53 protein-coding genes and 1 tRNA gene (2 of these 54 cut by a window edge) are annotated in these 57,671 nt (G+C 47.6%); 26 read left to right on the top strand and 28 right to left on the bottom strand.

The window, feature by feature from the left end:
• The 7 genes from ileS to ACSHX2_RS00490 form a co-directional block, all read right to left on the bottom strand.
• Positions 1 to 1,254, bottom strand: partial view of an isoleucine--tRNA ligase gene (gene ileS, locus ACSHX2_RS00520; RefSeq protein ID WP_435689527.1) — the start only. It extends 1,536 nt beyond the left edge of the window; the window shows 1,254 of its 2,790 coding nt (coding positions 1–1,254); it begins with the start codon at positions 1,252 to 1,254; its stop codon lies beyond the left edge, outside the window.
• 146 nt (positions 1,255 to 1,400) lie between these two features.
• Positions 1,401 to 2,177, bottom strand: coding sequence for a thioredoxin family protein (locus tag ACSHX2_RS00515; protein ID WP_435689525.1), 777 nt, complete (start codon positions 2,175 to 2,177; stop codon positions 1,401 to 1,403).
• 183 nt (positions 2,178 to 2,360) lie between these two features.
• Positions 2,361 to 3,059, bottom strand: a complete 699-nt coding sequence (locus ACSHX2_RS00510) for a thioredoxin family protein (RefSeq protein ID WP_435689523.1) — start codon at positions 3,057 to 3,059, stop codon at positions 2,361 to 2,363.
• Positions 3,060 to 3,137: 78 nt separating this feature from the next.
• Positions 3,138 to 4,271 carry an acyl-CoA desaturase gene (locus ACSHX2_RS00505; protein WP_435689521.1) on the bottom strand — a complete coding sequence of 378 codons (1,134 nt, stop codon included), beginning with the start codon at positions 4,269 to 4,271 and terminating at the stop codon, positions 3,138 to 3,140.
• 216 nt (positions 4,272 to 4,487) lie between these two features.
• On the bottom strand, positions 4,488 to 5,171 hold the full coding sequence (rnc, locus tag ACSHX2_RS00500) for a ribonuclease III (protein WP_435689519.1): 684 nt from the start codon (positions 5,169 to 5,171) through the stop codon (positions 4,488 to 4,490).
• Between the two features lie 125 nt (positions 5,172 to 5,296).
• Positions 5,297 to 5,371: transfer RNA gene (locus ACSHX2_RS00495), tRNA-His, on the bottom strand.
• A 94-nt stretch (positions 5,372 to 5,465) separates the two neighbouring features.
• Positions 5,466 to 6,062 carry a hypothetical protein gene (locus ACSHX2_RS00490; protein ID WP_435689517.1) on the bottom strand — a complete coding sequence of 199 codons (597 nt, stop codon included), beginning with the start codon at positions 6,060 to 6,062 and terminating at the stop codon, positions 5,466 to 5,468.
• A gap of 105 nt (positions 6,063 to 6,167) precedes the next feature.
• On the opposite strand from ACSHX2_RS00490, the gene mgtE reads away from it, so the two are divergent.
• The 4 genes from mgtE to ACSHX2_RS00470 all read left to right on the top strand — a co-directional run bounded on the left by mgtE (position 6,168) and on the right by ACSHX2_RS00470 (position 12,647).
• Positions 6,168 to 7,556 (top strand): magnesium transporter, encoded by a 1,389-nt coding sequence (gene mgtE / locus ACSHX2_RS00485; protein WP_435689515.1) that lies wholly within the window; start codon positions 6,168 to 6,170, stop codon positions 7,554 to 7,556.
• 71 nt (positions 7,557 to 7,627) lie between these two features.
• A complete protein-coding gene (metH, locus tag ACSHX2_RS00480) occupies positions 7,628 to 11,473 on the top strand; it encodes a methionine synthase (protein WP_435689513.1) in 3,846 nt (1,281 codons plus the stop codon).
• A 144-nt stretch (positions 11,474 to 11,617) separates the two neighbouring features.
• On the top strand, positions 11,618 to 12,121 hold the full coding sequence (locus ACSHX2_RS00475; RefSeq protein WP_435689511.1) for a hypothetical protein: 504 nt from the start codon (positions 11,618 to 11,620) through the stop codon (positions 12,119 to 12,121).
• Positions 12,122 to 12,299: 178 nt separating this feature from the next.
• The gene (locus ACSHX2_RS00470) at positions 12,300 to 12,647 is read left to right on the top strand and encodes a hypothetical protein (protein ID WP_435689509.1); all 348 of its coding nucleotides are present in this window, start codon (positions 12,300 to 12,302) and stop codon (positions 12,645 to 12,647) included.
• Between the two features lie 83 nt (positions 12,648 to 12,730).
• Here the strand turns inward: ACSHX2_RS00470 and ACSHX2_RS00465 are convergent, their stop codons facing one another.
• The gene (locus ACSHX2_RS00465) at positions 12,731 to 13,135 is read right to left on the bottom strand and encodes a hypothetical protein (protein ID WP_435689507.1); all 405 of its coding nucleotides are present in this window, start codon (positions 13,133 to 13,135) and stop codon (positions 12,731 to 12,733) included.
• 76 nt (positions 13,136 to 13,211) lie between these two features.
• Between ACSHX2_RS00465 and ACSHX2_RS00460 the strand changes: the two genes are divergently transcribed.
• The 5 genes from ACSHX2_RS00460 to ACSHX2_RS00440 all read left to right on the top strand — a co-directional run bounded on the left by ACSHX2_RS00460 (position 13,212) and on the right by ACSHX2_RS00440 (position 17,232).
• Complete coding sequence (locus tag ACSHX2_RS00460) at positions 13,212 to 13,517, top strand: FeoA family protein (RefSeq protein ID WP_435689505.1); 306 nt, start codon at positions 13,212 to 13,214, stop codon at positions 13,515 to 13,517.
• A 16-nt stretch (positions 13,518 to 13,533) separates the two neighbouring features.
• Complete coding sequence (gene feoB, locus ACSHX2_RS00455) at positions 13,534 to 15,438, top strand: ferrous iron transport protein B (protein ID WP_435689503.1); 1,905 nt, start codon at positions 13,534 to 13,536, stop codon at positions 15,436 to 15,438.
• A 1-nt stretch (position 15,439) separates the two neighbouring features.
• Positions 15,440 to 15,619, top strand: a complete 180-nt coding sequence (locus ACSHX2_RS00450; RefSeq protein ID WP_435689501.1) for a FeoB-associated Cys-rich membrane protein — start codon at positions 15,440 to 15,442, stop codon at positions 15,617 to 15,619.
• Positions 15,620 to 15,694: 75 nt separating this feature from the next.
• Positions 15,695 to 16,399, top strand: a complete 705-nt coding sequence (locus ACSHX2_RS00445; RefSeq protein ID WP_435689499.1) for a hypothetical protein — start codon at positions 15,695 to 15,697, stop codon at positions 16,397 to 16,399.
• 8 nt (positions 16,400 to 16,407) lie between these two features.
• Entirely contained in the window at positions 16,408 to 17,232 is an 825-nt protein-coding gene (locus ACSHX2_RS00440; RefSeq protein ID WP_435689497.1) for a hypothetical protein, read from the top strand.
• A gap of 164 nt (positions 17,233 to 17,396) precedes the next feature.
• Here ACSHX2_RS00440 and ACSHX2_RS00435 read toward each other — a convergent pair whose 3' ends face one another.
• A complete protein-coding gene (locus ACSHX2_RS00435; RefSeq protein ID WP_435689495.1) occupies positions 17,397 to 17,867 on the bottom strand; it encodes a flavodoxin domain-containing protein in 471 nt (156 codons plus the stop codon).
• 84 nt (positions 17,868 to 17,951) lie between these two features.
• On the opposite strand from ACSHX2_RS00435, the gene ACSHX2_RS00430 reads away from it, so the two are divergent.
• Positions 17,952 to 18,494 (top strand): PepSY domain-containing protein, encoded by a 543-nt coding sequence (locus ACSHX2_RS00430; protein WP_435689494.1) that lies wholly within the window; start codon positions 17,952 to 17,954, stop codon positions 18,492 to 18,494.
• Between the two features lie 9 nt (positions 18,495 to 18,503).
• Here the strand turns inward: ACSHX2_RS00430 and ACSHX2_RS00425 are convergent, their stop codons facing one another.
• A complete protein-coding gene (locus ACSHX2_RS00425; RefSeq protein ID WP_435689492.1) occupies positions 18,504 to 20,543 on the bottom strand; it encodes a TonB-dependent receptor in 2,040 nt (679 codons plus the stop codon).
• A gap of 196 nt (positions 20,544 to 20,739) precedes the next feature.
• Here ACSHX2_RS00425 and ACSHX2_RS00420 point away from each other — a divergent pair, with 196 nt between their 5' ends.
• The 4 genes from ACSHX2_RS00420 to ACSHX2_RS00405 are packed head-to-tail and all read left to right on the top strand — an operon-like array spanning position 20,740 to position 23,706.
• Positions 20,740 to 21,720: a DUF6662 family protein gene (locus ACSHX2_RS00420; protein WP_435689490.1), complete on the top strand. Its 981-nt coding sequence runs from the start codon at positions 20,740 to 20,742 to the stop codon at positions 21,718 to 21,720.
• 31 nt (positions 21,721 to 21,751) lie between these two features.
• Positions 21,752 to 22,300: an FMN-binding protein gene (locus ACSHX2_RS00415; protein WP_435689488.1), complete on the top strand. Its 549-nt coding sequence runs from the start codon at positions 21,752 to 21,754 to the stop codon at positions 22,298 to 22,300.
• Positions 22,300 to 23,133, top strand: coding sequence for an FAD:protein FMN transferase (locus ACSHX2_RS00410; protein WP_435689486.1), 834 nt, complete (start codon positions 22,300 to 22,302; stop codon positions 23,131 to 23,133). The genes ACSHX2_RS00415 and ACSHX2_RS00410 overlap by 1 nt, the downstream gene beginning before the upstream one ends.
• 9 nt (positions 23,134 to 23,142) lie before the next feature.
• Positions 23,143 to 23,706, top strand: a complete 564-nt coding sequence (locus tag ACSHX2_RS00405; protein ID WP_435689484.1) for a hypothetical protein — start codon at positions 23,143 to 23,145, stop codon at positions 23,704 to 23,706.
• Positions 23,707 to 23,709: 3 nt separating this feature from the next.
• Here ACSHX2_RS00405 and glmS read toward each other — a convergent pair whose 3' ends face one another.
• Genes glmS through glmM form a run of 3 tightly spaced genes read right to left on the bottom strand, consistent with a single transcriptional unit; the run spans position 23,710 to position 27,766 of the window.
• The gene (gene glmS / locus ACSHX2_RS00400; RefSeq protein ID WP_435689482.1) at positions 23,710 to 25,551 is read right to left on the bottom strand and encodes a glutamine--fructose-6-phosphate transaminase (isomerizing); all 1,842 of its coding nucleotides are present in this window, start codon (positions 25,549 to 25,551) and stop codon (positions 23,710 to 23,712) included.
• A gap of 10 nt (positions 25,552 to 25,561) precedes the next feature.
• Positions 25,562 to 26,407, bottom strand: coding sequence for a hypothetical protein (locus ACSHX2_RS00395; RefSeq protein WP_435689480.1), 846 nt, complete (start codon positions 26,405 to 26,407; stop codon positions 25,562 to 25,564).
• Positions 26,408 to 27,766, bottom strand: a complete 1,359-nt coding sequence (gene glmM / locus ACSHX2_RS00390) for a phosphoglucosamine mutase (protein WP_435689478.1) — start codon at positions 27,764 to 27,766, stop codon at positions 26,408 to 26,410.
• Positions 27,767 to 28,039: 273 nt separating this feature from the next.
• On the opposite strand from glmM, the gene ACSHX2_RS00385 reads away from it, so the two are divergent.
• A complete protein-coding gene (locus ACSHX2_RS00385) occupies positions 28,040 to 29,269 on the top strand; it encodes an aspartate kinase (protein WP_435689476.1) in 1,230 nt (409 codons plus the stop codon).
• A 60-nt stretch (positions 29,270 to 29,329) separates the two neighbouring features.
• Here ACSHX2_RS00385 and ACSHX2_RS00380 read toward each other — a convergent pair whose 3' ends face one another.
• The 15 genes from ACSHX2_RS00380 to rsmD form a co-directional block, all read right to left on the bottom strand.
• Positions 29,330 to 30,487, bottom strand: coding sequence for an FtsW/RodA/SpoVE family cell cycle protein (locus tag ACSHX2_RS00380; RefSeq protein ID WP_435689475.1), 1,158 nt, complete (start codon positions 30,485 to 30,487; stop codon positions 29,330 to 29,332).
• Between the two features lie 57 nt (positions 30,488 to 30,544).
• Complete coding sequence (locus ACSHX2_RS00375) at positions 30,545 to 31,327, bottom strand: LysM peptidoglycan-binding domain-containing protein (protein ID WP_435689473.1); 783 nt, start codon at positions 31,325 to 31,327, stop codon at positions 30,545 to 30,547.
• 32 nt (positions 31,328 to 31,359) lie between these two features.
• On the bottom strand, positions 31,360 to 32,667 hold the full coding sequence (murD, locus tag ACSHX2_RS00370) for a UDP-N-acetylmuramoyl-L-alanine--D-glutamate ligase (protein WP_435689471.1): 1,308 nt from the start codon (positions 32,665 to 32,667) through the stop codon (positions 31,360 to 31,362).
• Positions 32,664 to 33,941, bottom strand: a complete 1,278-nt coding sequence (gene mraY / locus ACSHX2_RS00365; RefSeq protein ID WP_435689469.1) for a phospho-N-acetylmuramoyl-pentapeptide-transferase — start codon at positions 33,939 to 33,941, stop codon at positions 32,664 to 32,666. Before mraY ends, murD begins: the two co-directional genes overlap by 4 nt.
• Positions 33,941 to 35,320: a UDP-N-acetylmuramoyl-tripeptide--D-alanyl-D-alanine ligase gene (locus ACSHX2_RS00360; protein WP_435689467.1), complete on the bottom strand. Its 1,380-nt coding sequence runs from the start codon at positions 35,318 to 35,320 to the stop codon at positions 33,941 to 33,943. The genes mraY and ACSHX2_RS00360 overlap by 1 nt, the downstream gene beginning before the upstream one ends.
• Before the next feature lie 15 nt (positions 35,321 to 35,335).
• The gene (locus tag ACSHX2_RS00355; protein ID WP_435689465.1) at positions 35,336 to 37,135 is read right to left on the bottom strand and encodes a UDP-N-acetylmuramoyl-L-alanyl-D-glutamate--2,6-diaminopimelate ligase; all 1,800 of its coding nucleotides are present in this window, start codon (positions 37,133 to 37,135) and stop codon (positions 35,336 to 35,338) included.
• Positions 37,135 to 39,024: a peptidoglycan D,D-transpeptidase FtsI family protein gene (locus ACSHX2_RS00350; RefSeq protein ID WP_435689464.1), complete on the bottom strand. Its 1,890-nt coding sequence runs from the start codon at positions 39,022 to 39,024 to the stop codon at positions 37,135 to 37,137. The genes ACSHX2_RS00355 and ACSHX2_RS00350 overlap by 1 nt, the downstream gene beginning before the upstream one ends.
• 3 nt (positions 39,025 to 39,027) lie before the next feature.
• Positions 39,028 to 39,372 carry a hypothetical protein gene (locus ACSHX2_RS00345; protein WP_435689462.1) on the bottom strand — a complete coding sequence of 115 codons (345 nt, stop codon included), beginning with the start codon at positions 39,370 to 39,372 and terminating at the stop codon, positions 39,028 to 39,030.
• A 9-nt stretch (positions 39,373 to 39,381) separates the two neighbouring features.
• The gene (gene rsmH / locus ACSHX2_RS00340) at positions 39,382 to 40,425 is read right to left on the bottom strand and encodes a 16S rRNA (cytosine(1402)-N(4))-methyltransferase RsmH (RefSeq protein ID WP_435689460.1); all 1,044 of its coding nucleotides are present in this window, start codon (positions 40,423 to 40,425) and stop codon (positions 39,382 to 39,384) included.
• Positions 40,426 to 40,455: 30 nt separating this feature from the next.
• Positions 40,456 to 40,920 carry a division/cell wall cluster transcriptional repressor MraZ gene (locus ACSHX2_RS00335; protein WP_435689458.1) on the bottom strand — a complete coding sequence of 155 codons (465 nt, stop codon included), beginning with the start codon at positions 40,918 to 40,920 and terminating at the stop codon, positions 40,456 to 40,458.
• Positions 40,921 to 41,223: 303 nt separating this feature from the next.
• On the bottom strand, positions 41,224 to 41,541 hold the full coding sequence (locus tag ACSHX2_RS00330; protein ID WP_435689456.1) for a hypothetical protein: 318 nt from the start codon (positions 41,539 to 41,541) through the stop codon (positions 41,224 to 41,226).
• 4 nt (positions 41,542 to 41,545) lie between these two features.
• The gene (locus ACSHX2_RS00325) at positions 41,546 to 42,922 is read right to left on the bottom strand and encodes a hypothetical protein (protein ID WP_435689454.1); all 1,377 of its coding nucleotides are present in this window, start codon (positions 42,920 to 42,922) and stop codon (positions 41,546 to 41,548) included.
• Positions 42,923 to 43,060: 138 nt separating this feature from the next.
• Entirely contained in the window at positions 43,061 to 44,101 is a 1,041-nt protein-coding gene (locus ACSHX2_RS00320; RefSeq protein WP_435689452.1) for a DUF6973 domain-containing protein, read from the bottom strand.
• 11 nt (positions 44,102 to 44,112) lie between these two features.
• Positions 44,113 to 45,390 carry a 3-deoxy-D-manno-octulosonic acid transferase gene (locus ACSHX2_RS00315; protein WP_435689450.1) on the bottom strand — a complete coding sequence of 426 codons (1,278 nt, stop codon included), beginning with the start codon at positions 45,388 to 45,390 and terminating at the stop codon, positions 44,113 to 44,115.
• A gap of 3 nt (positions 45,391 to 45,393) precedes the next feature.
• Complete coding sequence (gene rsmD, locus ACSHX2_RS00310) at positions 45,394 to 45,948, bottom strand: 16S rRNA (guanine(966)-N(2))-methyltransferase RsmD (RefSeq protein WP_435689448.1); 555 nt, start codon at positions 45,946 to 45,948, stop codon at positions 45,394 to 45,396.
• A 225-nt stretch (positions 45,949 to 46,173) separates the two neighbouring features.
• Between rsmD and ACSHX2_RS00305 the strand changes: the two genes are divergently transcribed.
• From ACSHX2_RS00305 to ACSHX2_RS00255, 11 genes are all read left to right on the top strand, one after another.
• Positions 46,174 to 46,353, top strand: coding sequence for a hypothetical protein (locus ACSHX2_RS00305; protein WP_435689446.1), 180 nt, complete (start codon positions 46,174 to 46,176; stop codon positions 46,351 to 46,353).
• Entirely contained in the window at positions 46,350 to 48,848 is a 2,499-nt protein-coding gene (ccoN, locus tag ACSHX2_RS00300) for a cytochrome-c oxidase, cbb3-type subunit I (protein WP_435689444.1), read from the top strand. Before ACSHX2_RS00305 ends, ccoN begins: the two co-directional genes overlap by 4 nt.
• Positions 48,849 to 48,856: 8 nt before the next feature.
• Positions 48,857 to 49,018, top strand: a complete 162-nt coding sequence (locus ACSHX2_RS00295) for a hypothetical protein (RefSeq protein ID WP_435689442.1) — start codon at positions 48,857 to 48,859, stop codon at positions 49,016 to 49,018.
• Between the two features lie 20 nt (positions 49,019 to 49,038).
• The gene (locus ACSHX2_RS00290; RefSeq protein ID WP_435689440.1) at positions 49,039 to 49,683 is read left to right on the top strand and encodes a cbb3-type cytochrome c oxidase N-terminal domain-containing protein; all 645 of its coding nucleotides are present in this window, start codon (positions 49,039 to 49,041) and stop codon (positions 49,681 to 49,683) included.
• 93 nt (positions 49,684 to 49,776) lie between these two features.
• On the top strand, positions 49,777 to 51,192 hold the full coding sequence (gene ccoG / locus ACSHX2_RS00285; protein WP_435689438.1) for a cytochrome c oxidase accessory protein CcoG: 1,416 nt from the start codon (positions 49,777 to 49,779) through the stop codon (positions 51,190 to 51,192).
• A 111-nt stretch (positions 51,193 to 51,303) separates the two neighbouring features.
• Positions 51,304 to 52,038, top strand: coding sequence for a sulfite exporter TauE/SafE family protein (locus tag ACSHX2_RS00280; protein ID WP_435689436.1), 735 nt, complete (start codon positions 51,304 to 51,306; stop codon positions 52,036 to 52,038).
• A 39-nt stretch (positions 52,039 to 52,077) separates the two neighbouring features.
• On the top strand, positions 52,078 to 54,393 hold the full coding sequence (locus ACSHX2_RS00275) for a heavy metal translocating P-type ATPase (protein WP_435689434.1): 2,316 nt from the start codon (positions 52,078 to 52,080) through the stop codon (positions 54,391 to 54,393).
• 4 nt (positions 54,394 to 54,397) lie between these two features.
• Positions 54,398 to 55,396: a helix-turn-helix domain-containing protein gene (locus tag ACSHX2_RS00270; protein WP_435689432.1), complete on the top strand. Its 999-nt coding sequence runs from the start codon at positions 54,398 to 54,400 to the stop codon at positions 55,394 to 55,396.
• Positions 55,397 to 55,398: 2 nt separating this feature from the next.
• Entirely contained in the window at positions 55,399 to 55,740 is a 342-nt protein-coding gene (locus ACSHX2_RS00265; RefSeq protein WP_435689430.1) for a c-type cytochrome, read from the top strand.
• A gap of 126 nt (positions 55,741 to 55,866) precedes the next feature.
• Positions 55,867 to 56,787, top strand: a complete 921-nt coding sequence (locus ACSHX2_RS00260) for a transporter (protein ID WP_435689428.1) — start codon at positions 55,867 to 55,869, stop codon at positions 56,785 to 56,787.
• A 185-nt stretch (positions 56,788 to 56,972) separates the two neighbouring features.
• Positions 56,973 to 57,671, top strand: partial view of a hypothetical protein gene (locus ACSHX2_RS00255; protein WP_435689426.1) — the 5' portion only. 480 nt of this gene lie beyond the right edge of the window; 699 of the gene's 1,179 nt are visible here — the first part of the coding sequence; its start codon is at positions 56,973 to 56,975; its stop codon lies off the right edge, out of view.

Here is a 57,671-nt window from a genome sequence, read left to right as displayed (position 1 = left end):
CGGCGTCTTTGAACGCCAGCAATGTGGATAACTATGCGCAATCGTCTCCTTACCAAGTAAAAAGCCCTTGCCTGCAAGAATTTTGATAATTGGCACATTACAATCAAACACATGCTCACCTACCATTTCAGGAAGACCACACTCATCAGTGTACTTACCTTCATCATCAACAGGAGAAAGCACACCAAGACCATTTTGCTGGCCAGCAGAGTAATCGTCAGCACCGTGACCAGGAGCGATATGCACAGCACCTGTACCAGCCTCAGTCGTAACAAAATTCGCATTAATCAGCTTAGAAGTACGCTCGAGGAATGGATGCTGCGCTTCGAGCCCTTCGAATGCATCACCTTTCACTTCTTGATATGTCTCTTTAAGAGAGAAACCAGTTTTCGACTCGAATGTCTCAATAAGCTCCTTAGCAACAACTAATCGCTTAGTGATAAGCTCATCCGGCTGACCCTTGACTTGCTTCACCTTTTCGAAACGACCAACCACATATCCGAAGAGAGGATGAGTCGCGATAGCAAGGTTCGCGGGTAGAGTCCATGGTGTCGTAGTCCAGATCACCATCGAGGTACCAGCACCAAACTTGTCGGAAAGAAGAGGGAATTCAACGTAGAGCGAAATCGACTTTTTATCCATGTACTCCACTTCTGCTTCGGCTAGTGCTGTCTGAGCACCATATGACCACTGCACTGGCTTCTTGGATTGGTACACATTTCCTCGCTTAATCAGAGCTGAAAATGTCCGAACGATGTCAGCTTCATAAGCTGCGTCCATTGTAAGATATGGATTACCCCAATCACCAAACACGCCCAATCGGCGAAAAGAAGATTTCTGCGTCTCGATCCATCCACTAGCAAAATCTACACAGCGACGACGAATCTCAGCAGGCTCAAGACCTTGCGCATTCTGAACGACCTTAAACTCGATCGGTAGACCGTGACAGTCCCAGCCAGGAATGTATGGAGTTTCAAAACCAGCCATAGTCTTCGACTTCAGCACGAGGTCCTTCAACACCTTATTGAGAGCCGTACCCATATGGACATCACCGTTTGCAAACGGCGGGCCATCATGCAAAATATAGCGAGGAGCTTTTTGATCGATACGGCGCTTCTGAATTCGCTTATAAAGATCGTTAGATTCCCATTGATCGAGTCGCTGAGGTTCACGCTTCACCAAATCCCCACGCATTGGGAATGTAGTTTGCGGCAGGCTCAAGCTGTCTTTGTAGTTTTGGGCGTCCTTGCTCATAAAATTAAATAAATTCGGCGGAAGCTAGACAGCATTACGCTGAGGGTCAATCGCACATTGCTCCAAAGTGAACATGCCTCACCCCTAGAAAGAAAAAGGAGAAAGCCTCTCCGGCTTCCCCCTTTTCAAGGATTTCTCTATATAGCTTACTTAGGAACGGGTGATTTTCCTAATGAATGCTTCATCGCACGCTCTGTTGCAGTCATTTCCTTTTTAGTATTCGCTGGTTTATAAGTGGTATTAATAGACTCAGAAGCTGGAGGAGCCCCTCCCCCAGAAAGTATTGCTGACGGCAGTTTATCGGTAACAACCTTTTCGTCGCCTGAAATCTTCACGCGCGAGATACCTTGAGGAAGCTCATTCTTAGATACTCTCACCATCATCTCTTCGACAGCCTGAGCCTTCTGACCAGGCATCACCCCTTCCTTCATTACAAATTCCTTATCGTCTGAAATCTTGCCAGTATATTTTTCAAAAAGAGCATCAAGCTCCTCATCGCTCTGCGCTCCAGCTACTGATTTGAGCTCCTTACCATTTAAGAAAAATTTCAACTCAGGCGTTTGAGTAATCTCATATTCCTCCACTGCCACTTTTGCAGTCTCTCCCGGCTCACCTACATTGAGCTTCATCACAGCAGACTTCCCACCATATTTTTTTGCCATTTTATTGAGGCTCGGAGACATCTCAGCACAGCGTGGACAGCTCGCACTATAAAAGTCTAACACCACCAGCACATTGGGCTCTGCCAACCACATCTTAGCTTCTGAGATAGTCGCCGAATGAACCCGCTGGATCCCTTCTCGGCGCTCATTAGGAACACCACCACCTGTGATGTCACTGACCAAGCTTTGAACTCGGTCACAAGAAACTAGACTAAGCGCACAAGCTAAGCCGATACATTGGAGAGAGTGTTTTTTCCACATAACTTTTAGAGCATAAAGTATACTACCGACAAACACAACCTCATTGAGGCCATATACGATGCAAACCAGCCATCAAAGCACTTCCATTTCGACTAATCATCAAGAATAAATTAAGCTGAAAACCCCTCAATGACTATTAAGTAAAGAAATGACAAGGGGACTTAGTAACCCCTTCCAATCAATCTACTCTTTTTCAGATTTAACGGGCGTCAATTTCCCTGAAGCTAGCACACTCCTTAAATCACCCGTAACATCTTTCGCTTCGGTTGGCACTATGACCCGAGTCATCCCTTTCGGTAGCTCATTTCTGGAAACACGCTGCATCATATCTTCGACAGTACGACCGGACATATTTCCCGGCATCTCACCTTCACGCATGACGTATTCGCCATCGACCTTCGCTGTATATCGAGCAAAGACCGCATCGATTTCCTCCCGGGATTGAGATCCACGCATACTCTTCACCTCTTTACCATTGAGGAAAAACTTTAGGGTCGGAGTCTGAGTTACTTTATATTCTTCGTTCGCCATTTGAGCCACTGGACCAGACTTACCAACATTAAGCTTCATCACAGCAGCTTTGTCGCCATACTGATCGGCTAATGCAGCTAGATCTGGAGCCATAGCCAAACAAGGCGGACATTGCTCACTGTAGAAATCTAAAACCACCAACACATTAGGTTCAGCCAACCACTGATTCACATCATCTACTGATGCTTTATGTGGTTTGGCTATCCCTTCACGTCGCTCTTTAGGCTCAAAAACAGAGTCAACGCCGACTAGCTCGGTCACCTGGCCCACCACGCCTTCCAGCTTATCGCAAGACGGGAGCATAACGAGACTTGCGCCTCCCAATAGAACTAAAATAGATTTTTTAAGCATTTAAGGAAGAAAGCTAGAATATTCCTCACCCCTCTAGAAAGAGTAAACTTACTAAAGAGGTAAACAGTTGAATGGAATTTACTTCGCTGAAGAAAGCTTAAACTTGCTAATTTTCTTCACTACACGGTGAATATCCGACTCAATCTCTATAAGTTTCGCCTTAGAAAGCTCGACCTTCGTCGCGAGTGAATCTTCTACCTGAGCATATCGCTCTGTAAGGATTGCTGAAAAATCTTCGAGAATCGCCTCAGCCTTTTGACTAAGAGCGCACGAGCCCTCAACCTTATCAAGACCTTCCTTCACTCGCTTTTGCTCGAGTAAACGCTGAGCTTCACGCATTTCAGCTAAAAGAATCTTTTCCTGCGGCACACGGCGGAGATTGCTAGCTAAGCCAAGCTTGGAAAGCGTCCAGATCATCCACTTTGTGGGATCAAACTGCCAAGGTTTCACACCATTGCGGTAGTCATGCTGAAACGCGTGGTGATAGTTGTGATAGCCTTCTCCACAGGTGAAAATCGCCATAACAGCAGAGTCTCGCGCTGTATTCCCTGAGTTATAGGGACGTGTACCAATGGTGTGACAAAGAGAGTTAATAAAGAAGGTACAGTGCATTACGATCACGATACGAAGGAAGCCTGTAAGAATTAAGCAACCAATAGCGCCCTGTGCTCCGAAAAAGTAATAGCCCACCAACGGCGGAATAATCAAACCGACAACTAAACCAATTAGGTGAGTCCATTTATCCTGCCACATGACAAGTTTATCCCTCTTAAGGTCACCTACATTGTTCTGGAGTGGCATCGGGTCGAGCTTGAAAAGCAACCAACCGACGTGAGCATAGAAGAATCCTCTAGTAATATCATAAGGATCACCATCGTGATCTACATGCTTGTGGTGATGGCGATGATCTGACGCCCAGCTAAGGCAAGAATTCTCAAAAGAGGCAGCACCAAAAACCAGAGTCGCAAGCTTCACTGGCCATTTAGCCTTAAACGATAGATGCGAAAAGAGCCTGTGATAGCCGAGTGTGATACTCATGATAGTAGCCACACAGAAGAATAAACATAGGCCTAACTGAAACACTAGCTCATTAGAAGTGAGATCATAAGTCAAGAAGTACCAAGGAGTACCAATAAGGGCGACGAGCGTTGTAAAGATAAGGAAAAGGCTAGTTTTCCAGTTTACACGGTGGAATGGGAAGTTGTTAAACATAATTTTATAACTGTATTGTCCTCTGCTGCTTGGGAAGCCACGCTCCGCAAACGAGAGGCGCCTCACGTAACCCCAGATCCCACAAATAGCCAACAAAATCCCTCAGACACTGGACTGTTTCACAAAATATGCACAGTAACTGCCTTAATTTGCACGCTTTCTAGCTTCGTGAAATATCTGTAACAAGCTCAAGCAAACCGAACAAACTCACTCCACTTAAGCACCCCACAGCTTATTCTCTAGCGCAATACCAGCCGCCTTTGCCTCCGCCTGCTTCTTATTCCGCCCTTTACCACTAGCTAGCACCCTCTTATTCCAATGAACCTCCACGACAAACTCCTTATCATGGTCAGGACCATCCTCACTAATCACCTGATAAATTGGACTTTCCGGCAAAATAGCCTGCAAAGTTTCCTGTAAACGGCCTTTCGGATTCTTTTCCTCGGGCTTTTTAGAAATTTTCTCCACTTCATCCTGAGCCACCTTCAAAACCACTTCCTTAGCGGCATCGAACCCCCCATCGAGAAACACAGCCCCCAAGAGCGCCTCAAACGCATCCGCTAATGTAGACGCCCTTTCACGCCCCCCACTAGCCTCTTCACCACGCCCCAATAAGACAAACTCACCCAGATTAATCTCACCGGAAAGATTATGCAGAGCATCCTTAGAAACCAAGCGAGCTCGCATTTTAGTAAGGTCACCTTCGGTGAACCCTGGGAAAATCTCATAGAGATGGTGAGTCAGAGCAAGCTGTAAAACTGCATCTCCAAGAAATTCGAGCCGCTGATTATCAAAATGAGGACGTTGCGTCTCATAAGCCAATGACGGATGCGTCAAAGCTTCAGCTAACAAAAGTGAGTTGCGGAATTTATATCCTAACAGTGCTTCGAGTGAATCCATTCTATCTTTTTTCCAATTAGAGAAACTTCATTGAGCGCAATTTACTCAACTCAAGCAAGTGAAAACCTAGCACAACATAACAAAAAAAGACGCTATCAAGCGTCTTCAATGCACAAAAAACAAAATGGGGTGACTGACGGGACTTGAACCCGCGACAACCGGAATCACAATCCGGGGCTCTACCACTGAGCTACAGCCACCATTTTGGTTTTGTTGGTGCGGGCGAGAAAGTACGCATAGCGAGGACTTTGGCAAGATCTTTTTTGTCACTTTTTTAATTCTCCAGCTACTCCACTATTCCAGCGATTCCAACACCGGCTTTCTATTCACTAAGAATAAACAAACTAGGGGGTAAACACTCGAAACAAGTAACGAAACCACCATCACACCTCGAAACCCTCCAACCCCTATCACCTCGAACTCTGGATTCGCATCAAGAAAGCCTTCGAAAAAAGCACTAGCTAAAACACACCAGATGTACGCGCTAAAGCCTTTAGCTAACAGACTCACTACAGAATAGGCGTTTGTCGCAGACCTTCCCCATCTCTTATACTTTAAAAGCGCAACACCTGCTGCGATCAACAACAGGCTTACCACTAAATCCAAATAACCTGCGACCTGGATGGGAAAATCCACCACACTTAGCTCCCCAGCAAGATCAGGAGGAAAGCTTAGCCCCTCTACTTCAATTGCCGAAAATTGAGCACTAAGCTCCTCTGACATTTTCTTATTTTGAAACACTCCTATTCCCGTAGATAGAATAGCTAATCCACCAAAGCATAAATGGAGCACCCCGAGCACCCGTGGAACCTTCGAGCGCGTCGCGGGCAAAGCTGGCGGCTGCACCCCTTCACTCTCAATCTGATACGCTGACATTCCCTGCTCTGACATAGTAAGAGGCTAGCCTCAGCACTCCATGCGTCAAGCTCCCTCGCGAGGCGAAATCTTCTATTTTTCACACTTTCATTATAGTTGCATACAATTAGTGTCAGCCGCATGAGCGAGGAGATCAAAAATACTAGACTTTTACTAGAGGCTGTAGAGGCACGCGACTCAGAAAACTTCCTCGAATCAGCAAACGTCACACACTACGCCGACCTCGCTGAAATTTATGTAGGACTAAATGGCGAGGAACGCGATTTCTTCACCACCCATATTGATATGGAGAGTCTCGCAGAAGTGATCCCGGAACTCCCTGACACATTAGTCGAAGAGACTATGGAGCGCCTCGACACCGAAGAGCAACGAGAGATCCTCGACCAAATTTCAGATGATGATCGAGTCGATATCCTCCAAGATGTCTCGGACGATACCCGTGAGCGTCTACTAGAACTCGTCGAGCCTGACGACATCGAAATTACCAAGACCCTACTCAAGTACGATGAGAGTACAGCCGGTGGTCGAATGACGACTCATTTCGCCAGCATCTTTGGCGAAATGACAGTTCAAGAGGCTCTCGAAAGCCTCCGTAAAGAAAGTGACGAAACAGAGTCATTCGCTCGTGTGTATGTCGTCGACTCTAAGGATAAACTCTGCGGATACGTTCGCTTCCGCGACCTTGCCTTCAACTCTAGGGATACGATAATCTCCGACTTCATGCGTCCTGTGAAGCGCTATATTCTTGCCTCGGCTGATCAAGAGGAAGCGGTACAGCTGGTTTCCAAATACGATCTCTTTGTCCTCCCCGTGGTAGATGAACAACATCGAATCCTCGGTATTATAACCCACGATGACGTCGTTGAAATTCTGGAAGAGGAATCTACCGAAGATATGGAAAAAATGGCGGGTTTTTCAGGGGAAGGTTCAGAAGAAACTTACCTTAACACTCCTACCATGACTCACTTCCGCCGTCGCTTCCCTTGGCTCTTCGGCCTTGCTATCCTAGCAATAGCCTCAGGCATCGTGATGATGAAATTTGAAGGCGTCCTGAACTCACTCTTCATTCTCTCGCTCTTTCTACCAATGATTGTCTCAGCTGGCGGAAATACAGGTGGCCAAGCCTCTACCATGGTGATCCGCGCCATGGCTCTGGGCGAGCTTGACCAAGACTCAATTATGCGTGTGGCGTGGAAGGAGCTACGACTAGGCCTAATGCTTGGCGCTCTACTCGGAATCGGAATGGCATTAGTCACGATGATCTTTGTTCCCATGTTTTATCACGATATGCCTGCCGAAGTCAGTTTCATAAAATTCGGTATCACCGTAGCCGTGGCAATGGCCATTCAAATCACCTCATCTACCTTAGTCGGTTCCCTGCTACCACTCGGAGCACGCGCAGCCAAAATTGACCCAGCGATCGTCGCGGCCCCAGCCATCACCACCATTGTCGATGTCTCAGGCATGGTAATCTACTTCTTCGTTGCAAAAGCTATTCTTGGACTCTAAGTCCCCTGTAACAGGCCAAAGTTAGCGAAGCGACTAACTTACCTCCACATTTCCAACTTCATACTTTTCCCATGTCCAGACCCGACGCAACTGCAGAACTTACCGCAGCCCTTAAAGAACGTATACTCATACTCGACGGAGCTATGGGTACCACTATTCGTGGCTATGGGCTCACCGAACAAGATGCCCGAGGAGAACGCTTTAAGGACATTGAAAAAGATATTCTCAATAATGGTGACATTCTCAGCCTCACCCGCCCAGATGTCATTCATGATATTCACTTACGTTTTCTCAATGCAGGCTCGGACATCATCGAGACAAATTCATTCTCTGGCACCTCCATCGCCCAGTCCGAGTTTTTTGTAGATGACCCACGTGAATCTGGAGAAGGCCGTAAAGACCCTGAGTTCTACCAAAAAGTTATCGATGACCCATTCCTCAAAGAACTGGCATGGGAAATAAATGTCGAATCAGCCAAGCTCGCTCGCAAGGCCTGTGACGAAGTCTACGAAAAAACAGGAATCAAGCGTTATGTGGCCGGCGCAATAGGCCCAATGACCGTTGGCCTGAATAACTCCGCCGTCGACCCAGACGATCCAGGCTTCCGGGTCGTCACATTTGATCAAGTCTATGAGGACTACAAACGTCAAGTACTCGCGCTCATCGAGGGCGGTGTCGACATCCTCATGGTTGAAACTATTTTCGATGCTCTCAATTCCAAATGTGCCCTCGTAGCCATTCAGGATGTTTATGAAGAACTCGGCATCAATCTCCCCATCATCATCTCCGCAGCTGTGGGCCGTGGTGGTGAAACCATGATTTCAGCACTTAAAATTGAAGCTCTTTGGAATGCCTGCGCGCACATCAAACCCTTGGCCATCGGCCTAAATTGCTCGCTCGGCCCAGACGAAATGCGCGAATTCATTGGAGAACTCAGTAAGTGCTCTGAAACCTTCATTTCTTGTTACCCAAATGCCGGCATGCCGGACGCTCTATCTGAGACAGGCTTCCCCTTCTTGCCTATCGACATGTACAAGCGCCTAAATGATTTCGCAGAGTCAGGCTACATCAACCTCGCGGGTGGCTGCTGCGGAAACACACCCGAGCATATCGCTGAAATTGCACGTGCAGTAAAAGGCGTTAAACCACGTAAAATCCCCACGAGAGAGCCACTCCTACGTCTTTCAGGCACAGAAGCCTACAATCATACCAAGGATAAAAACTTCCTCATGATCGGCGAGCGCACCAATGTCGCGGGCTCACCAAAGTTCCGTAAACTCATCCAAGAAGGAAAGCTCGAAGAAGCACTCGCTGTCGCCCGGCAACAAGTAGACAATGGAGCTCCAGTCATAGATATTTGCTTTGACGACGGCCTCATTGATGGCGTCGACATGATGACCCGTTTCCTCAACCTTGTACAGTCAGAGCCGGATATCACTAAAGTCCCAATCACTGTGGATTCCTCGAAATGGGAGATCATTCAAGCTGGTCTAAAATGCCTCCAAGGCAAAGGAATCGTTAATTCCATTTCACTCAAAGAAGGCGAAGAAGTCTTCAAGCAACATGCCCGCACTATCATGAAGTTCGGCGCCGCTGCCGTAGTCATGGCATTTGATGAAAATGGCCAAGCCGCCACCTACAAAGAAAAAATCCGTATCTGTGAGCGAGCCTACAAGGTACTCGTCGATGACGTAGGATTTAATCCACAGGACATTATTTTTGACCCTAACATCCTGACTGTTGCTACGGGAATAGAAGAACACAATAATTATGCGGTCGACTTCTTCAATGCCACCAAGTGGATCAAAGACAATCTCCCAGGAGCTAAAGTCTCAGGCGGAGTATCGAACATTTCATTCTCATTCCGCGGTAATAATCCAGTCCGCGAAGCGATGCACGCTGCCTTCCTCTATCACGCGGGAAAAGCCGGTATGGACATGGGCATCGTCAACGCGGGAATGTTAGAAGTTTACGATGAAGTAGAACCAAAAATGCTCAAGCATGTCGAAGATGTTCTCCTCAACTCCGACCCAGACGCTACCGAGCGTTTACTCGACTTCGCGGAACAATTCAAAGGTATCAAAAAAGAAGCGCAACAAGCTGACCTCACATGGCGTGAGACAACCGTAGAGAAACGTCTCGAACACGCCCTTCTTAGAGGAATAGACACATTCATCACTGAAGACACTATTGAAGCTTTAGAAAAATACACTGTCCCGCTCAAGGTAATCGAAGGACCTCTTATGGACGGCATGTCCGTTGTGGGTGACCTCTTCGGTGCCGGGAAAATGTTCCTTCCGCAGGTGGTGAAATCCGCCCGGGTCATGAAAAAATCAGTCGCTTACCTCGAGCCTTTCATGGAAGCGGACAAAGCCGAGAAACTTGCCGGACGTATACAGGAACTCATCGCCGAAGACCCATCACTTTCTGTTGATCAAGCGCAGATCAAAGCTGAAAAAGAAGCCACTGCTGGACGAGTAGTTATGGCCACGGTCAAAGGCGATGTTCATGATATCGGCAAAAATATCGTTGGAGTTGTCCTCGCTTGTAATGGTTTCGAAGTCATCGATATGGGAGTCATGGTGCCATGCGACAAAATTCTCGATACAGCGCTTAAGAAAGGCTGCGATGTTATCGGACTTTCGGGACTCATCACACCATCGCTCGATGAGATGATCCACGTAGCAAAAGAAATGGAACGTCGGGGCATAAAGCTTCCCGTTCTCGTTGGTGGAGCTACTACGTCCGCCGCTCACACGGCCGTAAAAATCGCACCGCACTACTCAGGCCCCATCGTCCACGTGCTCGACGCCTCACGCTCAGTCCCAGTAACCACCACACTTCTCTCAGATGAGCACCGTGATAAATTTGTCGCTGAAAACGAAATTCGACACCAAAAGCTGCGTGAGAACTTCAATAAGAAATCAAAACCCACTATCGAGCTCGCAAAAGCACGTGAAAACATGCCACAGTTCGATTGGACTGGCTACCAACCTGCACAACCAGAATTTACCGGCACACGCGTCATGGACAATCAGTCGCTTCGCGAGCTCGCAGAATACATCGACTGGACACCATTTTTTCACGCTTGGGAACTCCGCGGCGTTTGGGATCGAGAAACTAAGGTCCTAAAAACTAAAAACGAAGAAGGCGCCAAACAAGCTCAAGAAATCTACGTCGATGCCCTCGAAATTCTCGAAGACATCATCGAAAACAAGAGATTCACCGCTCGCGGTGTCTACGGTTTCTTCCCCGCTAACTCAAACGGAGACGACATTGACGTCTGGACCGACGAGTTACGCTCAGAAAAGGCAGCGACTTTCCACACTCTCCGTCAGCAGATCGAAAAAACTTCCGACAAGCCACACTTCGCACTCAGCGATTATGTGGCACCAGAAGGAAAAGATTTCGTAGGCGGCTTTGTCGTAGGTATCCATGGAGCTGATGAATGGTCTAAAAAGGTAGAAACTGACGAGCATGACCCATATAAAGGGATCATGATCAAAGCTATCGCTGACCGTCTCGCCGAAGCTTTCGCTGAGCTCCTCCACCACCGTGCACGTGTAGCATGGGGTTACGAACGACCAAACGAGTTCAACCATAATGAACTTATCAAGGAAATTTACCGAGGAATCCGCCCCGCTCCGGGCTACCCATCTCAGCCGGATCACACTGAGAAGCCAACCCTCTTTAACCTTCTCGGAGCTGAAGGGAAAACCGGCGTTGAGCTCACCGAGTCCTGCGCCATGCACCCCGGTGCAGCGGTTTCGGGTCTACTCTTCTCTCATCCTGAGTCGCATTACTTTGCCATCAGCGAATTGCAAGAAGACCAAATCAAAGACTATTCAGAGCGCAAAGGGTGGAGCCAAGAAAAAGCGGAACGATGGCTCGGCCCATGGCTCGGCTACAACGCATAAATCGATTATTTCACTCAATATCATCACCGCAAAAGCGAGGGCTCACGGCTCTCGCTTTTTTCGTCCCCTTCGTAAAAAAATGGAACCTTTTTGCAACTCCCATGAACTTTCATGGTTTCTCTTATTGAAACAAAAAGCACCATTATGAAAACAAAAACACTTATTTTAGGAATCACAGCTCTCACTATCCCAACCCTCGCTTTCGCTGAAGAAGGCGAAGAAAAAAAAGGCAAACATTCTGCTGAGCATCGCGAAAGAATTCTCGAAAGATTTGACGCTGACGGCGATGGTCAACTTTCAGAAGAAGAGCGTGAAGCCGCCAGAGAAGCCAGAGATGAACGTCACGAAGCATTCATTGCGAAATATGATACTGATGGAGACGGAGCTCTTTCTGAAGACGAGCGTGAAGCAGCTAAAGCTGCCATGAAAGCTCGCCGAGAAGCATTCATAGCCGAGTACGACACAGATGGTGATGAAGAACTAAGCGATGAAGAGAAAAAAGCAGCCAAGGACGATTTCATGGACACCTATGACACAGATGGCGACGGAGACCTTTCCGAAGACGAACTACAAGTAGCTAAAGACGCTGAAGTACACATCCCTGGTTCACGCAGACCCCGTAAAGGAAACCAAGGCGACAGCGAGTAATAAATTTAACTAGAACACATAAGTAATTAGAATGCCCTGCAGATTAATATCCTGCGGGGCATTTTATTACATGCAACAACCCCCAATAGGTATTCAGGGCATTTGTAAAAAAAAGAAAACTTTTTTGCAACTCTCCATCACATGGATGGTTTCTATCTCTGAATCTTACAAAACCATTATGAAAACAAAAACACTAGTACTCGCAATTTCTGCTCTCGCCCTTCCTACTCTCGCCTTCGCTGAAGCGGATGGTTCAAAAAAAGGCCCAGGTGGTGACAAAAATCGTGAGCACATGCTTGAAAAATTTGATGCTGACGGTGACGGCGAACTTTCCGAAGCAGAACGCGAAACTGCGAAAGCAGCAAGAGACGCACATCGTGAAGAGATCCTCTCCAAATATGATGCGGACGGTGATGGCAAACTTTCTAAAGAAGAACGCCAAACAGCTGAAGACGCTGGCGAAAAATTACCACCACATGGCAAAAAAGGTGGCAAAAAAGGCGGCAAAAAGTCCTCGGATGAATAACACCCTCATTTTTTCACTCTCATAGTTATATAACAAAACGTAGGTAACATACCCCACAGATGAAACATCTGTGGGGTATTATTTTATCTACGTAGCTCTTCACGCTGGTAGTCGACGATATGCCAGTCGCCATTTTTATTTTTGAGTAACTCTATAGTGTGGGTAACCCCAAGTAAATCGTCATCCATAATCCCCTTTTCTTGGGCGATCACTTTCACTTCACTTGGCTGTTCCATCGTATTAAATTCAGCCTTCACATCTACGATTAGCCCCATGAGATCTGGCGCCAACACCGACGTCACGATCGCAGTTGGTGACTTAGCCACTTCCTTTGAAAGCTTTCCCTGACGCTCTAGCAAAGTCGCCGCATTTACATCAGGCGTAGTCAGCCCACTCACGAAATGCTCTGGCACTTTTTTAACCTCATCGGCTACCACACTTATAATCGAACACGCACTTACCAAACAAATTTCTGAGAACTTATGCATAGCTCCATATTGTGTTAGCCATCTTGACTCCGTCAAGTCCCCCCTCCGTGATCGTTCGAGCGCCCCTTTCTTTTACATGAAATTCTTATTGCAAACGATTCTCAACTGCACTATCAATATCCCCGTAATGAAGCTCTTCCGCCGCCCCACTGACCTCGAAACTGATAGTGCAATGACACTAGCTCAGGCGAGCGTAGGGTGCTCAGTGCGCATCAATGCGATCAAAGGTTCAGCCTGTGATCGCTTACGCAGCATGGGATTTTGCGAATCTATGGAAATTAAAAAATTGAGCAACGGCCACAACCTACTTTGTTCTGTCTGTGGCACTAAAATGGCGCTCAATAAAAAGCTCGCTGACCAGATTCTAGTCTGTCCTGTCTAAAACAGAACTTTTAATTATGTCTACTTCGTCCGAGCAACACCTCGTTGCACTCGTTGGTAACCCAAATGCAGGGAAAACGACTCTTTTTAACGCGCTTACAGGGGAAAACCAAAAGGTAGGAAACTACTCAGGTGTCACTGTTTCACGTAAGTCCGGTAGCTTCCGGTCTCCTCACGGCAAAAAAATCGAAGTCGTCGACCTTCCTGGTTGTTACTCACTTTCACCACAGTCGCCAGACGAAGAGGTCACTCGCAATGTTCTGATCGGTGATCAACAGGACGAAGCGACACCTGACATCACCGTTTGTGTAGTCGATGCCTCGGCCTTAGAACGTCACTTACTTCTAGCCATGGAAGTCATCGAACTCGGCAAGCCTGTCGTTGTCGCACTCAACATGGTCGACCTTGCTGAATCTCGCGGTATTCACCTCGACCCAACACTTCTTTCCGAAGAACTCGGTGTTCCCGTAGTTCCTATCCAAGCGAATAAAAAGAAAGGTGTCATCGAGCTTAAGCAAGCACTTCGACTCCCTTTCCCTGCGACTGGAGCTCCAAAATGGAACACCTCTGGTGACACTGAGTCTCGCCAAAAAGCACGCACCGAATTCGCTCAAGTCATCTGCGGCGAAGCCGCTCGCCGCGAAGATGATGGCACACTCACCATCACCGACAAGCTTGACCAGATTCTACTACACCCCATTTTGGGATGGGTGGCTCTCATTGGTGTAATGCTCACAGTCTTCTGGACTATTTTCTCATGGTCCTCCTATCCCATGGACGCTATCGAAGGAGCCTTTGGGTCACTTGGTGACTGGGTCGGAGCCACACTTCCAGAAGGAGACTTCAACGAACTCATGGTCGACGGCGTGATCGGCGGTATTGCGGGCACCCTCGTATTCCTTCCACAAATCGTCCTGCTTTTTTTCTTTATCGCACTGCTAGAAGCCAGTGGATACATGGCACGCGCAGCCTTCCTCATGGATCGCGTGATGAACCTAGTAGGACTCTCAGGAAAGGCATTCCTCCCCCTACTTTCAGCACACGCCTGCGCTATTCCAGGAGTGATGGCTGCTCGCACTATCGATAGCGCCAAGGAGCGACTCATCACGATTTTAATTGCTCCTTGGATGTCCTGCTCCGCACGTCTCCCTGTCTATTTCTTACTCATAGCCATGTTGCTACCTCAGGCAAACAGCATTCAGCAAGCTCTCTTTTTACTAGCAGTCTATGCGCTAGGTGTCGTCACAGCTCTTATCGCAGCCCGCATACTTAAGGGACGTATCGCGGAAGATGACACCCCGAGCCATTTCATGCTCGAGCTTCCACCGTACCGCTTACCACAAGTAGGCTACCTTCTTCGTCACGTTTGGGACCGAGCATGGGCCTTTGTCAAACGCGCAGGCTCCATCATCCTAGCACTCTGTATCATCCTCTGGGCACTTCAGACTTACCCAAAACCAGCTGAAGGCACACCTGCAGCTGAAGACTCAGCGTTGGCTCTCGAAGAGTCCTACATGGGCCAAATCGGTCACGTAGTCGAACCGGTCTTTAAGCCGCTCGGTTACGACTGGCGCACAGCCACCTCAGTCATTACATCCTTCGCCGCACGTGAAGTCTTCGTTTCTTCACTCATGGTCACCTACAGTATCAGCGAGGACGATGATGAAGCCGATAGCTTACTCCAAGATAGACTGGCTGCTGCCACTTGGCCCGACGGACGGAAGGTCTACACACCGCTCACATTACTCAGCTTGCTCGTGTTTTTCATCTATGCACTCCAGTGCCTTCCTACTTCGGCAGTGGTTGCTCGTGAAACTAACTCTTGGAAATGGGCGGTTGCTCAGCTCGGAGGTATGTCACTTTTCGCATACCTCGCAGCACTTGCGGTTTTCCAAATCGGCACTTTATTAGGCTTCACCTAATATGCCTCAGACCATCATAGCCCTCAGCATTGTAGTTGTCGCCATTCTCGCGATTGCTTGGCGAGCCTATAAGTCACTCAAAAACTCCGCTTGCTGCGGAAGCTGTGGCTGCAGCGTGATGCCTCCAAAGGCAAAAAAGAAGCTGCTTGCTAAGCGTGCCGCGGCGAAAGCCAAACGCTAGGCTAGGTCATTTAACCACTAATCGAAGATAAGCTAGCGTTAGCAGCAATTGGTATTTCCTGTTGGAATGCCATCCATGTCCACACAAACTTCCACCCTTGCGCCTGCATGGGCTAGAATCATTCACCGGCTTTCCTCGCTCGGAGTCGTTGAAACAAGCTACAGCAACACCCTTGCCTCACACACGGAAGTTGGCACCTATCCCCGCCACATCATTTCGGCGCACGAGCACTCAAGCCAAAGCATTGATGGCTCCACTCAGTGGAACTTCCTAAATTGGCAGCAAGGATGGATTCAAAGACGACAAATACAACATGCCGTTGAAAATAAATTCCACTTTAGCTCTAAGAAGAACACAATTTTTCATCAGCTACGATTCTTAGAAACCACTCCAAATGAATGCCTTAACTGCCTGCTCCAACTCTTCTCATCCGGCGAAGACTGCCCGATAGTAACGCGTGCTCCCCAGCCAAAGAAATCTGGCCCACATTGGCGAAAAATCTCACACATCCTCGAGCACGCATTAGCTACCAACCGTTCTAACAACACTATCAAGCTCACTCTCTACACTGAAGGTGGAATTATTCAAAAGCTGATGAAGGGTGTCGAGCTCACCGAAAGCAAAGGCGCCTTCACACTCAGTGACGGCAAGCATAACAGCATTCGCCTAGATTCAGCTAATATCGCTCACTTACAAACTAAGCATCAAGGTAAATACCTTCAAACTACTCTCTACAACTCTCAACTTAGACCACAGGCAGTACTTAAACATTGCGCATAATAGCTCTTATGAATTCCACCTCTATCTGCAGCAGTATTGATTCAGACGCATGGATCATCAGCTTACCTCAGAATGCTCTTTTACGAGCACTTAATAAGTTTCATGAAGTCGATATTCAATCTTCGACCTCAAACATTCAACTTTCACGAGCCCTTACTCACCCAGAGTTCCTCGAGATAGATCAGCACATTTCAGTCCCCGAATCTGGCATCACATTCTCCCCAAAGGATATCACTAGCATCCACCTCCAATCAGGCACCCAGAACCACAGAGAACTCAGCTTAAGCCTCCATTTTAAAGAGGAAAAACTCAATTTCAGTTTTGATGCTACCCCCTATCATACACCACTCATTTCCTTGCTCACGCAGAGAGTTACAGAAGTCATAACCTCCAAAGAAGCTGAGGTTCACAATGTCAGGCATGAAAAGACCTGCCCATGCTGTCTTGAAGAAAAACAGAAAATTCGAAATAACCCAGCCAGACATCCCCTTTACAGCCTCTTGCTAGAACTCGCGCGCTCCAACGATCCGCTACATTTCAGCCACGACAATAGCATCTGCTCGAGCAATATTAGCATTAGGCCAATAGCCTCGACAGTGCATCAAGGAATCGTTCACCTCTCAGGGCCTCCTCAGCATCTCTCAGTAGACCTCACAGAAGTGTATAACGTCCGCGTTCACCTAGAAGTCACGAACGGCATCTCCCAGACTATACTCACCGCATACAACTCTTTTGGAGAAAGAACATTCAGAATCAGTCAAGATTCCGCCAAAAGCTTCCAGCGCTGGAACTCCATTCTCCAATCATGCCAAAAGAAAGCGACAACTAAGTAATCCCCTATTTACCTCTTAAAAAATGCGAGCTACTCACTGTTGCTCGCATTTTTTTATTCCAGAAGCACATCTACATAAAAAAGCGGCTCTCGAATGCATTACACTCAAGAGCCGCCCTTCACCTACATTGTCGTCGGACCTAGACGATAATGATCACCACAGAATCACGCCCAGACTATTGGGGCGTAATTCCTTAGTTTGGATAACAAATTTTCTTTCCACACTCGGAATGGTTCATCGATGTCGATGTCACAGTCCACTCTTTCAGCCAACGAATGAGCACCAGCAAAACCTAAGAACTTATCGACATTTTTACCACATTCACAGAACAGCTCATAACCACTATCGCCCAGTGCAAATACTGCATAATTGAGACCAGTCAACCTACCAGCCGACACACTAGATAGCGCTTCACAAAAACCATCAGCATCGTCCGGTGGATCCCCATCACCCCATGTACTAATAATTACGAAAATATGCTCCAGCGAATCGAGCCGTGAGAAATCGACGTCAAAAACGTTCTCACATTCACACTCGATCCCCATCTCCTGAATATCCTCCTGTAGCTCCATGGCGAGATCTTCAGCCGTCCCAGTCTGAGTGCCATAAAGCACCATATAACCCTTGCGATTCATGACTTCAGCATAGAGAGTTTTCACCTCATCGCTAATGTCTCCTTGCCTTTAATTGACGACTAAATGCTCACCATTTTTTGAAAAATGAAATTTAAGTGGAACCGCTTTAACCGAAAAACGCACTACTGGGGCGCTATCATATGCGCTGTACCAGTTCTCATCATTATTGTGACTGGTATCATGCTTCTTCTAAAAAAAGAAATTGCATGGATTCAGCCACCAACGATTAAAACTGAAAAAGGTGTGCCAACTCTCAGCTTCGGCCAAATTTTAGAGGCTTCACAAAAAGTCCCAGAAGCTGAAATCACTACATGGAGTGACATTGATCGGCTCGATGTCCGCCCGAGCAAAGGCGTCATCAAAGTACGATCTGAAAACAGCTGGGAAATCCAATTAGACCATGACAGCGGCGAGGTTCTCCAAGTTGCATACCGACGTAATGAATTGATCGAATCACTCCACGACGGGTCATGGTTTCACGAGAATGCCAAACTCTGGATTTTCCTCCCCAGCGCAGTCGTACTGCTTGTGCTATGGATCACAGGCATCTACCTCTTTGTCGTACCACTTCTTGTGAAGCGTAACCGCAAAAAGAAAAAAGCTGCTGATCTCATTAAGAATCATTAGAAAAGCGCTCTAAAAAGACGCACGCGCACCCAAGATCACTCCAAAGCCTGGAGCATTTGATCCAGAGCCGTGCGTACGATATGCTTCGTCCAACAGATTCTCTAATCCAAGCGTTAATTCGAGATGCTGATTCACTTGGTACCCTCCTCTGAGATGCACTAAAGTATAACTTGGAGTCCCTCCTGGCGGAATACGCTGCGTATCAGCTTTATCGGAGGAACTCAACTTATCGGCATCGTCCGCCCAAGTTCCCCCCAGCTCAGCCCAAAGCCTCTCATCACTGCGCGTCCAACGCACTGCTGCATTAACGGTAATTGGCATCAATCGACTAATCGGTTCCGTAACCGTCTCATTAGATCCAGCATCTAGAAAACTGTCGAGTTCACCATCTAACCAAGTAAAGTTACCAAAAGCCCTCCATCCCTCAGCAAAGGTATAGCTCCCGGCAATTTCAATTCCTTGAATATACCCCTCAGAGCTATTGCGCTTGGTTACCTCATGTAAGCCCTCGCGAATATTACCTGTCGGAGTACTCGTAATGTAATCTTCGATCCAAGTATAATAGTATGTCGCAGTAAGTTGATAATTCTCCTCCTCCGCCTTTACGCCAATCTCTCCTGTGAGAAATTGCTCTGGATCTAGCTCAGTAGCTGCAATCTCGATCTCATCAGAGCGACTGCCTCCGTAGCGGCTCAGATCGGCGATATTAGGTGCACGGAAGGATTGGCTCAGACCAGCCCACGCTTTCCAACTACCACGCTCATTGAGATCGTAAATCCCGCGCACTGACGCTACAAAGTTACTCCAGCTATCGCTATATGAGGCCGGCTGCCCAGTCACAGGGTCCTCGTATTTACCTATCTTAGCACGAGCATAGGTATAGCGACCGCCAATGATGAGGTCAGTCCTATCATTCAGATCGTATAGATCCTGAAGATAAACCCCTAAAGTATCATAAGAGGACTCATCACCCACAGGACCTTGAATCCTTACTTCATCCACACTCCCGTCAGCATTGTAATCCACTCGACCGGAGTCTACAGTATCACGATAAAAATCCACACCATAGGTGAGGCTATGACGATCAAGTAATGTCATCATTTCAAGATCTAAACCAAACATTCTGGAATCAAAAAACTCCTCGAGGGATTGGCCGCTCGACCTCTCACGCTCACCATCCTCATCCCAAGTTTGGTAGGACGCCGTAAGGCTAAGTTGCTCTAACCACGGGGAAATCTCCACACCGACCAATCTAGCATAGCTTAATGAGCGTTGCTGGTCTTTCAAGCGACGAAGGTCTGTACCAACTTCTGTCCCTGCGAAACTTTTAGAATAGATCGTAGAATGCGTCCTCCATACATCATCTTGTTCAAGACCTTGGTAGACTAGAGTAAGCGACCACTGATCATTAAACGCCATATCGAACCGCGCATCCCAAGCCTGTTCGTCATACCCCGTCTTATCTAAACTCCCCAAGTCTGCGGCTTCTATATCGCCAAAATCCTTCCAGGTATAGCCTAACAAAAGCCCCCATTCACCGCCTTCTCCCATTGAAAGTTCAGTACGAGAAATATGGCTATTTTCGGCAGAAGCGTAGCGATATGCTTGAGAACCGTGCACGTAGAACCCAGATTCTTCCACTAGGTAGTCTGATTGCTTCGACTGTAATCCGATCGTACCACCGATCGCATCGCTACCGTACAGCACTGAACCAGGCCCTTGTATGAGCTCGAAACCACTGAGCGATTCCATATCAATTAATGAAAAGTACTCGTTAGGGCCATCACGGTAGACTGAGTTATTATACCGAATACCATCAATCGTCGCTAGAGTCCGGTACCCAGTGAAACCGCGGAGATAAGGCGAACCTTGCCCGTTTGCTGTTTTCTGCACATTCACGCCAGGTTGCTCACTCAAAGATTCAACCACATTTCTAGCGAGGGTTTTCTCAAAATCTGCGCCAGTAAGACCGTACAAACTATAAGGAGCATCCTCCGGAGCTAGCTCAACACGTATCGCTTGCACCACAGCCACATCTAGCTCTTCCAAACTATCTTGAGCTCTCAACCTAAGAGATAAGCACAATAATATGGCCACTCCTATCAGTGAAATTGTCCGATACTGTGTGTGAGTCATACCCCTGCTGTGATAGGATCATGGATTTTTGTCAATCACTATTGACATTGAGTCTCAACAACAATAGATCCTCTCGACACACATCAGTTCAACAAGCTGAATTTCAGACATGAATACTACTACAAAAACTGTCATAGCAGCCCTTGGCACTGCTGCAGGACTTACACTTGCAGCCCAAGCAGATGAAAACCTTTGGATGTACACCAAAGGTACAGACACTCGCCCTAAAGGCAGCTGGGAAGTAAAACTCAGCGACATAGCCCGCATGGATAAAAAGGTCGGAGATTACTTATTCCACGACATCCGCCCAGAAGTCGAATACGGCATCACCGACAAACTCACAGTGTATGGTGAGGTTATGTTCTTTAATCACAAATATAGTGACATCCCACTCGACGAGAACGGTGATTCCCCGATCGATCCTATTGGAGCAGACGGCGACTTTAGCGATGTTCAGTATGCAGGCTTCGAACTTGGCATGAAGTACAATGTACTCTCGCCATATAAAGATGCCATCGGTCTTTCCTTTGGTCTAGCTTACGAGCATCGAGATGTTTACCGTCTAGATGGTGCTGCTATCGACCAAGACTCCATTGTCCCTTCTATCTACCTCCAGAAAAACTGGTTAGATAACCAGCTCACTCTCGCCTTCACAGGTAAAATGGAATTTGAACGCCGTCATTCACCATCTGACAATTCTGTCCACGGTGTACTCGAAGAGGAAATCGCATTCGACCTCGGACTTGGTCTAGCCTACCGCTTTGCTCCTAAATGGACAGCTGGTGTAGAATGGCGCTATCAGACAGACTTCGTGAATCCTGTAATCGACGGAGTGCCAGACGGAGACTCACAGCCAACAGACTTCTCTAGCTTTGGCGACCTTACTCTTGGTAACCAATTTCAATATGGCCACTACATTGGACCCTCACTCCACTATGCGGAAGAAGGCTGGTGGGTAACAGGTTCTGTACTTTGGCTCGTTAAGAGTGGTGGTGACGCGAGCCGTAACGGCGCAGTCGCTGACCTTGGTGGGGCATACGATGAGCACGAGCGTCTTCAAGTTGGTGTCACTATCGGCTTCGAATTTTAATATCCCTTATTCATAACACCACAAATCCACAATGAACCCTCTATCTCGTCGCAGCGCCCTTAAGAAAAGCCTTCTCACGACTGGGGCGTTCCTTGCTGGTTCAGGTTTTACTTTTGCCAAAACCTATCTTTCGACAGAGCAGGCAAAAAACCTCATCTTCCCCGGTGAGAAGATTACCCAGAAGACGGTAACTCTCACTAAGGAGCAGATGAAATCGATCAAAGCGAGCTCGCGCGTGCGCGTCTCTCGCAATACGATCAACGCCTACAAAACAAGCTCAGGGGCTTGGTTCATCGTCGACCAAGTGTATGGAAAACACGAATTCATTGACTTCGCCATTGGCATCACAGCTAGCGGCAAGGTCAAAGGCTTAGAAATCCTCACCTACCGTGAGAGCTACGGCCATGAAGTGCGCAATCCAAAATGGCGTGCACAACTCCATGGCCAGACGATCAATAGTCCATGTAAAATTGACAAAGATGTAAAAAACATCTCAGGAGCAACCCTTTCAGCCGTGCACATCACCGATGGAACACGCCGATTACTCCACACTTGGAACCAGATTCTTAAGAATCTCTAATGCGCTATATTAGTCGCTGCCGTCCACTTCTAGGAACCTTCGTCGAAATCACCGTCGAAGGTTCTCAGAGTGACGAGCAACTCCACGTACTTTGTGACAAAGCATTTGCAGAGGTTGAGCTCGTTCAGCAGCTAATGAGCTTTCATGACCCCGAGAGTGAACTCTATCAGCTCAATACTCTCCCCTCGAACACCCCACTCATACTGCACCCAGATACATTTGAAGTCCTTAGCTTTTCTAAAGAGCTCTACGAGCTGAGCAAAGGAACCTTTGAAATCTGCACTGCTTCCCATTTAGTAAAAAAGGGACACTTACCAGACGATGCAGCATTCTCTATAGCATCTCACGGAAATTCTTCTAACCTCAAGCTAGATCCATTAACTAGCTCAGCGATAAAGTCAAAGGACTGCCTCATCGACTTGGGCGGTATAGCTAAAGGATACGCCGTCGACAAAGCAATAAACTTTCTCTCATCGCAAAGCCTCCGTAATGCCATCGTTAACGCCGGTGGCGACATGCGAGCCATCGACTACGAGGAAATCCCGGTAGTCATTCGTCCGAGTGTTTTAGAAAATGTGGAACCGCTCACGACTACTCTCCGAGCTCCAGCTCTAGCGACAAGCTCTAACACCTTTGCTGTAACAACCGACTCGGGTGCTATCATTGACCCAGCTACGGGAAAAAGTAGCATTGACCAACGTAGCTTCAGCGTCTTTGCTCCGACCTGTATGCAAGCAGATGCGCTCACCAAACTGTGCATCCTCATTCAGGATCAACCTGAACTTCAGCGAATTTTAGACCATTTCGACGCGAGCATGCTTATTCATAACTGATCTCTAACTATGCTCCGCGTACAGATGAAAATGTCTTGGCCAGCTCGCGCGATACTTGCGCTTATCATCCTAACAAGCTGGTGCAGCGGGCTCGCATTTTATATTTTTAATAACTTCCTCGAGATCGAAGGTGAATTTGGCCCAGAGAAGCACCCACTTCAGTACACTATACTTAAAATCCACGGAGCTGCAGCCTTTGCGATGATTCTCACATTTGGTTACCTTTTGGCGTCGCACATTCCAATCGGTCTAAAGGCTAAGCGGGAACGTCTTGTCGGCCTAACACTCACCTTCATTCAGCTTGCTTTGATTGTTAGCGCTTACTTTCTCTACTACGGAGATGGAGATGGCGAGCTCAGGAGTAACATCCTTGTAGAGGCTCTAGCCAAACTTCTGCCACTTAGTGACGAACACAAAGAAATAAGAGAAGAAACATTCACGTTCCTTCTCCATTTCTACGCAGGTCTCTGCTACCCGCTATTCATCATTCTACACATCGTTCTCGGTAAAAGAAACTCGAACAAACGACGTGCAAAACGCAGGGAGCAGGCCGAAGCCGGCTCCATTGGTTAAGCTTTATTCCACTGTCACACTCTTAGCTAGGTTACGCGGCTGATCGATAGAACAACCACGTAGTCTCGCAACGTGATAAGAGAATAACTGCAATGCAGTGGTAGCAACAATTGTCGCTATGAAATGTGGACATTCAGGGATCTCAATCACCCAGTCACACGCTTCACGTGCTTCGTCATCACCTTCCGTAATCACTCCTAATACTGGAGCCTTACGGGCACGACATTCCTCTACATTACCTACAGTTTTTTCCTGACCAGGTCCCTTATTCATAAGAGCTACTACTGGCATATTTTCATCGAGTAGAGCAATCGGGCCATGCTTTAGTTCCGCAGCATTGTATGCCTCGGCATGAATGTAAGATATCTCCTTAATCTTAAGAGCGCCCTCAAGAGCAACCGGGAACATATAGCCTCGGCCGATGTAGAACATATTCTCAAACTTCACAAAGTGCTCTGCCACCTTAGCTATCTCATCATTCTTAGCTAATACTCTCTCAACAAGACTAGGAATATTAAGAATCTTTTGAGCAATGGATCTGCCGTTTTGAAGCGACATTCTGCGACCTCTAGCTAGCTTCAAGGCTATCATTAGCAACACTGAAACCTGACAAGTAAATGCCTTGGTAGACGCCACACTTATCTCAGGACCAGCGTGAAGGTAAATACCTCTGCCAGTTTCACGAGCGATAGTTGATCCAACCACATTTACCAAACCTGCCACCATTGCACCCTTATCAATCGCCTCTCTGACTGCTGCCAGAGTGTCAGCTGTCTCACCTGACTGGGAAATCGCTACGACTAAATCTTTGCTACCCACGATTGGGTTACGATAACGGAATTCGGCCGCCTGCTCAACTTCACCTAACATCGCAGCAAAATCTTCAACTGCGTATTCTCCTACTAGCCCAGCATTAAGTGATGTCCCGCAACCTACGATAAGGAGACGATGGAACTCAACAAGCTCACGAGGAGTCAGACCTAAACCAGACAAGACTGCTGTACCACGTTCCGCGTCAACACGTCCACGAATGGCATTACGAATAGCTTCCGGCTGCTCAAAAATCTCCTTCAGCATGTAGTGCTCATAACCGCCCTTTTCAGCAGCGTCTGCGGACCAATCAATGTCTGCAATATCACGTTGCACTGGTGAGGAGTCGAGCGTTCTAATATCGACTTTACCGTCTTCAATAACCGCAATGTCATTATCATCCAGATAGATCGCTTGGCGAGTATGGCTGATAATTGCTGATGCGTCAGAAGCCACAATTGTTTCGCCATCACCTAGACCGATCACGATCGGTGAACCTTTTCGTGCGACAATCAGCTTTCCTGGCTCATCTTCACAAATGCAGGCAATACCATAAGTACCATCTACTTCCTTCAGAGCCTTGGTAATGGCTTCGAGTAAATCACCTTCGTAGTAGTGATCTACTAGATGCGCCAATACTTCAGAATCTGTGTCGGACAAAAAGATGTGACCTTCAGCTGCTAACTTAGCTTTGAGACCTCGGTAGTTCTCAATAATCCCATTGTGCACCAGTGCAATACGTCCGTTGCCAGCTGGATGAGGGTGTGCATTCGCAGTTGTAGGGGGTCCATGGGTCGCCCAGCGGGTGTGAGCAATACCAACATGCGCTTGCTCATGATCAGGGTCATGTTGGTAATCACCTAAACTATCGACCAAGTTGGACACTTTGCCTTCTTGCTTATAAATTTTGATACCATCCTTGCGATGGATCGCTATACCAGCCGAGTCATAGCCACGGTATTCCAACTTTCTGAGCCCCTGGAGTAGGATGGGGGTTGCGGCGCGTACACCTGCATATGCTACTATTCCACACATAAATTTTTCTTTAGTTTTCTATTAAATCTGTCTCAACACTCGCGTTCGGTCGTGTCGTTGTATTAGGCCCTAATTTGCGACCAGGGTATATAGCAGTGTGTATGCCTGTATGCACATTATCACCAACAATTGTTCCTAATTTTCTTCTACCTGTATCCACTAGTGCACCTTCCACTATACTGCGATGATTTTTTCCATCATGCCTCAAATTTGAAGTCACCGTAGCTGCTCCAAAATTTGCGTTGGAACCAATCACGCTGTCACCCACATAACTAAGGTGACCGACCGAGCTACCATGCCCAACAATCGAATTCTTCACTTCGACTGCTTGACCGATATGAACTCCATCACCAATCGAAGTATTTCCTCGTATATAGCAGTTTGGCCCAATCTTGCAGTTTTTACCGATGACGGCATTTCCTTCAATAAACACTCCAGGAAGGATCCGTGTGCCCTCCCCAACATGTAGGACGCCCTCTACGTGAGCCGCGGCGCTGACCTCTCCAATAAAATTGTTTTCTTCAAGCGAGCCGACTAAGAATTCATTCACCTTGAGTAAATCCCAGGGGTGCAGAAGTAAAAAAGAGTTCTCAGCCAGCACCTTCAAGCCTTCACCTACACGCGCAAGCTCTCGACCTTCACTATCGATCAAAATAGTAGCCTCATCAGGTCCGGCTATTTTTAGCCAGTCATCAGGAGTCACCCAAGCATTTGCTTGCAGAGCCGCACCATCGGGAGCGAACTCCTGCTGCCATTCGCTCAAACTGCGTCCAGCCACAAACTGCGTACCTGGCACACTTCCCACAGCTAGCGGCCACCAATTTCCTACTTCAGTAGGTTCCAGTAATTGAATCATCTAAGCTGGGACTGAAATTCCAATAGTCTCATTCACTACCGCACAAATAGCGTCAGAAGCTGATTTCGCCAATTTTGCATCTTTGGCCTCTACAAGTACGCGAATTTTATTCTCAGTACCAGAGTATCTCACGAACACGCGCCCATCACTCCCGAGTCGCTCCTCTTGCTCCGAAATCACTTGCATCAACTCTGGCACTGATTCGATTGCTGGCTTATCAGCCACCTCAATCGCACTGAGTTCTTGAGGGAATTCGAACATACCATCCGCTAATTCAGAAAGTAGTTTCCCTGTATTCTTAAGCATTTGTAGGACTTTAAGCGCACTCATCAGCCCGTCACCGGTAGTGGCGCTGTCTGCAAAAATAATATGCCCTGAGTTTTCACCACCGAGAGACAATCCCTTCTCACGCATCCGTTCGATGACCAGACGATCTCCAACCCCAGTAGTCTCAACAGCAATCCCTTCTTTTTCCAAGGCTGCTTTTAGGCCTAGATTGCTCATCACTGTAGCAACCAAAGTATCCTTTTTAAGTTTACCTTGCTGCTTCAGAGCTTTGGCACAAAGACACATCATTTTATCACCAGAAACGACCTCACCTTTTTCATTCACGAAAATCACGCGATCTGCGTCGCCATCCAAACAAACTCCGACATCAGCCCCATGCTCCTTCACCAAGGCTGCAGTAGAGTGTGGGTACAATGCTCCCACCCCTTCGTTGATATTCTTACCATCGGGCTGAACCCCTACAGAAATCACTTCCGCACCTAACTCATCTAGCACGATTGGCCCGACTTGATAACCCGCGCCATGCGCACAATCAATCACCACCTTCAGGCCAACCAGACTCTCTGCGCCAATACTAGCCTTCGCATACTCAATGTATCTACCACTAGCGTCGTCGAGTTGAACTACTTTACCCAAATCACAAGCTATTTCAGATAGCGTGTCAGCAAGTATGATAGCTTCCACAGCCTGCTCAAGAGCGTCATTTAGTTTAAATCCGTCAGCTCCAAAAATTTTAATTCCATTATCCTTAAAAGGATTATGTGAAGCCGTCAGCATGATACCAGCATCACAGCCCATCGACTTTGTAAGGTATGCCACGGCAGGCGTCGGTACTGGACCAGTAAGTAGCACTTCAGCTCCTTCGGAAATGAGACCAGCAACTAGCGCATTTTCAAGCATGCTCCCAGACTCTCGTGTATCCTTACCCACCAGCACTTTATGCTGGTTAGGGCTTTTCGACTCCAAGACTCGCGCCACGGCACGACCCACACGCATAGCTACCTCAGGAGTTATCGGCCACTGATTAGCTTTGCCGCGAATTCCGTCGGTTCCAAAAAGCTGTTTAGACATAGATAGTTAATAAATATTAGTTACAGGTCAGCCCATACTTGATCATTAAAATCAAGTATCAGAAAATTTAAGAAAGCATACACCTGCAAGTGCCCTTGGCTATACGAATATTATGCTAACTAAGTCATGGGCCAGCCACATGACTTTTTTATAAAAGCCGCTTAATAGCGCTCTATCCAGATTTCTAGACTAGACAAGCATTGCTCCCTACCCTAATGCACTGCTTCACAGTCGCCCTCTACGGCACCTTACTTCATTAAACTATAAGACACCATGGCTCTCATCGTCCAAAAATATGGCGGAACTTCAGTAGGCTCACTCGATCGCATTCGTAACGTGGCTAGCCGAATCAAACGTCTCCGCGACGAGGGAAACCAAGTAGTCGCTGTAGTTTCAGCAATGGGCGGTGTCACCGATAAGCTCATAGCCATGGCGAACGATCTCACAAGTGAGCCAGCTGAGCGTGAACTCGATGTCCTCCTCTCTACTGGCGAGCAGCAGTCCATCGCCCTCCTCGTAATGGCGCTTCACGAACTCGGAGTCGACGCCGTTTCTGTCACTGGCCGCCAAGCGGGCATTGTCACTACAGGCTCACACACTCGAGGTAAGATTGAAGCCATCGACCCATCATTGATGAAGAAATACATCTCTGAAGGTAAGGTTGTCATCTGCGCAGGCTTCCAAGGCATCCGTGAAGACGGCATGATTCATACACTTGGACGTGGTGGCTCAGACCTCTCTGCCATTGCCGTAGCAGCAGCCGTTGAAGCAGACACCTGCCAAATCCTTACAGATGTTGATGGAGTTTACACCTGCGACCCTCGCGTAGTCAAAGACGCGCGTAAAATGCCGGAAGTATCCTACGACGAAATGCTAGAAATGGCATCCTCTGGCACTAAAGTGATGCAGTCCCGCTCAGTAGAATTTGCAAAAAAATATGGCGTGATCTTCGAGGTCCGCTCATCCTTGAACGATAATCCAGGAACCATTGTAACCGAAGAACACGATAACATGGAATCAGTAGTCATCCGCGGAGTCTCTATAGAGCGCTCCCAAGCACGCCTTACCATCACTGGCATCCCAGACGAGCCAGGTATGTCCGCCTCTATCCTCACCGCACTTGCTGACGCTGAGATTAACATCGACATGATCATCTCTAACATTGCTCACGACGGCCTCGCACGCCACTCCGTGACAATGCACAGCAATGACCTTGGCAAAGCACAAGCTGCTCTCAAGCCAATCCTTGCTAAGCTAGGTGAAAGCGCCGGCGTTGAAACAGAAGCGGGTATCGCTAAACTTTCTTGCGTTGGTATTGGCATGCGCTCCCACTCTGGTGTAGCAGCTAAGATGTTCGAAGCGCTTGGCAAAGCTGGCATCAACATCGGCATCATCACTACATCTGAAATCAAGATTGCCGTCACTGTCGACGAAACTCAAATTGAAGATGCAGCACGCGTAGTACACGCAGCCTTCGATCTTGATAAAGCTCCTGCAAAGTAAGCGGACTCCGCTTAAACCATTTTCTCAAAAAGCTCTAGCACTACGGTGTTAGAGCTTTTTTTATAGTCGAATACTATTTTTCTTATCGAGAAGGATCTTCTCACCTCTTGGAGAAACCGAATAAGTAGCTCGATGCACGCTGATAAGTAAGCCAATAGTAGCTAGAGTGAACAATAAGTTAGTTCCACCATAGCTAACAAACGGCAACGGCAGGCCGGTATTCGGAAGTACTGCTGTGGTCACCCCAATGTTCATCATCGCCGGGAGAACAACCGAACAAGTCAGCCCAATTGCCAACAACCGACCAAAAATATCCGTTGATCGAGCAGCTATCGCAATACCGTAGGCAGCGAGCATCACGAAACAAAATACGGTGAGTAGTGTCCCCCAAAGCCCTAGTTCCTCACCGAGAACTGGCAGAATAAAATCGGTATGAGCGAACGGGAGATACCCATGCTTTTCAAAGCCATTACCAATCCCAACACCTTTCACACCACCATTTCCGAAAGCGAGTAAGCCTCGATATTGCTGAAAGAAAAAACCTTGCTGAGCCTCTTTATTATCCGGCTCCATAAATGCCATGATTCGAGCCATTCGGTTAGGGCTCTGATACACTAAAAACGATAGCGCAGCCATACCGCCGACTCCTGCAGTCAATAGCCACCAAAGGCGCGTACCGGCCACATACATCAACGCAGCTCCAGCCGCAGCAAGCCCTACAGATGTGCCCATATCCTTCTCAAAAAAGATCAAGGCTATCAATAACCCTAAAATTGCTCCCGGAACGATAAAGCCATTTTTAAAATGCTTCACCTCAGACTGGCGGTGCGCATACCAACTTGATAGCGCTATCATCAGCGCTATTTTTGCCGGCTCAGATGGCTGGAAGGTAATCCCCGCTATCTGAATCCAACGCGATTCACCGTTCACCTCTTTCCCCACCCCTGGGATATAACAAAGTACCAGTAGAAATATTGCTAAAAGATAAATAGGAACAGCAAAGCGCCTAAAGATACGATAGTCGGTCCGCGCTAACGCTATGGCTCCGATAACTCCTACACCAAGAAATGAAGCCTGCTTCCAAAACAGTGAATACTCAGCACCCTCAGCTACCCACACACTCGTCGATGCCAACATCACCAAGCCTAGCACTACGAGTAGTGCCGTTGGGATGCATACCATGATGGCATTGCGACGGTCGATGGATGGAGAAGCCAAGTTTAGTATCTATTTGTGATGGAGAATCTGCGAGCTACCAGAAGTTTAAGCCAGTTGTTAGTTTACGGGTATCTTGAGAGTCATACCGGAGCGGAGCTCGCGTGGATTAGTCATCCCGTTGAGCTGCATAAGAGCATCCTGACTCACCTTGTACTTATTCGAAATTCTCCACACGGAGTCACCAGCCTGTACTTTATAAGTAGATCCGCCAGCTACTACTGGCTGGGCCTTTGGAGCACTATCTTCCACTATCACAGCCCTCGGAGCTGCACTAACAACGACAGGCTGAGCTGTAGGTGCCACTGTCACCACATTGGTTGAAGTTGGCAGTGGTGGTCGATCTGACACGGGAACATCTGTCGCTACCACAGCTTGAGACGCAGTCACCTTATTAGCCGGAAGGTATAGCACCTTTCCAGCATGAATAGTCGCGTTGTTATTCACTCGGCGCAGCTCATTCAAATCAACTTGGTGGCGTGCAGCAAATGCTTCATATGTATCTCCAGCTATAACTACATCGCTAGACAAACTTGCATTCACATTTCTAATATCCACACCAGTACCTTCTACCACTACAGCTTGAGCCATTCCTTCAGATTGCGTGCGCCCTTTATTCCACTGAATCCCTAAGTAAATCGCACCAATAGCGACAACGTGAAGCAGGAGAATCACTGTAAGCGCACGACCTATGCTCGCATTGGGCACTTCGGAGTCTAACATATCGGCACTGCCTGCCGCGCTCACACGCTGTTTACGGCGACGCGGAGAAGTCACTTTCGCATGTAGCCTGCGGAAGCCTTTCTTTGTCTGACGCTTAGTCTGTAGTTGTTTGTCTTTCATGGTAAGTTTTTCGGAGTTTTTGTTTAAATTGGTTATTTTAGTGCGTGGACGAGCTTACGAAAATGGTCACCTCTAGCTTCGTAACCAGAGAATTGGTCGAAAGAGGATGTCCCAGGGGAAAGGAGAACGACATCTCCTGCATATGCATATTTTTGAGCGAGCGCCACAGCCTCATCCAGCGTTTCTACACAGGTAGTTGGTACGACTTTGGAAAAAAGTTGCTCTAGGGCTGAACTGATTTCTCCAAAAACGATGGCGGAATGAACCTTCTCTTCTAGACGGACTAATAGCTCATCATAAACCAATCCCTTTTCCTTCCCTCCAGCAATCAAAACGACGGGGCGAGTCTGTGAACGAAGTGCACTATCGAGAGCATGTAGATTGGTCGCTTTAGAGTCGTTTAGGTACTCCACGCCATCAAGTGTGCGGATCAACTCGCAACGATGCAACGGAGGTGCGAAACCAGCCAAAGCTTCTTCTGCCTTTGAAAATCGGACACCTAGACTATGCGTAGCAGCCACTGCAGCCATGACATTCTCCGCATTATGTAGACCGCGCATGCGCGTTTGCGAGAGATCAAAAATCTGTTCTCCCCGGAACATGATCCTATCTCCATCAAGATAGTAATCCGTCTTTTGCCCTTTAGAGGCGAAACTCACATGTTGAGCGACCAAACCTCCAAGCTCCTCTCCAGCCCGTACGACCGCGGTATCCTCCTCAGTCTGGTTGATAAATACATTCAGCTTTGCTCGAAAGTAATCATCGATCGAACTATAGCGATCCATGTGATCTGCCGAAAAATTCAACCAAATCGCAGCATGCACGTGTAGCTTACTTACAGTCTCTAATTGGAAAGAACTAAGCTCTAGAGCCACTGAATCTGGCACATCCTCCATTAATAGTATTTCAGAAAAAGGCACTCCGTAATTCCCACATGCAACACAGCTCAAACCACTATGATTGAGAATTCTCTCCACTAGTTCAGTAGTCGTTGTCTTACCATTAGTCCCCGTGATCCCGACAATTTTGCCGTCAAAATAACGCGCAGCCAATTCAGTTTCACCGATTAATTCACTCGTGTTCTCGGCAAACGCCTTAACGAACGCACCATAGGTATCAATCCCTGGTGAAATAACTAACAAGTCACTTTGCGTGGCTCGTCCAACAACGTCACTAGCTCCAGAGTGAACTTTAATTCGAGGGTCCAGCCCATCAAATGAGGCTGCCGGATTCGCATCAAACAAGCGCACGTGAGCCCCCTTGGACAAAGCCAAGTTTGCTGCAGCGCGACCAGAGCGGCCAGCACCTAACACAACGACATGTTTACCTTCGATGATCATATAATTTTAAGGGAAGCCAAGCCGAGCATGGCGCAAAGAATAGAGATAATCCAAAAACGAATAATGACTTGGCTTTCATGCCAGCCACGAAGTTCGAAATGGTGGTGAATAGGCGCCATAGCAAACACACGCTTTTTGCGCAGTTTGAAACTACCTACCTGAATCATCACAGAGAGAGCCTCCATCACGAACACCCAGCCAATGATCACTAACAAGAGCTCCTGTTTCGTACAAATGGCAGCTGTGCCAATCGCTCCACCGATAGCGAGTGACCCAGTATCACCCATAAAGACTTTTGCCGGGTGACAGTTAAACCAAAGGAAACCAAACGATGCTCCGACAAGCGCCATCATCACCACAGCTAGTTCTCCTAACAATGGATTGTAAGCAATATGCAGGTAGTCGAAACCTAGTACAAGGTGTCCACCAAGATAAGCTATAACGGCATATGCTAATCCCGTAGTGATCGTACAGCCTGTAGCAAGTCCATCCAGACCATCAGTCAAGTTTACTGCGTTAGATGCTCCGATAATGATAAATGCAAAAAACGGAATCGCTAAATACCACAGATCAAACAGCGGCTTTTTCAATAGAGGTGCTGTCAACTCGCTTGAACTCATACGTTCAGCCTTACCATCTATCTGAACCCAGTAGCCGGTCGCATCTTTCGGCGGATAACGGTCAGGGCGCAGGACATCCTCCGACTGCTCAGTTAATACATTTTCAATATTAGCGCGTTTCGGTTCGTTGTACTCTAAAGTCCCTGCGACTTCTGGCTTAAAGAATAAGAAACAACCAGCGACTAACGCTATCCCGAACTGCCACCCCAACTTCGTGCGAGCACTCACACCATCAGAGCTCTTTAGCTTCACCTTGGTATAATCATCGATAAAACCTAACAAACCTAGGCCTAACATTACAAACATAGTAACGGCTACGAACGGGTTCATGGCTCTTCCGCATAGTAAAACCGCTATTAGTACTGTCCCTAAAATCATCACACCACCCATGGTCGGCGTGCCGGCTTTAGCCCCGTGAAGCTCGTGCAGTTTATGAACTTCTGCAGCAGAACGAATAGGCTGTCCCACCTTAAGTGAAATCAACTTACGGATCACATGAGGTCCAAATACCAAGGAGAGCACAAATGTGAGCATGCAAGCCAATGCCGCACGCACAGTAAGATACTTGAGAATGTTAAGGAAACTCCAAGACTCTGCCCAGCTCTCACCATTTGAGAAAGCCTCGCGCCACCATTCGTAAATTGCGTATAACATTAGTTGTTTATTGGAAAAGCTTTATGCATGACCCGCTCCATAGCTGCAGCACGACTCCCTTTGAAAAGAACGGCATCGCCACTGACGCAGGTCGCTTGCAGCCAGTCAGCGGCTGCATCAATTGTGTTAAAATGTACGGCATCCGCCCCACTCTCCGCCGCAGCTGAAGAAATTCCTCGTGCATCATCGCCAAAAGTCATCACTGAAACCCCACGCTCAGCGGCTAGAACACCGACCTCACGGCTCGCCTTGTCAGCATGTGCCCCAAGCTCACCCATTTTCCCTAACACCACATAGCGGCGGGAGCTTTCTGAGACTTTAAGTTCAGCAAGAGTTTCGATCGCCGCTTTCATCGACTCTGGGTTCGCATTGTAAGTATCATCGAAAACAATCACGCCATCGCTATCAAATGCACGCAACCGGCCACTAGTCAGGCTAGCTTCATTTAAACCCGCTGCTATTTCGCCCAGTTTCATACCAAGTGAGCGTCCGACTCCAGCGGCTAACAATGCATTGGCAACCATGTGACGTCCCACGACTGGGAGCTTCACCTTGACTGACTCCTCATTATCAACCACCAAGAGAAACTCGGAACCAGTGCTATCCATTCTAAGCTCTTCGGCCCTGATTTCACCACGACAATTACCTACGACCATAATGCGAGCACGCGTATGATCGCGGAAATAATCAGCGTAGTCACACGCCGCTGAAACAACTAAAACGCCATCATCTGGAAGGGAACGCGCTAAGGCTCCTTTCTCTTCGGCAATAGCCTCACGACTTCCCATATATTCAATGTGCGCCGTTCCTATATTGGTAATGACTCCAATCCTTGGCTTAGCTATCTGACAGAGTGGTGCGATCTCGCCTGGATGATTCATTCCCATCTCTAGAACACAAACTTCATCATCTTCTTCAGTCGAAAGTACACTAAGAGGCAGTCCAATATGGTTATTAAAGTTACCAAGAGTAGAGTGAACCTTGAACTTCTTGCTCAATACCGCGCGGGTAAAATCTTTCGTCGATGTTTTACCGTTTGAGCCGGTGATTCCGACAACCTCGACATCTAATTGCCGAATATACCATGCGGCAAATGACTGAAGTGCGTTCAAGGTGTCGTGCACCACGATCACTGAGGATGCGCCGAAATCTATGCCGTCTGGAACATGTTCAACCACGATCGCTGCAGCACCAGCATCAACTGCTTTCGAGAGAAAATCATGAGCATCGAAGTTCTCCCCTTTGAGTGCAAAGAAAACAGATCCCACATCGATCGTTCGAGTATCCGTAGAAACGGAAGTCACTGCCGCGGAGGAATCTCCGCAGTGCAATGCTCCATGAACAGATGCTACAAGTTGTTCGATCGATGTCGTTTTCATTTTAGTCTAGGGGTACTACTTTCTATCGTCTCTATCGCGACCATCAAAGCGACGGCCACCGTTGTCGCGGCGCTCTCCTCCTCGATCATCACGTTGATCACTTCTTCTAAAATCTCGTCTTTCGCCATCTCTTCTATCGCCACGCTCTCCACCTCGGAAGTCACGTCTTTCGCCGCCTCGACTGTCTCGGTGGTCGTCACGCTGTTCTCCGACACGGCGCTCGCCATACTTCTCTGGGCGTTGGTATTCTGGTTTTTCACCATCGAAACGCTTAGGCTTCTCGTCATCAAAACGGTCACCTTTGAACGAGTCTGGCTTATTTTCAATAAGAGCTGCTACTGGCTTATCGCGTAATGCCCATCGAGCTATTCTACGGTCATCAAATTCGATCGTTTCATCAGCAAACTGCTGAGTAGTCTCGTGTCCCTTACCAGCAATCAATACGATATCTCCTGGTGCTGCGGTATTCACCGCAGTGCGAATTGCTTCTTGGCGGTCGATGACAGCACGATACGCTTTATTCACCATCCCAGCCTCGATTTCTTTGATGATCGCTTCTGGATCTTCCGAACGTGGATTATCAGAAGTGATAAGACACAGGTCACTACCCTCGCTTGCTGCTTGCCCCATAAGCGGGCGCTTAAACGGGTCACGGTCTCCACCGCATCCAAACACGGTAATTAATTTATTCGGCTCCAAATCACGCAATGTTGCGCAAGCGTGCTTCAGAGCGTCTGGAGTATGAGCGTAATCTACAAACACAGTTGCACCCTCTCTCACTCCTACCATTTCCATTCTACCTGGAACTTGTGGAGCTTCGCCTATGGCTTTAACAGCATCACGAGGCTTGATCCCCACAACTGATGCTCCCGCAATAGCGGCGAGCGCGTTGTACACATTAAATCGACCAATCAGAGGAGTTCGCACTAAGTAAGACTTCCCTCTATTATCAAGCTGGAATTCAGTACCGCGCACACTCTGGCGAATTTTACTGATCTTAAAGTCACAGTGAGCGCCCATACCATAAGTCACGATCGAAATATCATCGCCGAGCTCTTTCACGAGTTTCTCACCGTAACGGTCATCTAGATTGATCACTGCCTTTGGCTTCTTCTTGCCTTCTTGCTGATCTAGTCCTGAGAAAAGAGATTTCTTCACCTCATAGTAGGCCTCCATGCTACCGTGGTAATCAAGATGATCTTGGGTAAGGTTAGTAAAGATTGCCGCATCAAACTTCACTGCGTCTGTACGGGATTGTGCTATGCCGTGTGAACTCACCTCCATTGCAACTCCGCGGCAACCGTTTTCAAGCATGCTCGCAAGCTCACTCTGCATCACCTCGCCAGACGGTGTGGTATGAGTCGCATCTTTATCTTCGACACCATCATAAAACTTAATCGTTCCTAATAAGCCAGCACGCATCCATGCCGTCTGCATGATGTGGTGAAGAAGGAAGGTAGTGGTCGTTTTACCATTCGTGCCCGTAACTCCTACTACTTTGAGCTGGGAAGAAGGGTCACCTGCTAAGGCTGCGGCAACAGTTCCAAGAACTATACGAGTTTCAGCTGAATGTATCCACACAGCCTTTTCGCTGTAATCTGCAGCCGGAGCTTTCTCTGCTATAATCGCCACAGCCCCCTTTTTTAGGGCGGATTCGATGTACTTGTGTCCATCTGCGTCTTCACCACGAATCGCTACAAAGACTGAGCCTTGTTTTACTTTCCGGCTGTCAGCGGTGACGGTCTTAGCGACCTGATCGAGGTTTCCTGAGGCTACGGCCTTTGGAAGATGAGTGAGTAATTCACGTAAAATCATTAGTTCTTGGTAAGTTGTTGAGAGATTTCTTCCGTAGGCGAAAGATTCATGTGCGTCGCAACGCGCTCTGAAATCTTTTGCCAAATCGGTGCAGCAACCGTGCCGCCGTAGCGCTTTACTTCAGTTGTCTGGGGGTCGTCAATCACGACTACACAAACAAATGCAGGTTTTTCTGCTGGCAACATCCCAGCAAAGGAAACTGTGTAGCGTCCAGCGATGTATCCACCCTTGACAGAATCATGCTTTAAAGCCGTCCCAGTCTTCCCTCCAGCGGTAAATCCAGGCACTGCTGCACGTGTGGCCGTACCGCCAGTTTCTACCACCGTTTTGAGAGCCATGCGCATTTGTTCCGCGGTCCGTTCACTCAGAACGCGGTTTACAACAGTAGGTTTATTCTCCGCGATGATGTCTCCAGAGTTCGTTGTCACATTACGAACGATATAGGGTTTCATCAGCTCACCACCGTTGGCGATAGCGCAATAGGCATTTGCCACCTGAAGTGGCGTCACTGAAATCCCGTAGCCGTAGGTATTGGTAGAGAAGTCCACCGCATTTCCTGTATTCCTTAGGATGCCAGAACTCTCACCCGCGAGCTGTACTTCTGTCTTACGTCCAAAACCAAACTTTTGCGCATATTCGAAAAACTTCTCAGGCCCAAGCATTAAGCCTAACTTGTATGCCCCGATATTAGATGATTTCTGCAATACCTTCCAAACTGGCAGATCCCCGTAGGGATGGTGATCCTTCACGGTAAAACGCCCAGGGCGGAAACTAGCCCAATGACAGAAGATCTCTGTGTCAGGAGTCACGATCCCTTCATTAAGTGCTCCTGAGGAAGAAATGATTTTAAAGGTAGAGCCGGGCTCGTATGTCGCTTGGAGCGCGTAGTTGAAACCATTCTCAGCGACTTTATCTCGCTGGTTGAGATTAAAATGTGGTCGATTCGACATCGCTAGGATTTCACCTGTATTAGGTTCCATTAGCACCACACACCCTTTAACCCCTTTGAACTCTTCCATACCACGGTCAAGCTCCTCACTACAGATAGCCTGAAGACCTAAGTCTAGTGTCAGCTGAACATTAAGTCCATTTTTTGGAGGAAAAAAGCTCTCCTTATTTGAGGGCATAACATTACCTCGGATGTCTCGCATTTCGACTTCGTAGCCATTAATTCCCTCGAGATAATCATTTAAGGATTTTTCGACACCAGCCATCCCTTGGCCATCTCGGTTCGTGTAGCCAATCAAATGCGATGCTAGCTCAGGAGCGGGATACCAGCGACGCTTCTCTTCGCGAAAAAAGACCCCCTTGATACGGCGGTCTCTAATGAGATCTTTAAGGCGAACAGCAAGTTCACTAGGGAGACCTTGGTATACTACTTTCTCACCACCTCGGCGAGTGAGAGGGATTTTCTTTTTTAGCTCTTCTTGGGTCAATCCAAGTGGCCGAGCCAACTCAGACACAAGATACTCATAATGCGCATCGACCAAGACCTTCGGATTGTCTTTATGCTCGTTAACTAAGCTGAGAACTCTGGAGTTTATTTTCACTCTGCGCTTATCCGCGGCCCATTGGTGCCATTCTGGAGTCTGGCGTAGCTGCTTACATGCCACACCTTTCGCCACATGAGCTACCTCGTGGAGGTGGTTGAAATCTACGACAACTGACTTCGAAATAATCGAATGCCCGATCACTTCCTCATTCCGATCTAATAGCACACCGCGATTCGCTTGAATCACCTCTTTACGCATATAGGAATTTTCCGCGCTCTTCGCATAGCGAGCACGATCAAAAACCTGCAAGTAGACCAAGCGTCCAGACAATGCACTAAGCCCTGCAATGAGGACTAAGCATAATGTGATACAGCGACGCTGGGCGGATTTATCCATTTACTAGGGAGTCGTCTGGGCGACAGACGCTACGGCTGTGGTTACTGGAGAGACGACCTCAATTGCTTGAGATGGTATGGGCTGAAGTTGAGAACCACGAGCTGCAAGCTCAGCTCGCACCATAGGACGGTTCAACTCACGTGAAATTTTCATCTGCACGACCTCGATGTTTTTTTCACACTCTGCAATACGCTTCGAGCTCTGTTGAATCTCGCGATCAACTACGAGGTTACGGTTTTTGATAAATGCATGAAGCACCCCACCCGTTGCCAACAAGGCTGTGACAACAATCACCATTATGATGTGAATGGAGCTAAACTGGTTTGTTTGTGAGCGTTTTTTGTTCATGGGATATTTTTATGAGATGCGCTCCCCTACTCGGAGAACGGCGCTTCGTGAGCGCGGGTTGCGTTTAATTTCTTCAGCTGTCGCCTTGATAGGCTTCCGAGTAATCGAGTTGAATTTAAGGTCAGGGTTAGGCCTAGCTTCAGGCCACTCAGGCCGATCGATCTCTTTCATTGAAGCGTTCTTTAAAAAGCGCTTCACCATACGATCTTCTAAACTATGGAAACTGATGACACATAGACGGCCACCAGGAGCTAAAAGATCCGCAGAGGTTTCCAACAAGCGCTTCAGTGCACCCAACTCATCATTCACTTCTATGCGTAGCGCTTGGAACACCTTCGTCGCTGGATGGATTTTTTTACCATAACGAGGAATAAGTTTCTCAATGCTTGCAGCAAATTGGGTCGTAGTTGTGTAAGGTTGTAGGACACGTTGCTCACAAATATACTTGGCGATTTTACGTGAAGCCCGCTCTTCGCCGTACTCCCAGATCACGCGAGCAATCTCTTGCTCACTCCAGGTATTTACAATGTCAGCAGCAGTAAGTGGTGAACTCGGCCCCATTCGCATATCGAGTGGACCTTCTTTCTGGAAAGAGAACCCTCGTTCGTCACAATCGAATTGACGCGAAGAGACGCCTAGATCGACCAACCAGCCATCTACCTTCTCAACACCGCGCTCACGAAGCAACTCCACAGCATCTGCAAAATTCCCCACCACTGGATGAAAACGTTCTCCAAATTTCTCGAGGCGCTTCCCGGCATAGGCGTGAGCCTCTGGGTCACGATCGATCGCGTACACATCAGCACCACGCTCTAACATGAGACCTGTATGCCCCCCGCCACCAAGCGTCCCATCGATGAGCACCTTCCCGGGGCCAGCGAGCATTGCGTCCACGCTCTCTTCTAACAGGACAGTCTCGTGATAATGAGGTAGAGCCTCACCTCCACCGCCATTACTTTCACCTTCCGCAAAAAGGCACGGAGGTTGAGAACAGGAAATCATACGATAACCTGCTTCGGCTCTTGCCACAGCTGATTGATAGGAAAGCTTCATTGCTCGCTCGGATTTGAAAAATGGTAAAGATCAGAAAATATCCAGATCCACGTTGAGCTCAGCAATCTCAGCTTCCTCGCGCACCTGCATTTCTTCATAGTTATCGGGACTAACAATCTCGAAATAAGTTCCTCTCCCGACGAGAGTCACTTGGCCATCTGGCTCGACACTGGGGTGACTGCAGAGCGCCTTTGGAATCAGCAGTTTTCCCTGCGGATTCAACTTGGTCTTCTGACAGCTTGAAAAAAGCTTTCCGCGCAGCGCTCTGCGTTGCGCGATCGTGAGTCCTTCACGCTGCTCAATATCTTGTAGAATATTAGCGAACTCCTGCTCTGTTAGAACCTTAAGAACTGGGAGCTTGTAGTTATTCGCCTTGAGCAGACGCAACACCCCACTTCCAGCTAAAACACGCCAATCCGACGGCACAGAAACTCGACATTTCGGGTCGAGCTTGTGTTCAAAAACCCCCTCGAGGGTATGGTCGTAGTTGGTCATGGAATAGTTTTAATTCGCGAAAGCGCACTCTTATACACTTTAGTACACTCCACTGTCAAACCCCAAAAGACAGGAACTCTAGCAGAATGAGTGATTTACAAACGAACACACGCAATCCATTGATAGACCAATGAAAAGAAAGAGTTACTAACATTCGACTCACAATTTCTAGCTACGACACCAGGTGAACCTAACAATCGTTAGAAACCACGTAAAATAAAGGATTCCAAAGCCTCGCGCTCAGGAAATCACCTCAAGTGTACCAAGGCGCACGCGGTGCACTCGTAAAACAAAAATAAGACTCTAAGTCTTGGACCTAGAATCTGGTGCACCTTGCATATTTTTATATGCTTTGCGCAAAATCAACACATTCACCCCAATCACAAAGCAATTACCTGCAACAAATATAGCATGAGCTAATGATTGGTAATGCGGCACACTTTTCCCAATGAGAGTGGCTATTAAAAATAAAATGACCGCAGCTCCAATAGCTACGATCATTAAAAGATAAGGATAACGCCTAGCCTTACTCGCCTGATAACCTTTGCTTGCAGCTAATTTTGCAAACTTGTTCGCCGCAATAATACCTATCACGATGAAAATCAGGAGGAAGAATGGCATCTAACTACTTAGATTCTGGTGAATCTAACTTCTTAGGGTCACTTTTTTTCTCTACTTGCTTGGCTCCATCTTTCTTCTTCAACTCACCAGCCTTAGCTGCGCTAGAAGTGTAAATGTGACCATCACTTAGAAGAACCATGTACCCCTGATTGATCATCCAGTGGAGGTCGTGAAACCATTCCTTTTTGGATTCATCAGTAACATCCTCGGGAAGCAGAGCTTTCCATAAATTATCTACACCAGTTCCCTGATTATCAGAAACCCACTTATGCAATGCTGCAGGACGATCAGCGAGCTTCACATCCTCAGCTATAGCGTGCGGCCTAGATGGTCCACAATGAAGTTTACCCTGCCACTTAAAGACAGCCAAATGGCGGCCAGAAAGCTGACGGCAAAGGAACGGCGCAAGCTTACCCGGATAACGTCGCTGATCAGCGATAGTCTCCTTAAGAAGTGTGAGAATCCCAGGAGAGAGGAGCTTACCTGCGATTTGAGAATCAACATCTGCACGGTGTGTAGAATGGAAAACCTCGTCAAAAATATTTGCTTCAAAGTGTGCAAGCATAGCCCTCTCATCTTCAAAAACTACCTCTTGATCACTCACGAGACGGTATTGAGTCTTTTTCTTCATCGACTCTAACCAAGCATTCACGGCATCATCACCCTTCTCAACTACGATACGAGACTTGTAGCGCTCGATATCCATGTTGCCGAAACGCGATTGATGGAGATCAACGATGTTTTGATTATAAGCATGGTAATTTGGTGGGCCAAAAAGCACACCGGAGAAGCCACACTTAGCAATCGATTGAAAGTTTCCTGTAGGAGCATCTACATCGACTTCTTCTGTTGTATAAAATTCTTTAAGCCATTCCGCCGAACGGAAATGAGTGAGACACTCAGCTTTCGAGAGATAGACGGATCCATCTTGCTTACACTGTAATAGCTCCGGACCGTTTTCTTCTTTACGGAAGACAACCTTATAGCGCTCACGTGCACCAAGAATCACACGCGCAAGCTCGAACACAGAGTATGTGCGTCCAGCAGATGAGATCTCTTTAGTAAGATTATCAATGCCTTCTTCGATTGGCATAATGTCGGCAGCAAGACCTTCAGGAGCTGGAGTAGGCTGTGGTCGTGGGGCTCTATAGCCACCCCTCCCTTGGCGGTCGTTAGAAAATTTCCCGCCTTCACGGTCACCTCTTGGAGGACGTCCCCCCTCACGGCGTTTTCCTTTAAAATCGTCGCGTTTCCGCTCACCACGTTCACCTCTATCAGAATATTTCTTCTGTGGTTTACTCTCACCCTGGCGTGCCCAGGAAGGACCAAAATCGAGGGAACTAAGGTCCAGTGCTTTCTTATCTTCAGGTTTCTCGTTCATCTGACGAGTCGATGCTGGCAGGTTTCTCAAAGAAAACAACCGAATCTTTGAAGGATTCTAAGCGGCCTTCTAGAATACACATTGAGCGACATTTTAGAGTTCAACAAAACACGACTAAAACGCTTAAAAGGCGTATCATTAACGAAGTAGATCAGATCTCCCAGCCACCTCCTCCGGCGTACGGATAACCCTGGGACTTTCTAAAATCAGACTTCTAATTTCAGACTCCTTCACACCAGAAGCCGCAAACTCGCGAGCCACCGCATTATTGTGATAATCCATCGACCGCTCATTCGGCGTATTCCCATCCAGAGTCTCGTGAGAGTCCGTTATGCGTTTAGCAAACTCCGCACCAAAAGTTTTTGCTAAAAGATAGCTCCAGGTAATATGCCGGTACGCATCATCAGGAAATGCGGCATCCTGCTCCTTAGCTTTTTTAGAAACCGTCTGAGCATGCTTAGTTATGAACATGATAACTGGTGCTCGAAGCGGGTATTCAGAAATTACCCTGAGCGTATCATCTCCCACTCTCACATTACTATTCTTAGCTATGCGCTGAAGATCCTCTAATTTTAGACGCAATCGCTTTTCCCCACCCCCAGCATCTTCAGTATACAACAACGCATCTTCTTTTTCATCATCAGCACCCACAAGCTGCACTGTACCAAAAAAGTTAAAATCAGCCTCTACTTCGTTTTCAAAAAATAGAGTCCTCACTCTGCCTAATACTAACTTAATAGTTTCTTTAGGATTCACCACGGGCAAGGCGCTACTCTGAAACCTTCCATCCGAAAATGAATCAAACGGAAAGTCTGCTGGTAAATCGCCAGGATGAAACGAAAGATTAATATGATGCATATCCACTCGAACATGAGCGGGCAGCGCCGGTTTCATGGTGAGCTCCTCGATCTCAATTTGAGAACGCAGCTGATCGCTATTAGGCTCACCCCAATCAAAATCAGCGACAACATCGGGCACGGTTACCTCGAAAGTTGGCGACACCGAGACCTGCCCAGTTTTAACATTAGTAAGTTCGACACCAACCTTATGTGACTTCGCTTCCACAACTCTCACAGCATCGTCCATGAGTGACTCAGCAATATGATTACGGCCTAGCCACAAGCAGAACAACACAGCCAAAGCAACAGCACCTACCTTACGCAAAACGCTCCTCCACATACTCTGCCTACTCATACCTTCAGCTCCTTTACAGTTCTTAATGTGGCTCCACAATGCGCGTCTAACACCTTCAGAGCTTCCGCCGTCATTTGAGAATTGTCCGAACTCAGAACGCGCTCCACTGCAGCAGACAACTCCTGAGCATCGGCTACAGAAACCACACCATCGCTCAGCTTAAGCATACTCACTAGTGGTTCAAAATTTTTCATATGAGGCCCAACAACGATAGGAACTCTCGCAGCTATCGCTTCAGCAGGATTTTGCCCACCTCTTCCTAAGAAACTCTTTCCAATAATTACTACATCCGCATGAGCGGTCCAGCTCTTCAACTCACCAGTGCTATCAATGACAAAACATACATTCCCAACATTCTTCGGGACATGAACAGAGCTTCGTAAGATCACCTCTAAACCTAATTTCCCCAAATCATCTTTAACCTCGCTCCGACGCTCCGCGTGCCTTGGCACAATCACAAGAAGGGCATCCTTCCCCATCAACGACTCAGCAATTAGCTTCTCCTCGCCGGCGTGAGTACTCAGAGCCATAACCACTTTCCGTCCGCATCCGAAAGTATCTAACATAGCCTGAAACTCTGCATTTTTTTCAGGTGCTACACCTCCTTGTTGATCGAACTTCACACTTCCAGTTACAACAAGAGCACTTCGAGCCACTCCAAGCCCAGCCCAGCGATCTACATCTCTAGGCTCTGGCACTGCTACACGGTCAAATAGAGAAAAAATTGGGGATATTATACCTTTCACCTTGTGATACCGCTTCTCTGAACGCTCCGATAACCGAGCATTCGCCACCCCAATTTCAGCACCAAACTTCTTTGCCTGAACCAGTAAATTCGGCCATATCTCAGACTCAATGAGGATGATTTGTTTTGGTTCAAAACGCCTAATCACACGATTCACCACAAATGGTAAATCAACAGGGGAATAGATAACACGCACCCCCACAGGGGCAGCCTCCAGAGCCACACCGTGTCCAGTCGCCGTGGTAGGGGCCAAGACAAACTGATCGTCAGGAAACTCAAGCAGCCACACCCTGATCAGCTTTATGGCTATTAGAACCTCCCCAACACTGACTGCATGAACATACACAACCCCGCACGGCTCAAAATCAACATCCTCACGGTAGACACCAACACGCTCTAACAACCCCGTACCAAAACCGCCACGTTTGAGCATTTTAATTACCCAAGGGCCAACTCCAACCGCTAAGAGTAACGGCAAAAGCAGATTATACGCTAACCTCAGGATCTTCAATCTTACTACTAGAGACATCGCTTAACCCTCTACTTTTTGAAGAAAAATAATCGAACAACTACCGTAGCGCCGTTTATCCAGCTGCTTCCAGCATGCTGGGATCGTGGGGTTATGCTTGGCATCCACTTCCACCACTAACAATCCGTCACTCGTAATAATTTGATAAAGGTTTTCCTCAGCCAATAACTCGCTCACAAAATCTCTATCGCCAGGATTCTTATAATAGGGAGGATCAGCAAAGATAAGATCGTAGCAGCCTCTCGCTCGCTTCACATACCCGAGCACATCTGCTGTCACCACAGCCCCCCCTGCCAATTTTAAGCTTTGTAGATTTTCACTAACAACCATTGTGCAGATTTTGTTCATATCCACAAAATCACAGCTCACCGCACCACGGCTCAATGCCTCCAAGCCCAAGGAGCCAGCTCCAGCAAAAAGATCCAATACCTTTGCTGAGTCAATATAAGCATGAACCATCGAGAACAAAGCTTCTCGCGTGCGGTCGGTCGTGGGTCGCACTACAGCCTTCGGCACCTTTATTTCTCTACGTTTCGCACTCCCTGCAATGATTCGCATGCCCCATATCTAGCAGGACACAAATGAAAGGCAAGTTTCAGCAGGTTCACATTTTATACTGGAACAAATTCAGAGCAGATTTGCACCAACTGCATTATCTTCAGAAGCTTAACCTTGACCCCAACAATTCAATTCGCATATCTTGCACAACGCTGAACAAAATTAGCCGAGAGTATCTCGGTTAGGTTTGACACATTCACTTACACCTCCACGAGTCACTCTCACATGCCTGTTCTCCACCTAACAATCTTCATATCCCTTCTATTAGCTGGGATATTCATCGTTTGTTTCGCGGCAGAGGCATGGAAAAAGAAAGGTGGCGGCACTGACAGAGCCGCTCTCCTTCCTTTATTAGAGGATGACGAGCAGGAGAATCCTACCAAAGACAAAATAGATTCCTTATGAATCAAACGACCATTACTTATAACGATAAGTGCGTTCGCTACTTCCTATGGGCCTCCATCATTTGGGGTCTTGTTGGAATGCTCGCCGGAGTGCTCGCAGCACTTCAGATGAACATTTCCTTAGATATTGTACGCGATTCCGCCACCCTCCGGCCAATTGTAGAATTTCTCTCTGGAGGAACTCTTGAAAGTGAAGGCATTCCCTATATCACCTTCGGCCGACTCCGACCAGTTCATACCAATGCAGCTATTTTTGCATTCGTAGGCAATATGATGTTTGCCGGTATTTACTACTCAACTCAGCGCCTCTGTCGTTGCCGAGTAGCATCTGACAAACTCACTTGGACACATTTCTGGCTTTGGCAAATCATCATTGTTGCTGCTGCAATCACCCTTCCTCTTGGTCTTACCCAAGGTAAGGAATACGCAGAACTCATTTGGCCAATCGATCTCTTAGTCGCGGTCACTTGGCTCATTTTTGGCTACAACTTCTTCTGGACCCTGATCAAACGAAATGAGCAATCGCTCTACGTTTCGCTCTGGTTCTACATTGCCACCATCATTACCATCACCATGCTTTATGTGGTGAATAACCTGCAGATCCCTACATCTCTCACTCATTCCTATCCAATATTCGGCGGCGTGCAGGATGCCTTAGTGCAATGGTGGTATGGGCACAACGCGGTGGCCTTCTTCCTCACGACTCCCATTTTGGGAATTATGTACTACTTCCTGCCAAAGGCAGCGAATCGCCCTGTATATTCTTACCGACTATCCATCATCCACTTCTGGGCACTTGTATTCATTTACATTTGGGCTGGTCCTCACCACCTCCTCAATACAGCTCTCCCAGAATGGCTACAGATTCTCGGAATGCTGTTCTCAGTAATCCTCTGGGCTCCTTCATGGGGTGGTATGCTTAACGGCTTGCTCACTCTCCGCGGAGCTTGGGATAAGCTCCAAACTGATCCAGTGATCAAGTTCTACGCCGCAGCCGTCACTTTCTACGGCATGGCTACTTTCGAAGGTCCATTGCTCTCTATCAAATCAGTAAATGCTCTTTCGCACTACACTGACTGGACTATCGGCCACGTACACTCTGGCACGCTCGGTTGGAACGGATTCATGGCAGCAGGACTTTTCTACTGGATGGTTCCTCGTCTATGGAAAACTGAACTTTACTCTAAGGCGCTCGCAAATGCGCATTTCTGGATCGGCTTCATCGGTATCCTCCTTTATATCTCAGCCCTCTGGATTGCAGGTATCGGACAATCACTTGCTCTCAACGAGACAGCTAACGGCTACGTCGTGAAGCAATTCGTTGAAACGCTCGATGCCATACAGTGGCCGCTCTTCGCCCGCTCTATAGGTGGATCCTTCTACCTCCTTGGTTTCGTCCTACTCGCTTACAACCTCTTCATGACCTGTAAGAAAGGTAAAGCTGTTGACGCTCAAGTGGAAGTTGTCGTCCGTAACCGCGACGAAGTGGACCGCGTTACAATCGGCACTATCGTTAAGCAGGACCCGTTCGCGGCAGTGTTAGGTTTCATCCTCGCTCTTGTCTTCTGGGTCACTAGCCCAGGAAACTGGTTCGCATTAGCAGGCTTAATATTCTTCGGAGTTCTTTGCTTCGTACGCTTCAAACGTAATGCTCAGTCATGGACGGATTGGCATGAGACAATCACAGCGAACTACCTGCCGTTCACCATCATCACCTTCTTCGCCGCTGCTATTGGTGGGGCTGTTCAGATTATTCCGAACACCCTCACAGCAAAAGCTGAAATTATCGATGATCGTCTACAGCTAGTATACACTCCTCTCGAACTCGCCGGTCGCGACATTTACATCGCTGAAGGTTGCTACAACTGTCACTCACAGATGATTCGTATGCTAGAAACTGACTACGTTCGTTATGGTGATTATTCACGTCTCGGCGAATCACTCTACGATCATCCGTTCCAGTGGGGTTCCAAGCGTACTGGTCCCGACCTCGCCCGCGAAGGTGGAGACCTTGTAGATGGCTCAGACGTCATGCGTCAGGGTGTTCGTGATAACTTCTGGCACTACCGCCACTTCATGAATCCACGTGATTTGGATGTTAAGTCTAACATGCCGTCATATTCATCGTTGGCATCTTTGGAAACAGATTTCAAGGCACTCCCGGAAAAGATCCGCGTGCAGTCACTCTTGAATATTCCGTACCCAACTATGACTCCGCATGAAATCGAGCAACATGCTCAAGATCAAGCACTGGAGATCTCTAAATCTATCGTTAACCAAAACCCATACATCTCATGGGCAGGTGAAGACATGAGCCGCCAAGAAATCGAAGCAACTCTTGCACAAAAAGAGATCATCGCTCTGATCGCTTACATGCAGAAGCTCGGTGTCTACAGCATTCCTTTAGATGAAGACGGAAACCCTAAAGCTCCGGCTCCAGCTCCTTGGGAAGATCCAGATAGACAACTCAAAAATAACAGCCCAACCGCTAACTAGATAAACTAATGATTAAAAAATACGTTTTAGAAAATCCGGAGCAGCTGGCGCAAATCACCTTCTTTTTAGTCACACTCGGACTCTTTGTCTTCAACATGGTTTACGCCCTAAAGATGGACAAAAAGAAGGCTCAGAAAATCGCGCTCACTGCGATCGAACTCGATGATTAACCTCTAATATATCTCACACCATGGACAAAATGGATAAAGATCCAGTTACCTCTAACGAGGCAATCAAACGTGCTGACTACGCTCGCGAAAAAGGTGAAATCGTTCTTCGTACTCACGAGTATGACGGGATCCAGGAGTATGATCAAAAGCTCCCTAACTGGTGGCTCTTCACCCTCTGGGGAGCTATTGCAGCCTTCTTAATTTACTACACACTCTACTATACGCTAGATCTTCTACCGTCCTCAAAGGCGCAAATGGATCAGAAAGTAGCAGATATAGAAGCTGTTCGTAAGCAAGCGCTAGAAGAAACCCTCGCAAAACTCGATAACAGCGTGCTTGTAAACGAATGGAGCACCAACAGTGAAACCGTCGCTGCCGGCAAGGGTGTTTACACGCAGATGTGTTCAGCTTGCCACGGCGCCGATCTCGCAGCGAATGGCGGCACCACGGGTCGACCACTCAATGACGGCGAATGGTTCTACGGCGGAAAGCCGATGGATGTTTTCAAAATCATCAACGAAGGCACACCGGAAGGCAGCAGCGGACTCAATGGTCTAAAAATGGTTGCTTGGGGCAAGTCTGGCCTCACACCAAAACAGGTTGCTGAAGTCACTGCCTACCTGATCGACGCCAACCCAGACGACTTTGCTGAGTTCAAACAGTAGTCACTAAAATATTCGCAGGAGCTAGCTTAACCCAATCTAGGCTAGCTCCTGCACTTTTTCAAAAAGCCCACAATCTATCACCCACTCAGCTTCGTGGCGAACAAACAACAATCTCCAAACTTAGACTCGCTATCCACCATCAATGAGGATGGCTCTAAGTTCAACATCCACCCAGCGGATGTCACTGGCTCCTTCACTATAAGAAGGCGTCTCACGGCTTGGACTCTCATTCTCGTCTACATTGCTCTGCCATGGATCCAGATCAATGGATACCCTGCGGTTTTCATCGATCTAGAAAAACAACGCTTTCACCTGTTCGGACTCACGCTTCTCACCCAAGACTTTTGGGTATTCTTTTTCATAGTTTCAGGCCTAGCCTTCAGTCTTTTTGTCTTAGCCTCGCTCGTAGGCCGAGTCTGGTGCGGTTGGTTCTGCCCCTACACAGTTTTCCTCGAGCACCTCTACCGCCGCATCGAACGATTCGTCGATGGTGATGCCCCTAAACGGAAAAAATTAGACGCGGCGCCCATGTCTGGCTCTAAAGCGATGAAGCGCACCATCAAATGGGGGTTGTACGTACTCGCTTCATTCATACTCGCGCACGTATTTCTTTCCTACTTCATCTCCATTCCTCAAGTCTGGAGCAACATGACTTCAGCTCCTGGTGAGAACATCACTCAGTTCCTCTTCATTCTTGCGTTCACCGGCATTTTCACCTTCTGCTTCGGTTGGTTCCGCGAACAGTTCTGTATCATTCTCTGCCCTTATGGCCGTTTCCAATCTGCACTAACAGACGATGAAACAGTCACAGTTTTTTATGACTATAATCGCGGTGAGCCACGAGGTAAAATGCGTAAAGGTGATGATACACCCAAAGGCGACTGCATTGACTGTAAACGCTGTATTAATGTATGCCCGACTGGAATTGACATCAGAAATGGCCTACAGCTAGAATGTGTGGCCTGTTCTGCCTGTGTCGATGCCTGTAATGACATCATGCTGAAAGTGAACCGCCCAAAAGGTCTCATCCGCTATGATTCAAGTGCTGGAATCAGCACCGGAAAGCGCAAAATTTTACGCCCTAGAATGCTCATGTACGGCATTTTCACCCTTTTAGGGATGGGAGCTCTCACTGCTACTTTTCTCTCAAAAGCAAAGCCATTCTATGCTGGCCTCGTTCGCATGCGCGGCACGACTTATAGCGCCACAGCCGAAGGAGTCCGTAACACCTTTGTCATCAATCTGACAAATAAACGGAATAAAGATGTCACCTACACAATAAAGCTAGATGACAAAGAGGCTCTCAAGCTTCAAGCCGATGATCGAAATCTCAAAGTGGGACCTCTCGCTGAAGGCTCGTTCACACTTTCCGTCCTCTCGCCGATCGACGATTACAAGGGAGCGAAGGACATTAATTTCTCAGTCACAGCAGACGATGACTCCAGCCTAGACCTCCCTGCGAGATTCCTAGGACCTAGCCCTCGTCTCTATAAAGAAGAACAACAATGAAAATTCTGACCTTCTACAAAAGCATCTGGTTTTGGGTAATACTCATGCACGTCATACTTATTAGTGCTTGGATTACTATCATCAACATCGCCAATAAGTAAAATGAATGAAATGAGCTCCATTGCCGCAATCAGTGCCGGCCTAGCGACGAGCATTCACTGTGTGGGAATGTGCGGGCCCTTAGCCTGCTCCGTTACCAGCCGTAGTAAAAATCGAGAACATGCTCTGTTAGAGACTACTGCTTATCACAGTGGTCGTGTCATTTCTTACACCTTCGTTGGAGCTCTCGCCGGCATACTCGGCAAGCAACCACTCAGCTTTTTCTTTGATTCCCCAGCAGCTATTCTTCCATGGCTAATGATTCCATTTTTGTTAATTACGGCATTTCCAAACTTGGTAAAAATTCCACGCCTAAATTTCCTAACAAGACCCTATTATAAAGCAAAATTCTGGGCTCAGAATAAGCCACCGGGAATCGCAGGCGGTTTACTAGGACTCATCTCCCCCTGCCTGCCTTGCACCCCGCTCTATCTCATTTTCGGCGTCTCACTTCTCTCTGGTTCGGCTCTCACCGGCGCAAAAATTGCTCTTTGTTTCAGCTTAGGAACTGTCCCGCTTTTATGGGCTGCGCAGTCATCAACCCATATGCTCACCAAGTGGATCCCTGGACCTTGGAAAAACAGACTACGTAGCACCTTCCTCATTGCGGTCACAGTCATCTTAGCAATTCGCCTCCAAGGTACTCTTCTATTCACTGGTTCAGCCGAAGCGAAAGGGCAAGATAAACTCGTAGTTCCTACCTCCGCAGAAGAGACAACTAAAGATCTACCTTCATGCTGCCACTAGTCACTTTGATAAATCGCAATTCCTAATTTCTCATTTCTATTGCACACCTGTAAACATTGCTCCACTCCAGTTAAATCTGCCGCTGAGGACTTTTGCTGCCGCGGCTGCGAAAGCGTCTACCAGCTTATTCACGATGGAGGACTTGGGTTATTTTATGACCTCAAAGCGGACGACACTCTGGCTCCATTGCGAGAAAGACCATTTCAGCAAAAAGACTGGAGCTGGTTGTTAGAATCAGCCATTAGCCAAAGCGATCAAGAAGTCGCCACACTAAATCTCGGCTTAAGTGGTATGTCCTGCATGGCCTGTGTCTGGTTAGTGGAAACAGTGGCAAAAAAACACAATGGCGTGATCGAAACCTGTGCAGACAACACCCAAGGCGCATTTGAAGTCACCTACGCGAATAAAACCTGTGATCTCGCAGCACTCGCAGAAGAACTCCATAAACTAGGCTACGAGCTACTTCCGAAAAAATTAGGTAAGCAAGCAGGAACCACTGATTCACTAGTTGTTAGACTAGGCATCTGCGGTGCGCTCGCCATGAATACGATGGCCTTCACACTTCCACGGTACAACGGGATGGAAACTAGTGAAGAGTTATCTAGCTTGCTAACCACGATCACCATTGCCTCTTCTACATTCACGCTTGTTGTGGGTGGCTCCTATTTTTTCAAACGTGCATGGAGCGCTCTCCGTTTGGGCGGTATTCATATGGATTTGCCGATTTCGCTCGGCCTTATTTTATCCTACGTTGGCTCACTCATTGGATGGGCAACTGGGCATGAAGACTTGTTCTATTTTGACTTCGTCGCGATTTTCACATTCTTGATGTTGTTAGGAAAACAGTTACAGATTTCTTCTCTCAACCGAGCCAATAGCCGCTTCCAAACGGACACCACGATTCCGGAATTTTATACAACAAAAGACGGAACTCAGGTAGACACAGAAGACATCCCAGAAGACTCTATCATTCTGATACCTCCAGGCACAGTAGTTCCCGTTCAGTCGCGTCTACTCTCGGATGTCGCCGACCTTTCTCTCGCTTGGATCACTGGCGAACCTAGTTCTCAACTATTCCGCCACACCGCGGCTATCCCAGCCGGCGCAGTGAATCAGAGCGCAGAAAATATCGAGGTTCAAACCAACCTAGCGACCAGTGCGGATGACTCCATATCCAAGCTATTGGCAACCGATTCCCGCCAAGCTAATAACTCTAACAAGCAAGCCCAACAAAAGGCGATTCAGATCTACCTAGTGATCATCATCGCCCTTGGTCTCATCGCTGGCTCAGCGTGGTATTTCACAACTAAAGACTGGGTGAAAGCACTCCAAGTCCTCATCTCCATTTACGTAGTTTCCTGTCCGTGCGGTATTGGTCTGGCTCTACCTCTGCTAGACACTCGTAGCTCTAAACATGCTCACAGCTTCGGCATTTTTCCACTTACTGCACGCTTCTGGGAACAGCTCACCCACATTGGAAAAGTCGTCTTTGATAAGACAGGCACTCTCACACTAGACAAACCAGAACTTGTAGACTCCGCAGTTCTGTTAGAACTCTCTCAACAACATCAGGAAATTTTATTCACACTCACCCGTAGCTCTCTCCACCCGCTCTCTCGATCGCTCTTTTCAAAACTGATAAAAACCGGGGTCACCTCGAGCAGTATCATTGGACAGGTCTCTGAGATTCCAGGGCAAGGGTGCGAACTCACCCTCACAGACGGCACGATGTACAGACTTGGTCGGCCGAAGCAGGCATTTGAGGGCGATGCGCTCCATTGTCAATTGAGTAGAAATACTGAAATTATCGCAGATTTTTATTACGCTGAAGCCGCTCGCTCTGAAGCGGCCGAAGCGATCGACCAACTTCAGAAGCAGCTGAAGAGCCCCTGTATGATTCTTTCAGGAGATGCTTCCGATCGCGTCGCAAGGCTAGCGAACAACCTTCACATCCAAGAATATATTGGCGATATGCTTCCAGACGATAAGAAGCAGCAAATTGAACACTTAGAAAAACAACAGCGCGTACTTTACCTCGGCGACGGCGTGAACGACTTACCGGCTCTGCAAGCCGCTTCTCTGAGTGGAGCTCCATTCGCGAACATCAACATGCTTACTGCTGATGTTGATTTCCTCTTCACCGATGAAACGATGAGCTTCCTTCCAAAAATGGTGCAAATTTCACGTCAACGCAGACGTCGAAAGCTCAACCTTATCTCCTACACAATCATCTATAATCTCACGGTACTCGCGGTGTGCACCATGGGTCTTATGTCCCCGCTCTATGCAGCGATCATCATGCCTGTAAGTTCACTCATTAGTATCGCTATCGTTAGCAAAAAGTTCGGTCAATAATCTTATGAGCTCACTCACCCTCCACAGTTGCGATGGTCAACCGCTTATGCTAGTTTCTCCACGCGGGGCGAAATGCCTCCCATTTTGGATGACTAAGACCGACCACAACAATATTCCTGCAGAAGCAAGCAGTATATACTCCGAGCTGCTGGCTACTGATCTTTTTAGCATCTATCGCAATGCGTTTGAACAAGTCACAGGACAGACATTGGCTCTGATTCACTCTGACATCAGCAGCACTCCAGAAGAAGAATCAGGTCGCTGTAAAAATGATTTCTGTTCTTTGATGCTCAATACTGAGATCTGTAAAGACCGCTGCACAGAGCACACTCTAGACCTCTCAAAACGTATTGATCAGCAAGCGCTCACAGCCGCCTGCGAGGCCAATATTACGACCACACTTATTCCGGTAAACACCAAAGTGGGCATAGTTGCCTACCTCCGCTCAGGCCAAGTGCGAACAAATCAAAAGGAAATTGATTCAGAATTCTTTTTGAAAATTTCTGCAGCAATGCCACCACACGTTGGGCGCGATGTCATCATGCTTTTCGATGCTGCTAAAGTGTACACAAAAGACGAATATAAGTCCCAGCTTACCCTGTTAGGTGCCTTCGCGCTCCAACTTTCAGACTTGGCTAATAACTTGCTCATCCAGCCCAACCCAAAATCGGGCGGAATCGTAGATGTCACTAAACGCTACATCCACGAAAAACTCTCTGAAAAGATCAGCCTCGACACCTTAGCTGAGAACGCGAAAGTCACGAACAGCTACCTTTGCAAACAATTTAAAAAAGCAACCGGTCTTACGGTTGTTGAGTACATCAATCGTCATCGTATAGAATTAGCAAAAGAGCTTCTTTCTAGCAAAAATGTGCGTATCATCGAGATCGCCTACGAAACTGGCTTCCAATCGCTCTCACAATTCAACCGTAGCTTCCAACGCTACACGGGACAATCTCCCACAGAATACAAAGCGCAGTCAAAAGCCGAACTACCTAGCTAACGATGAAACCTCTGACACTCCTCTTCGCCGCGACTACCCTCTCCGTCATTACCGCCTGCACCACTACTCAGCAGACTGATGACCCCTTCGCTCCGACAGCAGCTCTAGCAAAACAATCTAACATTCCGATTGAAGATCTGGGCAGAGGCCATGCTATCTTTACCCGCCAGTGCATGCAATGTCACGAGAAGCGCATACCAAACGAGATCCCGACTAAGGAATGGCATGTCATCGTCCCAGGAATGGCTTGGAATGCAGGACTTTCTAAAGAGGAAGAAAAACTTGTAACTGACTACGTGGTAGCCGCTAGCCAAGTCAAAACTGAGCAAAAAAAATCTCAGTAAGGTTTTCTTATCGGAGACAAAATATGCACAGCTTTCGCGCCAATGTTGCGGAGCCGTCACATACATTACTTGCTAGCGTAGCCCCATAAGACAGCGCACTTCAGAGCTGTCACTACCTAGCACGTTATGAAACCACAGATTATTCCAAGTCTCCTTGTAGGGCTTGCAGGCTCAGCTTTCGCCGGAGCCCCATTACTTACGACACCAGCTCCTGAGGCAGATGCATTTGCAAATGCCATCACACCCATTTCTAACCCCACCTTTCAGGGCAATGCGCTACCGCAGACGAACGTCCACGCCATCTACATGTACCACCAGCTACCTAACACTATTAGCGCTGCTGGCACTCAGGTCGATCTAGGTGGCGATGTTAATGTTTTCGCTGTACAACTCGAGTACGCTTTCAATGAGCGGATCTCTTTAATAGCTACCAAAGATGGCTACGTGGACATGAATCCCGATCAGACCCTCTCGGACAGTGATGGTTTTGCTAACCTCGCAGCGGGCCTCAAGTACGCTTTCATCTACGACCCAGTCAGTCAATTCGTTCTCTCAGGCTCAGCGGTCTTGGAAGTCCCAACTGGAAACCGTGAAGTGTACCAAGGTTATGGTGACGGCGCAGTAAACCTCATTGCATCCGCGCTTAAACTTCATAATGGGTGGCAATTCTCCGGCTCAGTTGGGACTCGTCTCCCATTTGATGGTTCAGAAGAGTCTACCACTGGCTTCCTAAGCTCACACATCAGCTATCATGTCACTGAGAAATTCATTCCTCTGGTTGAGCTTAATTGGTTCCGCGTGCTCTCTGACGGTGAAGGCCAAGGAGCTTCACTAGGCCAGGTCCTAGAATTCGATGGACTTGACCTCATGAATTTCGGCTCAGTAAACGGCCGTGAAAATAAAGATACTGTCACCCTAGCTGCAGGTGCACGCTATAAGCTCACTGACCGTGTTAATGTCGGTGCTGCCTATGAGATCCCACTCACAGCTGAGGAGGACGGACTTACTGCCTCACGTCTCACTGTAGACCTTGTGTGGACTTTCTAATCCCTAGCTAAAAAAATGAGTAGTAGTGCCGTTCTAGTGTAAACTAGAGCGGCTTTTTTACGATGTCGTAAAACATCCGACACCCAACGCCAAGTAACCTTTACCAAAACAGGCTACATCATATATGATGAAATTTAATAACCTCCTAATAACTCATCAATAATACCTAACTCCTTGAGCACCCTATGAGCCTTCACGCTAATCTATCTACTGAAGCACAACTTGCTTTAGAGAGTCAGAAGAAAAAGTCGACCTTCTACTCCATCATCATTTCTATACTTATTTGTGCTCTGCTCGTCATCATTCTAAGTATTCTTGTCATGGCTACCGTGAGCAAGAAAACTCCAGAACTCGTATCTTACAGCATGGGAGTCGCTGAAACAGAAAGTATAGAGAAGCCAGAAATCGTAAACGAGGTTGCGCGCACACCTTCAGCGCCTTCACAGATGACGAGTGTTATCGCCAGCTCTGCTGCTGCTAGCATGTCTATTCCCACCGTAGATTTCAGTCTCGATACAGCATCGATAGAATTCGGAGCTGGTGAAGATTTTGGCGACGGAATTGACGGCGACCTATTCGGAGACTCCTCAGCAGCCACAGGTGCAGCTAGTGGCTTTGGCTCCAGCTCCAAAGTCCTTGGAACTATCGAGGGACACTTCTACGACTTCAAACAAGATCGAAGAGGGCGACCAGCTGAAGGTTACCGTGTCGGTAATAAGTCCTTCACTGCTCAAATCAATAAATTTCATCAGGCTCGTTTCAAAGAAAGCGGCCTTCGCGACCACTTCAAAGCAGACAAAACACTCTATTCTAGATTCATTGCAATTCCGAACTCAAAAGCGGATGCCGCTCCGCGCTTTTTCGGGGTGGAAAATGAAGTGAAA

The organism is Rubritalea sp. (assembly GCF_051252225.1).
Classification (GTDB): domain Bacteria; phylum Verrucomicrobiota; class Verrucomicrobiia; order Verrucomicrobiales; family Akkermansiaceae; genus Rubritalea.
Note: the sequence above shows the minus strand (reverse complement) of the source record. Positions and strands in the feature narration are given on the sequence as shown.

Coding starts and splice junctions, on each gene's coding strand:
- ACSHX2_RS00515 (WP_435689525.1), bottom strand. CDS start 2,177: ATGTGGAAAAAACACTCTCTCCAATGTATCGGCTTAGCTTGTGCGCTT.
- ACSHX2_RS00510 (WP_435689523.1), bottom strand. CDS start 3,059: ATGCTTAAAAAATCTATTTTAGTTCTATTGGGAGGCGCAAGTCTCGTT.
- ACSHX2_RS00505 (WP_435689521.1), bottom strand. CDS start 4,271: ATGTTTAACAACTTCCCATTCCACCGTGTAAACTGGAAAACTAGCCTT.
- rnc (WP_435689519.1), bottom strand. CDS start 5,171: ATGGATTCACTCGAAGCACTGTTAGGATATAAATTCCGCAACTCACTT.
- ACSHX2_RS00490 (WP_435689517.1), bottom strand. CDS start 6,062: ATGTCAGAGCAGGGAATGTCAGCGTATCAGATTGAGAGTGAAGGGGTG.
- mgtE (WP_435689515.1), top strand. CDS start 6,168: ATGAGCGAGGAGATCAAAAATACTAGACTTTTACTAGAGGCTGTAGAG.
- metH (WP_435689513.1), top strand. CDS start 7,628: ATGTCCAGACCCGACGCAACTGCAGAACTTACCGCAGCCCTTAAAGAA.
- ACSHX2_RS00475 (WP_435689511.1), top strand. CDS start 11,618: ATGAAAACAAAAACACTTATTTTAGGAATCACAGCTCTCACTATCCCA.
- ACSHX2_RS00470 (WP_435689509.1), top strand. CDS start 12,300: ATGAAAACAAAAACACTAGTACTCGCAATTTCTGCTCTCGCCCTTCCT.
- ACSHX2_RS00465 (WP_435689507.1), bottom strand. CDS start 13,135: ATGCATAAGTTCTCAGAAATTTGTTTGGTAAGTGCGTGTTCGATTATA.
- ACSHX2_RS00460 (WP_435689505.1), top strand. CDS start 13,212: ATGAAATTCTTATTGCAAACGATTCTCAACTGCACTATCAATATCCCC.
- feoB (WP_435689503.1), top strand. CDS start 13,534: ATGTCTACTTCGTCCGAGCAACACCTCGTTGCACTCGTTGGTAACCCA.
- ACSHX2_RS00450 (WP_435689501.1), top strand. CDS start 15,440: ATGCCTCAGACCATCATAGCCCTCAGCATTGTAGTTGTCGCCATTCTC.
- ACSHX2_RS00445 (WP_435689499.1), top strand. CDS start 15,695: ATGTCCACACAAACTTCCACCCTTGCGCCTGCATGGGCTAGAATCATT.
- ACSHX2_RS00440 (WP_435689497.1), top strand. CDS start 16,408: ATGAATTCCACCTCTATCTGCAGCAGTATTGATTCAGACGCATGGATC.
- ACSHX2_RS00435 (WP_435689495.1), bottom strand. CDS start 17,867: ATGAATCGCAAGGGTTATATGGTGCTTTATGGCACTCAGACTGGGACG.
- ACSHX2_RS00430 (WP_435689494.1), top strand. CDS start 17,952: ATGAAATTTAAGTGGAACCGCTTTAACCGAAAAACGCACTACTGGGGC.
- ACSHX2_RS00420 (WP_435689490.1), top strand. CDS start 20,740: ATGAATACTACTACAAAAACTGTCATAGCAGCCCTTGGCACTGCTGCA.
- ACSHX2_RS00415 (WP_435689488.1), top strand. CDS start 21,752: ATGAACCCTCTATCTCGTCGCAGCGCCCTTAAGAAAAGCCTTCTCACG.
- ACSHX2_RS00410 (WP_435689486.1), top strand. CDS start 22,300: ATGCGCTATATTAGTCGCTGCCGTCCACTTCTAGGAACCTTCGTCGAA.
- ACSHX2_RS00405 (WP_435689484.1), top strand. CDS start 23,143: ATGCTCCGCGTACAGATGAAAATGTCTTGGCCAGCTCGCGCGATACTT.
- glmS (WP_435689482.1), bottom strand. CDS start 25,551: ATGTGTGGAATAGTAGCATATGCAGGTGTACGCGCCGCAACCCCCATC.
- ACSHX2_RS00395 (WP_435689480.1), bottom strand. CDS start 26,407: ATGATTCAATTACTGGAACCTACTGAAGTAGGAAATTGGTGGCCGCTA.
- glmM (WP_435689478.1), bottom strand. CDS start 27,766: ATGTCTAAACAGCTTTTTGGAACCGACGGAATTCGCGGCAAAGCTAAT.
- ACSHX2_RS00385 (WP_435689476.1), top strand. CDS start 28,040: ATGGCTCTCATCGTCCAAAAATATGGCGGAACTTCAGTAGGCTCACTC.
- ACSHX2_RS00375 (WP_435689473.1), bottom strand. CDS start 31,327: ATGAAAGACAAACAACTACAGACTAAGCGTCAGACAAAGAAAGGCTTC.
- murD (WP_435689471.1), bottom strand. CDS start 32,667: ATGATCATCGAAGGTAAACATGTCGTTGTGTTAGGTGCTGGCCGCTCT.
- mraY (WP_435689469.1), bottom strand. CDS start 33,941: ATGTTATACGCAATTTACGAATGGTGGCGCGAGGCTTTCTCAAATGGT.
- ACSHX2_RS00360 (WP_435689467.1), bottom strand. CDS start 35,320: ATGAAAACGACATCGATCGAACAACTTGTAGCATCTGTTCATGGAGCA.
- ACSHX2_RS00355 (WP_435689465.1), bottom strand. CDS start 37,135: ATGATTTTACGTGAATTACTCACTCATCTTCCAAAGGCCGTAGCCTCA.
- ACSHX2_RS00350 (WP_435689464.1), bottom strand. CDS start 39,024: ATGGATAAATCCGCCCAGCGTCGCTGTATCACATTATGCTTAGTCCTC.
- ACSHX2_RS00345 (WP_435689462.1), bottom strand. CDS start 39,372: ATGAACAAAAAACGCTCACAAACAAACCAGTTTAGCTCCATTCACATC.
- rsmH (WP_435689460.1), bottom strand. CDS start 40,425: ATGAAGCTTTCCTATCAATCAGCTGTGGCAAGAGCCGAAGCAGGTTAT.
- ACSHX2_RS00335 (WP_435689458.1), bottom strand. CDS start 40,920: ATGACCAACTACGACCATACCCTCGAGGGGGTTTTTGAACACAAGCTC.
- ACSHX2_RS00330 (WP_435689456.1), bottom strand. CDS start 41,541: ATGCCATTCTTCCTCCTGATTTTCATCGTGATAGGTATTATTGCGGCG.
- ACSHX2_RS00325 (WP_435689454.1), bottom strand. CDS start 42,922: ATGAACGAGAAACCTGAAGATAAGAAAGCACTGGACCTTAGTTCCCTC.
- ACSHX2_RS00320 (WP_435689452.1), bottom strand. CDS start 44,101: ATGTGGAGGAGCGTTTTGCGTAAGGTAGGTGCTGTTGCTTTGGCTGTG.
- ACSHX2_RS00315 (WP_435689450.1), bottom strand. CDS start 45,390: ATGTCTCTAGTAGTAAGATTGAAGATCCTGAGGTTAGCGTATAATCTG.
- rsmD (WP_435689448.1), bottom strand. CDS start 45,948: ATGCGAATCATTGCAGGGAGTGCGAAACGTAGAGAAATAAAGGTGCCG.
- ACSHX2_RS00305 (WP_435689446.1), top strand. CDS start 46,174: ATGCCTGTTCTCCACCTAACAATCTTCATATCCCTTCTATTAGCTGGG.
- ccoN (WP_435689444.1), top strand. CDS start 46,350: ATGAATCAAACGACCATTACTTATAACGATAAGTGCGTTCGCTACTTC.
- ACSHX2_RS00295 (WP_435689442.1), top strand. CDS start 48,857: ATGATTAAAAAATACGTTTTAGAAAATCCGGAGCAGCTGGCGCAAATC.
- ACSHX2_RS00290 (WP_435689440.1), top strand. CDS start 49,039: ATGGACAAAATGGATAAAGATCCAGTTACCTCTAACGAGGCAATCAAA.
- ACSHX2_RS00280 (WP_435689436.1), top strand. CDS start 51,304: ATGAGCTCCATTGCCGCAATCAGTGCCGGCCTAGCGACGAGCATTCAC.
- ACSHX2_RS00270 (WP_435689432.1), top strand. CDS start 54,398: ATGAGCTCACTCACCCTCCACAGTTGCGATGGTCAACCGCTTATGCTA.
- ACSHX2_RS00265 (WP_435689430.1), top strand. CDS start 55,399: ATGAAACCTCTGACACTCCTCTTCGCCGCGACTACCCTCTCCGTCATT.
- ACSHX2_RS00260 (WP_435689428.1), top strand. CDS start 55,867: ATGAAACCACAGATTATTCCAAGTCTCCTTGTAGGGCTTGCAGGCTCA.